49 protein-coding genes are annotated in these 57029 nt (G+C 70.8%); 17 read left to right on the plus strand and 32 right to left on the minus strand.

From position 1 onward, the window contains the following. Positions 1–190: 190 nt before the first annotated feature. The 5 genes from AB0L56_RS23470 to AB0L56_RS23490 form a co-directional block, all read right to left on the minus strand. Positions 191–1030 (minus strand): carbohydrate ABC transporter permease, encoded by an 840-nt coding sequence (locus AB0L56_RS23470; protein WP_365425983.1) that lies wholly within the window; start codon positions 1028–1030, stop codon positions 191–193. Then, positions 1027–2397 carry an ABC transporter permease subunit gene (locus AB0L56_RS23475; RefSeq protein WP_365425985.1) on the minus strand — a complete coding sequence of 457 codons (1371 nt, stop codon included), beginning with the start codon at positions 2395–2397 and terminating at the stop codon, positions 1027–1029. The genes AB0L56_RS23470 and AB0L56_RS23475 overlap by 4 nt, the downstream gene beginning before the upstream one ends. Before the next feature lie 5 nt (positions 2398–2402). After that, entirely contained in the window at positions 2403–3731 is a 1329-nt protein-coding gene (locus AB0L56_RS23480; RefSeq protein WP_365426200.1) for an ABC transporter substrate-binding protein, read from the minus strand. 44 nt (positions 3732–3775) lie between these two features. Beyond that, positions 3776–5395: a glycoside hydrolase family 13 protein gene (locus AB0L56_RS23485; RefSeq protein ID WP_365425987.1), complete on the minus strand. Its 1620-nt coding sequence runs from the start codon at positions 5393–5395 to the stop codon at positions 3776–3778. Between the two features lie 200 nt (positions 5396–5595). Next, on the minus strand, positions 5596–6867 hold the full coding sequence (locus AB0L56_RS23490; RefSeq protein WP_365425989.1) for an ABC transporter substrate-binding protein: 1272 nt from the start codon (positions 6865–6867) through the stop codon (positions 5596–5598). A gap of 127 nt (positions 6868–6994) precedes the next feature. On the opposite strand from AB0L56_RS23490, the gene AB0L56_RS23495 reads away from it, so the two are divergent. The 3 genes from AB0L56_RS23495 to AB0L56_RS23505 are packed head-to-tail and all read left to right on the plus strand — an operon-like array spanning position 6995 to position 10581. Beyond that, the gene (locus tag AB0L56_RS23495; RefSeq protein ID WP_361030282.1) at positions 6995–7510 is read left to right on the plus strand and encodes a PadR family transcriptional regulator; all 516 of its coding nucleotides are present in this window, start codon (positions 6995–6997) and stop codon (positions 7508–7510) included. Continuing rightward, positions 7507–8259: an ABC transporter ATP-binding protein gene (locus AB0L56_RS23500; RefSeq protein WP_190161906.1), complete on the plus strand. Its 753-nt coding sequence runs from the start codon at positions 7507–7509 to the stop codon at positions 8257–8259. Before AB0L56_RS23495 ends, AB0L56_RS23500 begins: the two co-directional genes overlap by 4 nt. 39 nt (positions 8260–8298) lie before the next feature. Continuing rightward, complete coding sequence (locus tag AB0L56_RS23505; RefSeq protein WP_365425992.1) at positions 8299–10581, plus strand: FtsX-like permease family protein; 2283 nt, start codon at positions 8299–8301, stop codon at positions 10579–10581. Between the two features lie 469 nt (positions 10582–11050). Here AB0L56_RS23505 and pgi read toward each other — a convergent pair whose 3' ends face one another. From pgi to uvrC, 11 genes are all read right to left on the minus strand, one after another. Further along, on the minus strand, positions 11051–12706 hold the full coding sequence (gene pgi, locus AB0L56_RS23510) for a glucose-6-phosphate isomerase (RefSeq protein ID WP_365425994.1): 1656 nt from the start codon (positions 12704–12706) through the stop codon (positions 11051–11053). Positions 12707–12836: 130 nt separating this feature from the next. Further along, complete coding sequence (locus AB0L56_RS23515; protein WP_078066843.1) at positions 12837–13172, minus strand: RNA polymerase-binding protein RbpA; 336 nt, start codon at positions 13170–13172, stop codon at positions 12837–12839. Positions 13173–13394: 222 nt separating this feature from the next. Then, on the minus strand, positions 13395–13625 hold the full coding sequence (gene secG / locus AB0L56_RS23520; protein WP_128377988.1) for a preprotein translocase subunit SecG: 231 nt from the start codon (positions 13623–13625) through the stop codon (positions 13395–13397). Between the two features lie 101 nt (positions 13626–13726). Then, positions 13727–14503: a triose-phosphate isomerase gene (gene tpiA / locus AB0L56_RS23525; protein WP_365425996.1), complete on the minus strand. Its 777-nt coding sequence runs from the start codon at positions 14501–14503 to the stop codon at positions 13727–13729. Positions 14504–14509: 6 nt separating this feature from the next. Continuing rightward, entirely contained in the window at positions 14510–15721 is a 1212-nt protein-coding gene (locus tag AB0L56_RS23530; protein ID WP_365425998.1) for a phosphoglycerate kinase, read from the minus strand. Positions 15722–15866: 145 nt separating this feature from the next. Next, positions 15867–16874 carry a type I glyceraldehyde-3-phosphate dehydrogenase gene (gene gap, locus AB0L56_RS23535; protein WP_361030262.1) on the minus strand — a complete coding sequence of 336 codons (1008 nt, stop codon included), beginning with the start codon at positions 16872–16874 and terminating at the stop codon, positions 15867–15869. 225 nt (positions 16875–17099) lie between these two features. Beyond that, the gene (locus tag AB0L56_RS23540; RefSeq protein ID WP_365426000.1) at positions 17100–20054 is read right to left on the minus strand and encodes a M14 family zinc carboxypeptidase; all 2955 of its coding nucleotides are present in this window, start codon (positions 20052–20054) and stop codon (positions 17100–17102) included. A 146-nt stretch (positions 20055–20200) separates the two neighbouring features. Then, the gene (gene whiA / locus AB0L56_RS23545; RefSeq protein WP_190161913.1) at positions 20201–21190 is read right to left on the minus strand and encodes a DNA-binding protein WhiA; all 990 of its coding nucleotides are present in this window, start codon (positions 21188–21190) and stop codon (positions 20201–20203) included. Then, on the minus strand, positions 21181–22248 hold the full coding sequence (gene yvcK / locus AB0L56_RS23550; RefSeq protein ID WP_361030255.1) for a uridine diphosphate-N-acetylglucosamine-binding protein YvcK: 1068 nt from the start codon (positions 22246–22248) through the stop codon (positions 21181–21183). The genes whiA and yvcK overlap by 10 nt, the downstream gene beginning before the upstream one ends. Continuing rightward, positions 22245–23249: an RNase adapter RapZ gene (gene rapZ / locus AB0L56_RS23555; protein WP_365426003.1), complete on the minus strand. Its 1005-nt coding sequence runs from the start codon at positions 23247–23249 to the stop codon at positions 22245–22247. Before rapZ ends, yvcK begins: the two co-directional genes overlap by 4 nt. After that, a complete protein-coding gene (gene uvrC, locus AB0L56_RS23560; protein ID WP_365426005.1) occupies positions 23246–25354 on the minus strand; it encodes an excinuclease ABC subunit UvrC in 2109 nt (702 codons plus the stop codon). The genes rapZ and uvrC overlap by 4 nt, the downstream gene beginning before the upstream one ends. A 619-nt stretch (positions 25355–25973) precedes the next feature. Here uvrC and AB0L56_RS23565 point away from each other — a divergent pair. Then, positions 25974–26921 (plus strand): hypothetical protein, encoded by a 948-nt coding sequence (locus AB0L56_RS23565; RefSeq protein ID WP_365426007.1) that lies wholly within the window; start codon positions 25974–25976, stop codon positions 26919–26921. 6 nt (positions 26922–26927) lie between these two features. Here the strand turns inward: AB0L56_RS23565 and AB0L56_RS23570 are convergent, their stop codons facing one another. Beyond that, positions 26928–27359, minus strand: a complete 432-nt coding sequence (locus AB0L56_RS23570) for a Rieske (2Fe-2S) protein (protein ID WP_365426009.1) — start codon at positions 27357–27359, stop codon at positions 26928–26930. A gap of 367 nt (positions 27360–27726) precedes the next feature. Between AB0L56_RS23570 and AB0L56_RS23575 the strand changes: the two genes are divergently transcribed. Beyond that, positions 27727–28815, plus strand: coding sequence for a LacI family DNA-binding transcriptional regulator (locus AB0L56_RS23575; RefSeq protein ID WP_365426011.1), 1089 nt, complete (start codon positions 27727–27729; stop codon positions 28813–28815). Continuing rightward, complete coding sequence (locus tag AB0L56_RS23580) at positions 28812–29729, plus strand: carbohydrate kinase (RefSeq protein WP_365426013.1); 918 nt, start codon at positions 28812–28814, stop codon at positions 29727–29729. The genes AB0L56_RS23575 and AB0L56_RS23580 overlap by 4 nt, the downstream gene beginning before the upstream one ends. Before the next feature lie 70 nt (positions 29730–29799). Here AB0L56_RS23580 and uvrA read toward each other — a convergent pair whose 3' ends face one another. Continuing rightward, positions 29800–32808 carry an excinuclease ABC subunit UvrA gene (gene uvrA, locus AB0L56_RS23585; RefSeq protein ID WP_361030234.1) on the minus strand — a complete coding sequence of 1003 codons (3009 nt, stop codon included), beginning with the start codon at positions 32806–32808 and terminating at the stop codon, positions 29800–29802. 222 nt (positions 32809–33030) lie between these two features. Between uvrA and AB0L56_RS23590 the strand changes: the two genes are divergently transcribed. Together AB0L56_RS23590 and AB0L56_RS23595 are read left to right on the plus strand one after the other, a co-directional pair. Further along, positions 33031–33720, plus strand: a complete 690-nt coding sequence (locus tag AB0L56_RS23590) for a maleylpyruvate isomerase family mycothiol-dependent enzyme (RefSeq protein WP_365426015.1) — start codon at positions 33031–33033, stop codon at positions 33718–33720. Between the two features lie 39 nt (positions 33721–33759). Further along, positions 33760–34416 carry an MBL fold metallo-hydrolase gene (locus tag AB0L56_RS23595; RefSeq protein WP_361030228.1) on the plus strand — a complete coding sequence of 219 codons (657 nt, stop codon included), beginning with the start codon at positions 33760–33762 and terminating at the stop codon, positions 34414–34416. 12 nt (positions 34417–34428) lie between these two features. On the opposite strand, the gene aroQ is transcribed toward AB0L56_RS23595, so the two are convergent. From aroQ to AB0L56_RS23630, 7 genes are all read right to left on the minus strand, one after another. Next, the gene (gene aroQ / locus AB0L56_RS23600) at positions 34429–34902 is read right to left on the minus strand and encodes a type II 3-dehydroquinate dehydratase (protein WP_361030225.1); all 474 of its coding nucleotides are present in this window, start codon (positions 34900–34902) and stop codon (positions 34429–34431) included. Positions 34903–35034: 132 nt separating this feature from the next. Further along, positions 35035–36135, minus strand: a complete 1101-nt coding sequence (locus AB0L56_RS23605) for an ionic transporter y4hA (protein ID WP_365426017.1) — start codon at positions 36133–36135, stop codon at positions 35035–35037. A gap of 235 nt (positions 36136–36370) precedes the next feature. Beyond that, positions 36371–37345, minus strand: coding sequence for a TerC family protein (locus AB0L56_RS23610; RefSeq protein ID WP_365426019.1), 975 nt, complete (start codon positions 37343–37345; stop codon positions 36371–36373). A 302-nt stretch (positions 37346–37647) separates the two neighbouring features. After that, positions 37648–39657, minus strand: a complete 2010-nt coding sequence (locus AB0L56_RS23615; RefSeq protein ID WP_365426021.1) for a TerD family protein — start codon at positions 39655–39657, stop codon at positions 37648–37650. A gap of 79 nt (positions 39658–39736) precedes the next feature. Then, on the minus strand, positions 39737–40315 hold the full coding sequence (locus AB0L56_RS23620; RefSeq protein WP_030820849.1) for a TerD family protein: 579 nt from the start codon (positions 40313–40315) through the stop codon (positions 39737–39739). Between the two features lie 135 nt (positions 40316–40450). Further along, entirely contained in the window at positions 40451–42616 is a 2166-nt protein-coding gene (uvrB, locus tag AB0L56_RS23625) for an excinuclease ABC subunit UvrB (protein WP_365426023.1), read from the minus strand. Between the two features lie 40 nt (positions 42617–42656). Then, entirely contained in the window at positions 42657–43520 is an 864-nt protein-coding gene (locus AB0L56_RS23630) for an MHYT domain-containing protein (protein WP_365426025.1), read from the minus strand. Positions 43521–43798: 278 nt separating this feature from the next. On the opposite strand from AB0L56_RS23630, the gene AB0L56_RS23635 reads away from it, so the two are divergent. Next, positions 43799–44671, plus strand: a complete 873-nt coding sequence (locus AB0L56_RS23635) for a glycerophosphodiester phosphodiesterase family protein (protein WP_365426027.1) — start codon at positions 43799–43801, stop codon at positions 44669–44671. Positions 44672–44734: 63 nt separating this feature from the next. Then, positions 44735–45289, plus strand: coding sequence for a methylated-DNA--[protein]-cysteine S-methyltransferase (locus tag AB0L56_RS23640; protein WP_365426029.1), 555 nt, complete (start codon positions 44735–44737; stop codon positions 45287–45289). Positions 45290–45327: 38 nt separating this feature from the next. Here AB0L56_RS23640 and AB0L56_RS23645 read toward each other — a convergent pair whose 3' ends face one another. Next, positions 45328–45756, minus strand: a complete 429-nt coding sequence (locus AB0L56_RS23645) for a VOC family protein (RefSeq protein ID WP_365426031.1) — start codon at positions 45754–45756, stop codon at positions 45328–45330. 101 nt (positions 45757–45857) lie between these two features. On the opposite strand from AB0L56_RS23645, the gene AB0L56_RS23650 reads away from it, so the two are divergent. The 3 genes from AB0L56_RS23650 (at position 45858) to AB0L56_RS23660 (ending at position 49001) form a co-directional block, all read left to right on the plus strand. Beyond that, the gene (locus tag AB0L56_RS23650) at positions 45858–46769 is read left to right on the plus strand and encodes a pseudouridine-5'-phosphate glycosidase (RefSeq protein ID WP_365426033.1); all 912 of its coding nucleotides are present in this window, start codon (positions 45858–45860) and stop codon (positions 46767–46769) included. Then, positions 46766–47692: a PfkB family carbohydrate kinase gene (locus AB0L56_RS23655; RefSeq protein WP_365426035.1), complete on the plus strand. Its 927-nt coding sequence runs from the start codon at positions 46766–46768 to the stop codon at positions 47690–47692. Before AB0L56_RS23650 ends, AB0L56_RS23655 begins: the two co-directional genes overlap by 4 nt. 181 nt (positions 47693–47873) lie before the next feature. Continuing rightward, positions 47874–49001, plus strand: coding sequence for a magnesium and cobalt transport protein CorA (locus tag AB0L56_RS23660; RefSeq protein WP_365426037.1), 1128 nt, complete (start codon positions 47874–47876; stop codon positions 48999–49001). Positions 49002–49095: 94 nt separating this feature from the next. Here the strand turns inward: AB0L56_RS23660 and AB0L56_RS23665 are convergent, their stop codons facing one another. Beyond that, a complete protein-coding gene (locus AB0L56_RS23665) occupies positions 49096–49728 on the minus strand; it encodes a uridine kinase (RefSeq protein WP_365426039.1) in 633 nt (210 codons plus the stop codon). Positions 49729–49796: 68 nt separating this feature from the next. Here AB0L56_RS23665 and AB0L56_RS23670 point away from each other — a divergent pair, with 68 nt between their 5' ends. Further along, positions 49797–50495: a DUF2293 domain-containing protein gene (locus AB0L56_RS23670; RefSeq protein WP_365426041.1), complete on the plus strand. Its 699-nt coding sequence runs from the start codon at positions 49797–49799 to the stop codon at positions 50493–50495. A 322-nt stretch (positions 50496–50817) separates the two neighbouring features. Then, complete coding sequence (locus tag AB0L56_RS23675) at positions 50818–52308, plus strand: glutamate synthase subunit beta (RefSeq protein ID WP_365426043.1); 1491 nt, start codon at positions 50818–50820, stop codon at positions 52306–52308. A gap of 104 nt (positions 52309–52412) precedes the next feature. Here the strand turns inward: AB0L56_RS23675 and AB0L56_RS23680 are convergent, their stop codons facing one another. From AB0L56_RS23680 to AB0L56_RS23690, 3 genes are all read right to left on the minus strand, one after another. Beyond that, entirely contained in the window at positions 52413–53216 is an 804-nt protein-coding gene (locus tag AB0L56_RS23680) for an SAM-dependent methyltransferase (RefSeq protein ID WP_365426045.1), read from the minus strand. 88 nt (positions 53217–53304) lie between these two features. After that, positions 53305–53589, minus strand: a complete 285-nt coding sequence (locus AB0L56_RS23685) for a DUF397 domain-containing protein (protein WP_361030176.1) — start codon at positions 53587–53589, stop codon at positions 53305–53307. Then, positions 53590–54450, minus strand: a complete 861-nt coding sequence (locus tag AB0L56_RS23690; protein WP_365426047.1) for a helix-turn-helix transcriptional regulator — start codon at positions 54448–54450, stop codon at positions 53590–53592. It abuts the gene before it with no gap. A gap of 222 nt (positions 54451–54672) precedes the next feature. Between AB0L56_RS23690 and AB0L56_RS23695 the strand changes: the two genes are divergently transcribed. Both AB0L56_RS23695 and AB0L56_RS23700 read left to right on the plus strand, forming a co-directional pair. Then, the gene (locus AB0L56_RS23695; RefSeq protein ID WP_365426049.1) at positions 54673–55380 is read left to right on the plus strand and encodes an ATP-binding protein; all 708 of its coding nucleotides are present in this window, start codon (positions 54673–54675) and stop codon (positions 55378–55380) included. After that, complete coding sequence (locus AB0L56_RS23700) at positions 55377–55817, plus strand: hypothetical protein (protein ID WP_361030167.1); 441 nt, start codon at positions 55377–55379, stop codon at positions 55815–55817. Before AB0L56_RS23695 ends, AB0L56_RS23700 begins: the two co-directional genes overlap by 4 nt. Before the next feature lie 48 nt (positions 55818–55865). On the opposite strand, the gene AB0L56_RS23705 is transcribed toward AB0L56_RS23700, so the two are convergent. Together AB0L56_RS23705 and AB0L56_RS23710 are read right to left on the minus strand one after the other, a co-directional pair. Further along, complete coding sequence (locus AB0L56_RS23705) at positions 55866–56048, minus strand: hypothetical protein (RefSeq protein ID WP_149552605.1); 183 nt, start codon at positions 56046–56048, stop codon at positions 55866–55868. 156 nt (positions 56049–56204) lie between these two features. Then, positions 56205–56894: a DUF899 domain-containing protein gene (locus AB0L56_RS23710; protein ID WP_365426052.1), complete on the minus strand. Its 690-nt coding sequence runs from the start codon at positions 56892–56894 to the stop codon at positions 56205–56207. Between the last annotated feature and the right edge of the window lie 135 nt (positions 56895–57029).

A 57029-nucleotide genomic window follows, 5' to 3' on the forward strand; every position in this document is an offset into this window, starting at 1 on the left:
CGCACACACTGACCCGCCACGAAGCCCAGACGGGACCGGTGCTGCGGCCTCCGCTCCCCGCCCGGGGGCGGCCCCCCCCCCCCCCCGCCGCCGGGGGGGGGGGGGGGGGGCGGCGCCCCCCCCCCCCGGGACGGGACGGGAAGGGGCGGCGGGGGCGAAACAACCCCCCACCGCCCCACCCGCACCACCCCTACTTCACGGACCCCGCCATAACCCCCTGCACAAAGTGCCGCTGGAACGCGAAGAACACCACCACCGGCACCACCAGCGACAGAAACGCCCCCGGCGCGAGCACATCGATATTGCTCCCGAACTGCCGGATCTGCGACTGCAACTGCACCGTCAGCGGCTGCGACGAACTGTCCGCGAACAACAGCGCGACCAGCATGTCGTTCCACACCCACAGGAACTGGAAGATGGCGAGGCTGGCAATCGCCGGCCGCCCCACCGGCAGCACCAGCCGGGTGAAGATCCGCCACTCGCTCCCGCCGTCCATCCGCGCCGCCTCCAGCATCTCCTTCGGCATCTCGGCGAAGTAGTTCCGCAGCAGGAACACCGCGAACGGCAGCCCGTACGCCACATGGAACAGCACGACACCCGGAATGGTCCCGAACAGCCCCAGCTGCCCGAAGAGTTTGGCGACCGGCAGCAGCCCGATCTGCACGGGCACGACCAGCAGCGCGACGACGACGAGGAAGATGGGATCGCGCCCCGGGAAGTCCAGCCAGGCGAAGGCGTATCCGGCGAGCGCCGCGACGACCACGACCAGCACGGTCGTCGGCACGGAGATCAGCACGGTGTTCCAGAACGCCTGGGTGATGCCCGAATTCTCCAGCAGCGCCGAGTAGTTGTCGAAGGACAGCTGTCCCGGGCCGGCGAACACGGTCCACCACCCGCCCCTGGCCGTGTCCTCGGCCGACCGCAGCGAGGACAGGAACAGCCCGGCCAGCGGGGTCAGCCACACCAGCCCGATCACCACCAGGAAGGCCTGCACCACCGCGTTGCCCAGACCGCGCCGGACGACGTTCATCGCTGACTCCTTTTGAAGCGACGGACGTTGAACACCATGGCGGGGATGACCAGGAGCAGGAGCAGCACACCGAGCGCGCTTCCGAGGCCCTGGTTGTTGCCCCCGCCGAACGACACCAGCCACATCTGCGTCGCCAGCACGGTCGCGTCCTCCTGCACCGGTCCCGGCGCGATGATGTACACCAGGTCGAAGACCTTCATGACGTTGATGACCAGGGTCACGAAGACGACGGTGAGCACGGGGGCGAGCAGCGGAACGGTGATACGGCGGAAGATCTGCCATTCATTGGCACCGTCCATACGCGCCGCCTCCAGCGCGTCCCGCGGCAGGGCCGCGAGACCCGCACCGATGAGCACCATCGCGAAGCCGGTCCATATCCACAGGTACGCCCCGATGATCGCCGGTGTGACGAGCGCCGGGCCGAGCCAGGAGATGCCCTCGTAGGGTGCCGCGAAATTCGCGGCCGGCAGCTTCATCGCGTAGGAGCCGCCGTCCAGTCCGGTGAAGCTGAAGGAACCGTCCGCCCCGGTGGTCGTTTCGGCGACGGTCTCCCCGTCACGCACCGCTTCCACCGTCATCCCGGGCAGTCCGCTCTCCTCGCGGTCGACCACGCCCGGCTTTCCTCCCCCGCCGGGCGTGAAGTCGAGGTACACCACTCCGCGCACCTCGTCGGAGCCGGCGTCGTCCGCGGCCGCCGGGGCGGCGGGCCGCGCGTCGCCCGGCAGGTCCTTGGGGGCGACCCCGACCAGCCCGAGCGCGGCCGTGCCGCCGGGTGACACGTCCGCGCCGGTGACGTACGAGCCGTCCGCCTGCTTGGTCAGGCCCTCGCCCTCGCCGTCGCGGGCGCGGGCGGTCGGGTAGGAGGAGGTGCCCTTGAAGGCGTCGTGGACGGAGACGACGGCGGCGTTGAGCACGCCCTTGTCCGGGTCCTGGTCGTAGGCGAGCCGGAAGATGATGCCGGCGGCGAGGAAGGAGACCGCCATCGGCATGAACAGCAGCAGCTTGAAGGCGGTGGCCCAGCGGACCTTCTCCACCAGGACGGCCAGGACGAGGCCGAGGCCGGTCAGGAGGGTGGGCGCCACGACGACCCAGATGGCCGTGTTCTGGACGGCCTTGAGGTTGGTCGGGTCCTGGAACATCTCGGCGTAGTTCGCCCCGCCGACGAACTCGTTGCCGGAGGCGTCGAAGAAGCTGCGGCCGATGGAGAACAGCACCGGGTACACGACCAGCGCGCCCAGCAGGAGCAGCGCGGGGAACACGAACAGCAGGGCGATGACCCGCCCCCGGCGGCGCAGGCGTCGGCCGCGCGCGCCGCCGGGGGGCACAGGTGCCGGAGGGCTCGCCTCTTTCACCATGGTGGCGGTCATGGCCGTCAGTTCCCGTAGGCCTTGGCCGCGGCGTCCTCGAGCTCGGCCGCGGTCTTCGCCGGGTCGGCGGGGTTGCGCAGGAAGTCCTGGAGGATCTTCCATTCGCCGGCGCCCTTGGTGCCGCCGAAGGCGGCGGGGGCCTGGTCGGACATGTCGAAGCGCACGGAGTCACCGGCGGCGATCAGGGACTCGGCGGTGGCGCGCGTGACGTCGTCGCCGTAGGAGGAGGTGTCGAGCTTCTTGTTCGGGGAGAGGAAACCGCCCGCCTCGGCCCATACGGCGGCGGCCTCCGGGGTCGCCAGGTACTCCAGCAGTGCCATGCCGGCCTTGCTGTTCTTGCCGTCCTTCAGGACCACGGCCGCGTCGCCGCCGCTGACCACGGGTGCCTTGCCGTCGCCGACCGGCGGGAACGGGAAGAAGTTCGCGTCGGTGCCGATCTTCTTGCCGAACTGGTCCTTGGCGACGCCGGCGACGAAGTCGCCCTCGTAGACCATGGCGGCCTCGGCCTCGGGGCCGAAGACCTTCTCCACGGAGCCGGGGAAGTCGGTGTTGAGGGCTTCCTTCTGGCCGCCGGCGATGAGCTGCTTGTCCTTGAAGAGCTTGCCGAGGGTGGTGAGCGCCTCGACCACCGTCGGGTCGGTCCACTTGATCTCGTGGGCGGCGAGGGCGTCGTACTTCTCCGGTCCGGCCTGGGAGAGGTAGACGTTCTCGAACCAGTCGGTGAGGGTCCAGCCGTCCTGACCGGCGACGGAGAAGGCGGCGAGTCCGGAGTCGGAGATGGTCCGCCCGTCCTTCAGCATGGCGTCGTACGTCTTCGGCGGGGTGACGCCGGCCTGTTCCAGGGCGGCGGGGCTGTACCAGACGGTGGACTTGTGGGCGGCCTTGAAGTAGAGGCCGTACAGGGTGCCGTCGACGCTGCCGTAGTTCTGCCACACCTTGGCGAAGTTGGCGCCCACGGTCCTGCGCACCTTCTGGTCCAGCGGCTTCAGCCAGCCCTTGTCGGCGAACTGCTTGAGCACGCCGACCTGCGGGACCATGACGACGTCGGGGGCGTTGCCGCCCTCGATCTTGCTGCCGACGACGGTGGAGACGTTGTCGCCGGTGGAGACGAACTGGGTCTTGGCGCCGGTCTTCTCGGCGAAGGCGTCGAGCACCTTCTGGAAGTTCTTCTGCTCGCTGCCGGACCAGACACCGGCCACGGTGACGGTCTGCCCGTCGAGCGACTTGTCGCCGCCGCCGGCCGAGACGGGCTCGCCGCCGCCGCAGGCGGTCGCGCCGAGCGCGAGGACGAGGGCGGTGCATCCGGTGAGCAGGGTGGTACGTCGTCGCATCATCATCGATGTCCCTTCGGGTGTACGGGAGTTGACCTGACGTGTTCTCAGGAGCCGTCGATCCACCAGGCGGCGGTGGAGCCGGGGAGCACTCCGGGCGGGCAGGGACCGCTGGCGAGCAGCGGGGTGCCGGCGACCGGAGCGGGTACGGGGGCGGTGCCGAAGTTGACGGCGCAGACCAGGTCGTCGCCGCGGGTGAAGGCGAGGACCCCGGGCTGGGTGTCCAGCCAGCGCAGCGTGCCCTCGCCCAACTGGTGCAGCGCGGCGCGCAGTTGCAGGCCGTCGCGGTACAGATGCCAGGAGGAGCGGGTGTCGGCTAGGGCGCGGTGCGTGGCGTACTCGGCGAAGTACTCGGGCTGCGGCAGCCACGGTTTGGCGCTTTCGGCTCCGGAGGTGAAGCCGAACGGGGAGGCCTGCCCCGACCAGGGCAGCGGCACCCTGCAGCCGTCCCGGATGCGGGCGCGGCTGCCGGTGCGGCGGAATATCGGGTCGGTGAGCACCTCGTCGGGCAGGTCGACGACCTCGGGCAGCCCCAGTTCCTCACCCTGGTAGATGTACGCGGCTCCGGGGAGGGCGAGCATGAGCAGGGCGGCGGCGCGGGCGCGGGCGGCGCCGGTGCCGCTGCCGTCGGCGGGTTCGCCGTAGCGGGTGACGGTGCGGACCTGGTCGTGGTTGTTGAGAACCCAGGTGACGGTCGAGCCGGTGCCGGCGATGTCCTCCATGGCCTCGGAGATGACCTTGCGGAAGGCGTCGGCGTCCCACTGCGCGCCGAGCAGGTCGAAGAAGAAGGCCTGGTGGAGCTCGTCGGGGCGAACGTACCGGGCGTGCTCGCGGGCGCTGGGCACGGAGACCTCGCCGACCAGGAGCCGTTCGTGGCCGTCGCGGGCGGTGTACTCCTCGCACACCGAGCGCCAGTGCCGCCACACGTCGTGGACCTCGGGCTGGTTCCAGGCGAGCGGGTTGACCGAGTCGCGAGTGCGGGCGTCGGCCTCCGGGTCCGGGGAGTCGGGCAGTTCGGGGTGCTTGAACAGGCCCGCCGCGACGTCGATGCGGAAGCCGTCGACGCCCCGGTCCAGCCAGAAGCGGAGGGTGCGTTCGAACTCGGCGGCGACCTCGGGGTCGCGCCAGTTCCAGTCCGGCTGCTCGGGCGTGAACATGTGCAGGTACCACTGGCCGGGGCGGCCGTCCGGCTCGGTGACGCGGGTCCAGGCGGAACCGCCGAACATGGCATGCCAGTTGTTGGGCGGCTCCGTTCCGTCCGGTCCACGGCCGTCGGCGAAGTGGAATCGGGCGCGTTCGGGGCTGCCGGGGCCGGCGGCGAGGGCCTCGCGGAACCAGGGGTGCTCGTTGGAGCAGTGGTTGGGGACGATGTCCAGCAGCACCTTGATGCCGAGCCGGCGGGCGGCGGTCACCAGCAGGTCGAATTCGGCGAGGTCGCCGAAGACCGGGTCGACATCGCGGTAGTCGGCCACGTCGTAGCCGTGGTCGTGCTGCGGCGAGGGGTAGAAGGGGCTCAGCCAGATCCCGTCCACGCCGAGCTTCTTCAGGTACGGCAGCCCCGCCCTGACCCCTGCGAGATCGCCGATGCCGTCACCGGTGCTGTCCAGGAAGCTGCGGACATACACCTGATAGATCACCGCGTCACGCCACCAGTGGTGCCTGTTCACCCCATTGACCTGTCTGTGAGGAGCGCTGTTCGTTATGCATGCATGTTAGGTAGCGGCGTAGAGAGGGTGTCAATGAACTTACGCAAGCTACCGCGCAGTTGGGCTGTTCAAATCGGGGCAAGGAGGAACGCAACGGACACATTCGAGACGTCCGCGTTACCTAACATGTAACTAGGTGACCAGGTGTCCGAGGGGCATGGTCAGCGGGAGGAGACCGCGGCGAGCTCGCCCGCCAGCCGGCGCACCGCGGCCTCGGGCGTCTGCCGCCCGGTCATCGCGTCGTGCACCACCGCCTGCACCACCAGGCTCACCTGGTCGTAGTGCGGGCTCTTGGGGCGCGGAGCGGCGGCCCGCACACTCTCGCGCAGGGTCGGCAGATACGGGAACCGCCGGACCAGTTCGGGATCGTCGTACAGGTCCGCCCGTACGGGCGGCAGCGCGCCGCGCGTCAGCACCTGGCGCTGGACGCGCTCGCTGGTGAGGTACGCGATCAGACGCGCGGCCGAGTCGGGGTGCCGGGCGTGGCTGCTGACGGCCAGGTTGGAGCCGCCGAGGACGCTGGTGCCCGGACCGTCCGGCCCCGGCAGCGGTACGGCGCCGACCTTGCCGGCGACCTCGGAGCCCGGGGCGGCGGCCGCGACGTAGGCGTAGGGCCAGTTGCGCAGGAACAGCAGCCGGCCGTCCTGGAAGGCCCGTTTGGACTCCTCCTCCTTGTACGTCAGCGCCTCCTTCGGGATCCAGCCCTCGCGGACACCGCGGGCGAGGAAGCCGATCCCCTCCCGGGCCGCCCCGGAGTTCACGGTGACGCGCTGGCCCTCGTCGCCGAGAATGGTGCCGCCCGCCGAGTAGACGGCCTCGGCCGCGTTCACGGTGAGTCCCTCGTACGGCAGGAACTGGCCCGCGTAGCCGTCGAGACCGCGCTCGGGAGCCAGGGTCTTCGCGGCCCGCTCCAGCTCGGCCCAGGTGCGCGGCGGCGGGACGCCCGCTTGGGCGAGGACGTCCTTGCGGTACAGCAGCAGCCCGGCGTTGGTGACGTACGGGACGGCGAAGAGCCGGTCGTCGTAGGTCGCCGTGTGCACGACCGGGGGGAGGAAGGTGCCGAGCGGGAAGCGGTCGCGGGGCAGTGGACGGATCCAGCCCGCGGCGGCGAACTCCGAGGTCCAGCTGACGTCGATGTTGAGCACGTCGAACCGGCCGCGTTCGCCGCCGCGCAGATCCGTGATCATCTGCGCGCGCGTCTCGTCGGCGGAGTCCGGCAGCTCGACGAGGGTGACCTCCTCGCCGGGATGGGTGCGGTTCCAGCCGTCGAGCACGGAACCGAGGTAGCCGGTGAGATCGCCGGCGGTGGCCAGGGTGAGGGGGCCACGGCCGCCCGCGTCGTTCTGGTCGGCCCGCGCGCCGGAGGCGACATGACCGGTCAGGACGACGATCAGGACAAGAAGGGCCCTACCCGCGGCATGCATCCACCGCATAGGTTCCTCCCTGTACACCGGCACCCGGGCACCCTTGCCGGGGTCAGAGGCCATGTATACCCGTTAGGTATGGGCGATACTAGGTCCTGCGGCACATTACCCAGGATGCGCGAGGAGGAGAGCTCGAGTGCGGCTGCCCCTCCTGGCCCTGCTCGCCCGCGGCCCTGCCCACGGCTATGAGCTCAAGCAGGACCTTGAGCAACTGCTGGGCTCCGCGTACCCTCAGCCGAACGTCGGCCAGATCTACGTCACCCTCGGCCGCCTCGAGAAGACCGGACTGATCGAGGGCGAGGACGTCGCGCAGTCGAGCCGGCCCAACAAGAAGGTCTACCACCTCACCGACGCCGGGCGGGAGGCGCTGCGCGCCTGGTTCGAGGAGACGGCGGACGAGCCGCGGGTGCGGGACGAGTTCTTCATGAAACTGGCCCTGGCCCCGCAGACCGGTCTCGCCGACCAGATCGCCCTGATCAACAGACAGCGGCGCCAGTACCTGAACACCATGCGGCAGCTGTCCAAGCTGGCCGCCGCCGAGGACCGGGACAACCGCATCTCCCAACTGCTGATCGAGGGCGCGATGCTGCATCTGCAGGCCGACCTCGACTGGCTGGAGCGGTGCCAGGAAGAGCTGGAGGAGCTGGAGTGAGCGAGAGCACCGCTCCCGTGCTGCGCGCCGAAGGCCTGGTCAAGACGCACCACGGCGAGGGCGCCCCGGCGCACGCCGTGCGCGGCGTCGACCTGAGGGTCACGGCGGGCGAGTTCGTGGCGATCACCGGTCCGTCCGGTGCGGGAAAGTCGACGCTGCTGCATCTGCTCGGCGGGCTCCAGCGGCCCGACGCGGGCAGCATCTGGCTGGACGGCGAGTGCACCGACGGCTACAGCGAGGCTCGCTGGGCGGTCGAGCGCCGTAAGCGCATCGGGATCGTCTTCCAGTTCTTCAACCTGGTCTCCGACCTGTCGGTCGCCGACAACGTGGAGCTGCCCGCCCTGCTCGCCGGGGTGCCGCCGAAGAAGGCCCGCGCCGGGCGGGAGGAGCTCCTCGCCGAGCTCGGTCTCGAGGGCAAGGAGCGCAGCATGCCGGGCGAGCTGTCCGGCGGTGAGCAGCAGCGGGTCGCCCTGGCCCGGGCGCTGGTCAACCATCCGCCGCTGCTGCTGGCGGACGAGCCCGCGGGCAGCCTGGACAGCAAGGGCACCCGCGAGGTGATGCGGCTGCTGTCCCGCTTCCACCGGCGGGGCCAGACCATCCTTCTGGTCACGCACGACGCACGGCTGGCGAGCGCCGCGGACCGGGTGATCAGCTTCTTCGACGGCCGGATCGCCGACGACGCCGAACTCGACGGCGGCACACCGCCGCGCCGGACCGGAATATCGGGCGTGCTGGAACTCAAGGACTGACGTGCGCCTCCACGACCGACCCGCGAGGGACTGAGGCCCGTGCGAGCGACCCTGCGCTGGGCGCACTCCGATCTGCGGACGCACCGCGGCGAGGCACTGTTCCTGGTCCTCGCCACCGCGGGCATCGTCGCGTCCCTGCTGCTGGCCACGGCCCTGTTCGGGTACGCCACCAACCCCTGGCAGCGCGTGTTCACCCAGGCCCACGGCGCGCACGTCACGCTGCACACCACCCTCGCCGCCGACGCCGGCAGACTGGCCGGCCTGGACGGCGTGGACTCCGTGGCCGGTCCCTACCCCACGGCCTCGGTCACCCTCGCCTCGGGGGGCGGCCGCGCCTCGGTGGAGCTGCGCGGCACCTCCGGCCGGCCCGACGTGGGCCGGCCGCTGATCACGTCCGGGCACTGGCTGGACCCGGCCACCCCCGACGGGGTGGTCCTGGAGAGCCGCCTCGCCCGGGCACTGCTCACGGCCCCCGGTGACACGCTCACCGTGCCCGGCACGGCGCGGAAGCTGACCGTAGTGGGCATCGCCGACAGTGCCGAGCCGCGCTACCGGCCGGGTGAGCGCACGGGCCTGGTCTGGGCGCTGCCCTCGGCCGTGACGGACCCGGGCGGCCAGGTGGTGGGGCTGCGGCTGACCGACCCCGGCGACACCGGGTACGCCGTACAGCGGGCGGTGACCGAGCTGGGCGCCGGGGCGATCGGCGAGGTCGCCACCTGGCAGGAGGCGCGCGCCGAGGCGCAGGGCGACAACCGGCTGCTCGGCCAGGTGCTGGGCCTGTTCGGTCTGGGCGCGCTGGCCGCCGCCGGTCTCGCCGTGCACGGGGCGATCGCCACCCGGATCCGGGGACATCTGCGGGACATCTCCGTGCTCAAGGCGATCGGCTTCACACCCGGCCAGGTCGTCCGTGTCTTCCTGATCCAGCACCTGGTCTACGCCCTGCTCGGTGCCGTGGCCGCCGCCGCGCTCACCGAGGCGCTGGGCAGCGCCGTGCCGGGGCGGCTCGGGGACGCGGTCGGCGTGTGGCAGGGCCTGCCGGGGCACACGGTGGCGCTGTTCGTGGTGCCGGTGGGGGCGGTGCTGTTCATCGGCGCGACCACGGGGCTCGCCGCCTGGCGGGCGGGGCGGATCCCGCCGGTGCCGGTGCCGCGCTCGGTGGCGCCCCCTGCCGGACGGCTGACCGGCCTGGCCAGGCGGGCGCTGGGCGCACGGGTGCCCCCGGCGCTGGTCCTGGGCTGGCACAAGGCGTTCACGCGCCGGCCGCGGTCGCTGGGCGCGGTGGGCAGGCTGGCGCTGCCGTTGCTGCTGATCGTGGTGGCGCTGAGCGCGTGGACCACCATCGACCGCTTCCAGAGCAGCCCCGAGCGGATGGGCATGCCGACGGCGCTCGGGGTGCGTGCCGACGCCTCGCTGGGCGACCGGGAGACCCGCGCGCTGCTGGAAGGCGATCCGCAGGTCGCCGCCGCCTACCCGGGTGTGGAGGTGGCCGCCCTGGTCCCGGGCCAGACGGCCACCATCGCCCTCCGGGGACTCGGCACCGCCCGGGAGCCGTACCCGTTCACGCTGGCCGAGGGCCGTGCCGCGCGCGGGCCGGACGAGGCGGTGGCCGGGCAGGGGCTGCTCGACCTGCTGCACGTCCAGGTGGGCGACTGGGTGCGGATGACGGTCGGCGACCAGCCGCAGATACTGCACATCGTGGGCCGCAGTATCGAACCGGAGAACGCCGGCCGGGTCATCTCCACCTCGCTCGACACCCTGCGCGCCAACGACCCCGACCTGCGGCCGAGTGTCTACCAGCTCCGGCTGGACCCCGGCGCCGACCCGGACACGGTCGCCGCCCGGCTGGACGCGGCGGGCCACGGCCACCTGGACGTGCACACCGTGGCCAACCCGGCCGACGGGCTGTCCCCGCTGCGCGCGGTCGTCCTCGGCCTGATCGCGGTCCTCGCGCTGATCGGGCTGATCGAACTGCTGACGGCGATCGGCGGCATGGTCCGCGAGGGCGAGCGCGATCTGCTGGCGCTCAAGGCCGTCGGCCTCTCCCCCCGGCAGATCACCGCGGTCACGGTCACGGCGACCGCCGGTACGGCGTTCGCGGCCGTGCTTCTCGCCACGGCGCTCGGGCTGCCGCTGGCGCACTGGCTGATCGACGCGCAGGGACGCTCGAGCGGCGTCGGCGCCGGAATCGCCCAGACGCCCTCCCCCGTCCTCCTGCTGCTACTGGGAACAGCCGCGGTCCTGGGCGCCGCCACCCTCGCCACCCTCCCAGCAACCCGCGCAGCCCACCACCGCCTCGCCGACACCCTGACCGCGGTCGCCTAACTCCTTTCGCCCCCGCCGCCCCTTCCCATTCCCGTCCCTGGGGGCTGCGCCCCCAGCCCCCCTTTCGGCCCTCCGGGCCTCGTCCTCAAACGCCGGACAGGCTGAATTTTCAGCCCGTCCGGCACAATCCAGCCCCTCCGGCGTTTGAGGAGCGGGGGTTCGGGGGCAGCGCCCCCGGGGGACGGGAACGGGAAGGGGCGGCGGGGGCGAACACCTCTGACCTCAGCCGCCTCAACCGCGGACCGGAAGGCTCGCCGGGTGCGTGCCGAGCCGGATGCCGTAGCGCCGCTTCAGCCGCCCGGTTTCAAGCAGGGCGATCGCCGTGACGGTGACGGGTGCGCCCAGGATGGGGCTTCAGAGACGACCGGCCCGTGAGTGTGCCACCGGTCCAACTTCCGGGCGTACGTGCAACGTTGTGCTCCCCCGAGCGCTCGCCGTGATGATCGCCATGATGACCGCCGCATCGTGATCACTGCCGGCCGCGAAGCTCCCGGTAGGTGGCGACCAGGGCCTTGGTGGAGGGGTCCAGGTCCGGCACCTCCGCGCCTTCGGTGAGCGCGGGCTCCACACGCTTGGCGAGGACCTTGCCCAGCTCGACGCCCCACTGGTCGAAGGAGTCGATGTTCCAGATCGCGCCCTGGACGAACACCTTGTGCTCGTACAGCGCGACGAGCTGACCCAGCACCGACGGAGTCAGCTCGCGCGCGAGGATCGTGGTGGTGGGGTGGTCGCCCTTGAACGTTTTGTGCGGGACGAGCTCCTCCGGCACCCCTTCCCCGCGCACCTCGTCCGGCGTCTTGCCGAAGGCGAGGGCCTGGGTCTGGGCGAAGAAGTTGGCCATCAACAGGTCGTGCTGCGCCTTGAGTTCGTCGCTCAGTTCGGCTACGGGCTCGGCGAAGCCGATGAAGTCGGCCGGGATCAGCTTCGTCCCCTGGTGGATCAACTGGTAGTACGCGTGCTGTCCGTTGGTGCCCGGGGTGCCCCACACGACCGGGCCGGTCTGCCACTCCACCTCGCGGCCGTCCCGGCCGACGTACTTGCCGTTGGACTCCATGTCGAGCTGCTGGAGGTAGGCGGTGAACTTCGACAGGTAGTGCGAGTACGGCAGCACCGCGTGCGACTGCGCGTCGTGGAAGTTGCCGTACCAGACGCCGAGCAGGCCCAGCAGCAGCGGCACGTTGGACTCGGCGGGGGCATTGCGGAAGTGCTCGTCGACGATGCGGAATCCGTCGAGCATCTCCCGGAAGCGGTCCGGGCCGATGGCGATCATCAGGGACAGGCCGATGGCGGAGTCGTAGGAGTAACGTCCGCCGACCCAGTCCCAGAACTCGAACATGTTCGCCGTGTCGATGCCGAACTCGGCGACCTTCTCCGCGTTGGTCGACAGCGCCACGAAGTGCCGGGCGACCGCCTGCTCGTCGCCCCCGAGGCCCTTGAGCAGCCAGGACCGCGCGGAGGTGGCGTTGGTGACCGTCTCTATGGTGGTGAAGGTCTTGGACGCGATGACGAACAGCGTCTCGGCCGGGTCCAGGTCCCGGACGGCCTCGTGCAGATCCGCGCCGTCCACGTTGGACACGAAGCGGACGGTGAGATCACGGTCGGTCCAGGGGCGCAGCACCTCGTAGGCCATGGCGGGGCCCAGGTCGGAGCCGCCGATGCCGACGTTGACGACGTTGCGGATGCGCCGGCCGGTGTGACCGGTCCACTCGCCGGAGCGGACGCGGCCGGCGAAGTCGGCCATCCTGTCGAGCACGGCGTGCACGGCCGGGACGACGTTTTCCCCGTCGACCTCGATCACCGCGTCCGGGGCGGCCCGCAGCGCGGTGTGCAACACGGCCCGGTTCTCGGTGGTGTTGATCTTCTCGCCGCCGAACATGGCGTCGCGCAGCCCGAACACATCGGTGGCGGCGGCCAGTTCCCGCAGCAGCCGCAGGGTCTCGTCGGTGACGAGATGCTTGGAGTAGTCGACGTACAGGTCACCGACCCGGAGGGTGTACCCGGTGCCGCGGCCCGGGTCAGCGGCGAACAGCTCGCGCAGCCGCACCTGGCCGAGCTCCTCGCGGTGCTTGGCCAGTGCGATCCACTCGGGCGTCTGGTTGAGCCTGGTACGGCCGTCTGCGTTCATCTCGGACTTCAGCCTTCTTCCTTGGATGTCCCCGCTGTGCCGGCTGTGCCCAACCTAATTGATCAGCGGTGAAGAGGACTGAAGTTGTCCGGAGTCCGGGCCGGTCAGCCGGTCAGCCGGTCCGGGCCGGTCAGATCTCGCCGCGCAGCTTGGCGAGCGCCTCGGCGAGGATCGCCTCACCGTCCGCGTCGCTGCGCCGCTCGCGCACATAGGCGAGGTGGGTCTTGTACGGCTCGGTGCGCGGCGGGTCCGGGGGGTTGTCGCGGTCCTGTCCGGCCGGAAAGCCGCAGCGGGGGCAGTCCCAGGTATCGGGCACCTGCGCGTCGCTTGCGAAGCTCGGCTGTGTCTCGTGCCCGTTGGAGCACCAGAAGGAGACGCGCAGCCGCGGCGCGGACTCGCCGCGCTCGGCCTCGCCCATCGGCCCCGCCCCGACCCGGCTTCCCCGGATCGCGTTGCCACTTGCCACGGTCGTAACTCCCTGCGTCATGGTGCCGCGAAGCGAGTCGGCGTTCCGCTTCGCTGCGAGCGCCTCAGTCTACGTAAGGCCCAACGCGCGTCCAGTGATAGGAGTTACCTGTCCCCGCATCCAGACGCAAGCCCCATGATAGGCCGCGCTCTGCCGCGCGTACCGAACATGGGGCGTTACGTGGGGAATGCGTGGGTCGGGCGGGCGGATGGTGCCCTCGGGTCAGTTGTTGATCTTCATCATGATGCCGAGCACGACGATGCACGCGAACCAGAGCAGACCGACCACGACGGTGATCCGGTCGAGGTTGCGCTCGGCGACCGAGGAGCCGCCGACGGAGGACTGCATGCCACCACCGAACATGTCGGAGAGGCCGCCGCCCTTCCCCTTGTGCATCAGCACCAGCAGCATCAGCAGCAGGCTGAAGACGATCAGGGCGATGGAGAACCCCATAACCACGGCTGGACCAACTTCCTCGGATTCGGATGGACGACGCGGGGCCCAGCACACTGCCGGACCCCGCAAGGGTACGACGAATCGTCGTTACCGCATACTCACTGGTCGCGGAATCGGATGATCTTGACGAACTCGTCGGCGTCCAGCGAGGCGCCGCCGACCAGGGCACCGTCGATGTCGGCCTGCGCCATGATCTCGGCGACGTTGCCGGACTTCACGGAGCCGCCGTACTGGATGCGGACCTTGTCGGCCAGCTCCTGGGAGTACAGCTCGGCGAGCTTGCCGCGGATCGCCGCGCACACCTCCTGGGCCTCCTCGGCGCCGCAGACCTTGCCGGTGCCGATGGCCCACACCGGCTCGTAGGCGATCACGACGGACTCGGCATGCTCGGCCGGGACGTCCTTCAGACCGCCCTCGACCTGGGCGAGGGTGTGGGAGACATGGTTGCCCTCCTCGCGGACCTCCAGCTCCTCGCCGACGCACAGGATGGGGGTGAGGCCGTGCCGGAAGGCGGCCTTCACCTTGCCGTTGACGACCTCGTCGGTCTCGGCGTGGTACTGGCGGCGCTCGGAGTGGCCGGTCACCACGTAGGTGCACTTCAGCTTGGCCAGCATGGGACCGGAGATCTCGCCGGTGTAGGCGCCGCCGTCGTGCACCGAGACGTCCTGGGCGCCGTACTTGATCTTCAGCTTGTCGCCGTCGACGAGGGTCTGCACGGAGCGCAGGGCGGTGAAGGGCGGCAGGACGGCGACCTCGACGGCCTCGTAGTCCTTGTCGGCCAGGGCAAAGGCGAGCTTCTGGACGTGGGCGATGGCCTCGAGGTGGTTGAGGTTCATCTTCCAGTTGCCCGCCATCAGCGGCGTACGGGTGGTCATTGAGGGTCAGTCCTCCAGTGCGGCGAGGCCGGGGAGCGTCTTGCCCTCGAGGTATTCGAGGGAGGCGCCGCCTCCGGTCGAGATGTGGCCGAATGCCTGCTCGTCGAAGCCCAGGGTACGGACCGCCGCGGCGGAGTCTCCGCCGCCCACCACGGTGAAGCCCGGGGAGTCGATAAGAGCCTGGGCGAGGGCCCTGGTGCCCTCGGCGTAGTCGGGGTGCTCGAAGACGCCCATGGGGCCGTTCCAGAAGACCGTGGCGGCGTCGGCGAGCTTCGAGGCGTACAGCTTGCGGGTCTCGGGACCGATGTCCAGGCCCATGTGGCCGGCCGGGATGGCGTCCACGGCGACGGTGGCGGGGTGGGAGGGCGCCTTGGCCTTGATGTCGGGGAACTCCGCCGCGACCAGCGTGTCGACCGGCAGCACCAGCTCCACGCCACTCTTCTCGGCCCGCTCCAGGTACTCCTGGACGGCTGGGATCTGGTCCTCCTGCAGCAGGGACGAGCCGACCTCGTAGCCCTGGGCCTTGAGGAAGGTGTACGCCATGCCGCCGCCGATGAGGATGCGGTCGGCCTTGCCGAGCAGCTGGTCGATGACGGCGAGCTTGTCGGAGACCTTGGCGCCGCCGAGGGCGACGACGTAGGGCCGCTTGACGTCGTCGGTGAGCTTCTTCAGCACGGCGACCTCGGTGGCGATGAGGTAGCCGGCGTAGTGCGGCAGCCGGGCCGGGAGGTCGAACACCGAGGCGTGCTTGCGGTGCACCGCGCCGAAGCCGTCGCCGACGTAGACGTCGGCGAGGGCGGCCAGCCGGTCGGCGAAGGCGCCGCGCTCGGCGTCGTCCTTGGACGTCTCGCCGGGGTTGAAGCGGAGGTTCTCGATGACGGCGACCTGTCCGTCGTCGAGGTTGGAGACGGTGGACGTGGCCGAGTCGCCGACCGTGTCGGTGGCGAAGGCGACGTCGGTGCCGAGGAGTTCGCCGAGGCGCGCGGCGGCCGGGGCGAGCGAAAAGGCGGGGTCCGGGGCGCCCTTGGGGCGGCCGAGGTGCGAGGCGACGACCACGCGGGCGCCCGCCTCGGCGAGGGCCTTGACGGTGGGCAGCACGGCGCGGATGCGGCCGTCGTCGGTGATGGTGGTGCCGTCCAGCGGCACGTTGAGGTCGGCGCGGACGAAGACCCGCTTGCCCGCGACCCCTTCGGAGAGGAGTTCGTCGATCGTCTTCATGGGGGCTCCCTGGCTAGAGCTCGTGTTCGCTCGTGATCGCTCGTGATCGAAAGAGGGCAACCGTTCCGATACGCGCGTCAGGGCTCGGACGGCGCGTTGCCGCGCCGCCGAGCCCTGCACTCATATCAGGCCGCCTGCTCCACGCTCAGAGCTGGTTGCCCACGAAGACCGTCAGGTCGACGAGGCGGTTGCTGTAGCCCCACTCGTTGTCGTACCAGCCGATGACCTTCACGTTCTTGCCCTCCTGGACCATGGTCAGGGAGGAGTCGAAGGTGCAGGACGCCGGGGCGTTGACGATGTCGGAGGAGACGAGGGCGTCCTCGGTGTACTCGAGGTACCCCTTCAGCTCGCCCTCGGCGGCCTTCTGGAAGGCGGCGTTGACCTCTTCCTTGGTGACCTCGCGGGAGAGCTCGACCACCAGGTCCGTCACGGAGCCGGTCGGGACCGGGACGCGCATGGCCATGCCGTCCAGCTTGCCCTTGAGCTGCGGCAGCACCAGGGCCGTGGCCTTCGCGGCACCGGTGGTGGTGGGGATGATGTTCTCGGCGGCGGCACGGGCGCGGCGCAGGTCCTTGTGCGGGAAGTCCAGGATCCGCTGGTCGTTCGTGTACGCGTGGACCGTCGTCATCAGGCCCTTGACGATGCCGAAGTTCTCGTCGAGGACCTTCGCCATCGGCGCCACGCAGTTGGTGGTGCAGGAGGCGTTGGAGATGACGTGGTGGTTGGCCGCGTCGTACTGGTCCTGGTTGACGCCCATGACGAGGGTGATGTCCTCGTTCTTCGCCGGGGCGGAGATGATGACCTTCTTGGCGCCGCCGGTGATGTGCTTCTCGGCGTCTTCCTTCTTGGTGAAGATGCCGGTCGACTCGATGACGATGTCGACGCCCATCTCGCCCCACGGAATGTCGGCGGGGTTGCGCTCGGAGAGCACCTTGAGCGTCTTGTCGCCGACGGTGATGGTGTCCTCGGTGTGCGAGACCTCCTGCTTGAGGCGGCCCAGAATGGTGTCGTACTTCAGCAGGTGTGCCGTGGTCGCCGTGTCACCCAGGTCGTTGACGGCCACGATCTCGATGTCGGCGCCCTGCTCCAGCAACGCGCGGAAGTAGTTGCGACCGATGCGGCCAAACCCGTTGATGCCTACGCGGATCGTCACGAACCGATCTCCTCGTTGGTACGCCGGCTGTGATGCCGGCGAGCTGTATTTGGGATGTCCCCGACCACTGTCGACCCTACCTCTCCGGGGCCCCGGCCGTGACATCGAGTTGCCCCATACCCGGCAGGGCGGTCCGTACCCGTCAGTAGGGTACGGACCGCCCTCGCCGACACGCTTTTCTCACCCCATTTCGCTACGGATCGTGGGTCGTGTCGACCTGTCGTGTCACCTGTCGAGGGCGGCGAGCGCCTTCCTCAGCAGGGCGGACCGGTCGGCCGCGGAGGTCAGGTGCTCCAGCCCGAAGCCCAGCAGCACGGTGTCGTCGGTGGTGACCGCTCCATACGTCCGGAAGAGCGCTCCGGTGCGGGTCCAGTCCTTCAGGACGGCCGGGCTGCCGGCGGGGGGTCCGGAGACCCTCCAGACGCCGAGGGAGGTCTCGAAGCCCTCGGTCCCGGTGGCCTTGCCGACGACGACGAGGGAGGCCTCGTCGGCGAGGACGCCGTGGCCGCCGCTGCCCGGGTCGGTGACATAGGCGAGGGAGACCTCGACCGTCTTCCCGGCGTAGGCGCTCAGGTCGAAGTTGACCTGCTGCCAGCCGCTGGACGACCCGGTGAGGCTGTTCCAGGAACCGGTGGTTCCGGTCGCGGTGCAGCCGCCGTCGGTGAGGGTCAAATAGTGCTCCAGCCAGGGGTGCTCGCCGATGTAGAACCCGGCCGCGCACTCGGTCGGCACGGTGGTGCGGGTCGCCCCGCCGGCTTCGGGCAGGGTCGTCCAGTCGTCGGCGCCGGCGGTGTGCGCCTCGACGATGACGTTGTCGTAGCCCGGCTCGGTGTCCCACAGCAACTGGGTGCGCAGCGTGGGGCGCTCGGCGGCGGTGACACCGGTGAGGTCGATGGTGCGGGTGAGGCGCTTGTAGCCGTCGTCGGTGTGCACGGCCGCCGCCATGAAGGAGCCGGCGGAGGGCCCGTACGGGTTGACCGTCCCGGGGAATTCCCCGGCGCCGGCGCTCGCGAACTGCGGGTAGTCCTCCGCGGGCAGTTCGTCTGAGGTGACGCCGTAGGTGCCGGCCCGGTCCAGCGGGTTGCCGGGCGCGTCGCCGAGCGGGCCGGTGAAGCCCCGCAAGGCGCCGGAACCGGTGAACGCGGTGACCCCGGGCGTGGAGGTACGGCTGTAGGCGCCCAGGTAGTACTGGCTGAAGTCGTCGGACGGCGTGCCGCCGCCGAGGTCGACGCTGCCGCCCGCCCGCTCGCCGGCCTCGATCAGCCGGCCGCCCTCGTTGAGGAACGCCCGCAGCTGGAGCTGGGTGGCGACGCCCGGGGTCCCGGCGCCGGTGTGGTGCACGACCGTGTGGAAGTGGCTCAGTACGGCGAGCGCGTCCGGGGCACCCTGCTGGGCCACGTCCCAGACCGCCGCGCGGCGGCCGTTGGCCTGGAGCGCGTCGACGTACTTCTGGGTGTGGGTGGCCTTCGCGCCCTCCTCGGAGACGACGAGGACGTCCGCGCGGGGGCGTTCGGCCACGGTGTAGGTGAAGTGCTCGCTGGAGACGTTCCTGCCCCTGCGGGCCTCTCCGGTGAACCACACCTCGACCTTGTCACCCGGCTTGCCGTGCCTCACCGTGGCCCGGTACTCGTCGAAGTAGAGGTTGTCCTCGCCGCCGTACCGCTCGCCGCCTCGCCAGCGCCTGAGGTCCACGTCGTGCGTACGGCCGCCGTTGACGCGGTACTTGAGCTCCTTGTCGCGCACGGCCTTGCGGGCGACGACGGAGACCTCCTGGCGGGCGCCGCGCGCGTAGGACGTGGTGAACCCGGCCGGGGTGAAGTCGGCGGCCTCCAGGCCGACCGAGGAGGACGGCCGGTCGGGGTGGGCGGCCGTCTCGGCGACGGAGAGCGCGAACGGGATGTTCTTGGCGAACTCCTGCTGGATCAGCTTCTCGTCGTCGGGGAAGTTGAAGCCCGACCGGCAGTCGCGGGCGTTCCACTCGTCGTCGGGGTCGGCCTCGGACACGGTCTGACAGGTCGACATCTCGGGGGTGAACATCGCCATGCCGTTGACGTTGGCCGCGTGGCCGTCCGCCTCACCGTTGGTGGTGTAGAGCTCGGAGGAGACCTGTGGGTGATAGCCGGGGATCGCCGAGTTGCCGGGCGTGCCGGCGAGGGCCTGGTAGAGGACGTCGTCGGGGGTCGGCGTGGCCACCTGCCAGCCGACTCCGTAGAGGAGGAGTTCGGCGGCCGAGTGGTAGTTGACGCCGTAGGTGAAGCCGATGCGCTTCTGGAAGGCGTCGATGGCCTTGGTCTCCGGTTCGGAGCCCGGGCTCGCGCCGCGGTAGGTCTGGCTGGTGGGGTTCGGGGACGAGCCCTCGTCGTCGTAGCCCCATTTGTAGGGGAAGTTGCGGTTGAGGTCGACGCCGTCGCCGGTGCTGATGGCGCCGTCGCCGTTGACGTCCCGCAGGTTCTTGCGCCACAGACGGTTGTCGTCGTCGGCGAAGGTGTAGTCGTAGCCGTCGGGGTTGGCGGAGAGGACGAACCACACTTCCGTGGTGTCGACGATCTTTCTGATCCGCTTGTCCGTACGGTACTTGTCCAGGTAGTGGTGCATCAGCCGCCGGGTCATCTCCGGGGTGATCCACTCACGTGCGTGCTGGTTGGACATGTAGAGGACGGCCGGTTTTGATCCGTCCCGGGTCTTCCTGGCCTTCTTGGTGAGCTTCAGGGCGAGGATGTCCTGGCCCTTCACCGTCTTGCCGATGGAGACGACCTTGGTGAGGTCCGGGTGCTCCCGGGCGGTGCGGAGGATCTCCTCCTGAAGTCCCCCCTTTCCGCTGTACGGGCGGAACACGCCCTCGGCGGCGTCCTCGACGCGGTTCGCCGCGCGGTCGGAGAGTGTGTGCTCGGTGAGGCCGACGCCCTGTTTCTCGAGTTTTTCGGCCTGTCCCTCGGTCAGGTAGACCTCGACGGTGGCGGTGCCCTTGTCGGGTACCCGCTCGCCGAGTTCGTGGCCGTCCTGTCCGGTCGCCAGAAGCAGGGACACCTGCTCCTTGGTGACGTCGGCACGGAAGACCTTGACTTCCTCGGGGTCGGAGGCCGCGGGGTTTCCGGGCCCTGCCTGGGCGATGGGTGCGAGGCTCGCTCCGCCGATCAGGAGCGTGCCGACAGCGAGGATCGATCTCGCTCTGTGTCTCATGAGCCCCCCAGAGAGTGGTCCGCCACAGCAGCGAACAGATGCCAGGCTCATGACACAACATGATCGAGTCAAGGGTGCCCCCGCGACACGCGAAAACCGGCGCCGGTCACCCAAGTGGAGGGCGGCGCCGGTCTTCTGACGCGGCTTCAGCCCACGAGGTTGTCGGCCAGCTCCTCGCTGAGGTTGGCCTCCGTGCCCGGGATGCCGAGGTCGGAGGCGCGCTTGTCGGCCATGGCCAGCAGTCGGCGGATCCGGCCGGCCACGGCATCCTTGGTGAGCGGTGGGTCGGCGAGCGCGCCCAGCTCCTCCAGGGAGGCCTGCTTGTGCTCCATGCGCAGCCGGCCGGCCGCGGCGAGGTGCTCGGGAACGTCGTCACCGAGGATCTCCAGCGCGCGCTGGACCCGGGCACCGGCCGCCACCGCCGCGCGGGCGGAGCGGCGCAGATTGGCGTCGTCGAAGTTGGCCAGCCGGTTCGCCGTGGCCCGCACCTCGCGGCGCATCCGGCGCTCCTCCCAGGCCAGCACCGACTCGTGCGCACCGAGCCGGGTGAGCAGCGCACCGATCGCGTCGCCGTCGCGGACCACCACGCGGTCCACGCCCCGCACCTCGCGGGCCTTGGCGCCGATGTGCAGCCTGCGGGCGGCGCCGACCAGGGCGAGCGCGGCCTCGGGGCCGGGGCAGGTCACCTCCAGGGAGGAGGAGCGGCCGGGCTCGGTGAGCGAGCCATGGGCCAGGAAGGCGCCGCGCCAGGCCGCCTCGGCGTCACAGGTGGCCCCCGAGACCACCTGCGGGGGCAGACCGCGGATCGGGCGGCCCCGGCCGTCGACCAGACCGGTCTGCCGGGCCAGCTGATCGCCGCCCGCGACCACCCGGACGACGTAGCGCGAACCGCGGCGCAGTCCGCCGGGCGCCATCACGATCAGTTCGGAGCTGTGGCCGAAGATCTCCAGGATGTCCCGCTTGAGGCGGCGGGCCGCCATCGCGGTGTCCAGCTCCGCCTCGATCACGATGCGCCCGCTGACCAGATGGAGGCCGCCGGCGAACCGCAGAATGGCGGAGACCTCCGCCTTCCTGCAGCAGGTACGGGTGACGGGGAGCCGGCTGATCTCGTCCTTCACCGCTGCCGTCATCGCCATGGGCCGATCCTTCCATGCATCCGAAAAATACGGTCGTACGCGGCGGCCAACAGCTCCGGGTCGTGCCGGGGGCTTCCGTCGGGCCGGGCCACCGGGGCCAGCTCCACCGCGGCGCCGAACCGCTCGGCGGCCTCGGTCAGCGAATCGCGGTCGGGCACGGCGGCCTCGTCGGCCAGCACCACGTCCAGGGCGAGTTTAGGGGCGTGTCGTCCCAAAACCTCCAAATGACGCTGCGGGGAGAAGCCCTCGGTTTCTCCCGGCTGCGGCGCGAGGTTCAGGGAGAGTACCCGGCGCGCCTTGGTCTCGATGAGGGCGTCCAGCAGTTCGGGCACGAGCAGGTGCGGGATGACCGAGGAGAACCAGGAGCCGGGCCCGAGCACCACCCAGTCGGCGTCGAGGACCGCGGCGACCGCCTCGGGGACGGCGGGCGGATCGTTCGGCACGAGGTGCACGGACTGCACCTCGCCGGGGGTGAGCGCGACGGTGGCCTGTCCGCGGACGGTGTCGAGGTCCTCCGGGCGCTCCGGGTCGTGGCCCAGGACGCGGGCCTGGAGCTCGAGCGGCACGGCGGACATGGGCAGCACCCGGCCGTGCGCCCCGAGTAGCCGTCCCACCAGGTCCAGGGCCTGGACATGGTCGCCGAGCTGTTCCCACAGGGCGACGATCAGCAGATTGCCGACCGCGTGCTCGTGCAGATCGCCCTGGGACTGGAAGCGGTGCTGGATGACCCGGGCCCAGGTCTGCCCCCAGTCGTCGTCGCCGCACAGCGCGGCCAGGGCTTTGCGCAGGTCACCGGGCGGCAGCACGCCCAGTTCGTCGCGCAGGCGTCCGCTGGAGCCGCCGTCGTCGGCGACGGTGACCACGGCGGTGAGGTCACCGGTGATCCGGCGCAGGGCGGCGAGCGAGGCGGACAGGCCCATGCCACCGCCGAGGGCGACGACCTTGGGCTGGGCGCCCCGGCGGCGCGGTCTGGCGCCACGGGTCTCGGCCGGCCGGCCGACGCGGCCCTCGGGGACCGCTCTGCGCAGCCGGATCAGCCGCGGAGTACGTCGCGTCATTCCCGTCCCATGTCCCGGTGGACGACCACCGTCTCCACGCCCTCGGCGGCGAGCCGGGCGGCGAGCTTCTCCGACATGGCGACCGAGCGGTGCTTGCCCCCCGTGCAGCCGACCGCGATGGTCACATAGCGCTTGCCCTCACGGCGGTAGCCGGCCGCGACCAGCCGCAGCATCTCGGCGTACCGGTCGAGGAACTCCTTGGCGCCGGGCTGGTTGAAGACATACGACGCCACCTCCTCGTTGAGGCCGGTGTAGGGGCGCAGCTCCGGGACCCAGTGCGGGTTGGGCAGGAACCGCATGTCCACGACCAGGTCGGCGTCGACCGGGAGGCCGTACTTGAAGCCGAAGGACATGACGGTGGCCCGCAGCTCCGGTTCCTCCTCGCCGGCGAACTGGGCGTCCATCTTGGCCCGCAGTTCGTGCACATTGAGGCTCGAGGTGTCGATCACCAGGTCGGCGTCGCCGCGCAGCTCGCGCAGCAGCTCCCGCTCGGCGGCGATGCCGTCGACGATCCGGCCGTCGCCCTGCAGGGGGTGCGGGCGGCGCACGGACTCGAAGCGGCGCACCAGGGCCTCGTCGGAGGACTCCAGGAAGACGGTCCGCCGGGTGACGCCCCGCGCGTCGAGGTCGGCCAGGGACTCGCGCAGATTGTCGAAGAAGCGCCGCCCGCGCACGTCGACGACGACCGCGATGCGCGCCACGTTGCCCTGGGAACGCGCGCCGAGCTCCACCATGGTGGTGATCAGCGCGGGGGGCAGGTTATCGACGACGAACCAGCCCAGGTCCTCCAGACACTTCGCGGCCGTCGAGCGGCCGGCCCCGGACATGCCGGAGATGATCACCAGCTCGGGGATGCCCGCCTCGGGGACCCCGGTCTGTTCCTTGCCCGTCTTCACCTGTGCTCCGTTGTCCTGGCGGGCGGGCCCCGGGGTCGCGGCCCCGCCGGTGTGCTGGCGCGCCCCGTCCTGCTCCGCCGCGCGTCCCGTCTCGTGCTCCGTCATCGCTCCTGCCCCCGTCGTTCGCCCGGGGCGCCCGTGTCCATGTCCACGGGTGCCCCGGGAGAACCCGTCGCCTGCCCGGGTTCTTCCGTGTCATCCATGATCTCGCCCGTGGCCGTGTTCACGGCGGGGGCGGCGGGCGCCGCCCGCGCGAGGGCCCCGGCGATCACCTCGGCGGTCTTGCGGCCTATGCCCGGAACCTCGCAGATCTGGTCGATTGTCGCCGATCGCAGCTTCTTCAACGAACCGAAGTGCTTGAGCAGTGCCTGCTTACGGGTGTCGCCGAGGCCGGGCACGTCGTCCAGGGGACTGGAGCGGAAGCGCTTGGCCCGCTTGGTGCGCTGATAGGTGATCGCGAAGCGGTGCGCCTCGTCGCGGATCCGCTGGAGGAGGTACAGGCCCTCGCTGGTGCGCGGGAGCACCACCGGGTCGTCGTCGCCCGGCAGCCAGACCTCCTCCAGCCGCTTGGCGAGACCGCACACGGCGATGTCGTCGATGCCGAGCTCGTCGAGTGCCCGCTGGGCCGCGGCGACCTGCGGGGCACCGCCGTCCACCACCACGAGCTGCGGCGGGTAGGCGAACCGCCCGGGCCGGCCGTCGTCCTCGGTGAGTGTGCTCCCGGGCGGCTCGGCGAGACCTGTGGCGGCTTCCCCGGCGCCCGGGTCCCCGGCGCCGGGCTCCGTGCCTTCGGTCCACTCCCCTGTGCGCTCCTTGTCGGCGAGGTAGCGCCGGAAGCGGCGGGTGATCACCTCGTGCATGGAGCGGACGTCGTCCTGCCCGGCGAAGCCTTTGATCTGGAAGCGCCGGTACTCGCTCTTGCGGGCCAGTCCGTCCTCGAAGACGACCATGGAGGCCACCACGTCGTCGCCCTGGAGATGCGAGATGTCGTAGCACTCGATCCGCAGCGGGGCGCTGTCCAGGTCCAGGGCGCCGGTGATCTCCTCCAGCGCACGCGAGCGGGTGGTGAGGTCGGAGGCGCGCTTGGTCTTGTGCAGCACGAGCGCCTGCTGGGCGTTGCGCTGCACGGTCTCCATCAGGGCCTTCTTGTCGCCGCGCTGCGGGATGCGCAGGGAGACGCCCGAGCCGCGCCGCTCGGTCAGCCACTGCTGGACCGGGTCCACGGGGTCCGGCAGGGCGGGGACCAGGACCTCCCGGGGGACCGCGTCGCCGGTCTCCTCGCCGTAGAGCTGCTGAAGGGCGTGCTCGACCAGGGCGCCGGTGGTGATCTCCTCGACCTTGTCGGTGACCCAGCCGCGCTGGCCGCGCACGCGTCCGCCACGGACGTGGAAGATCTGGACGGCCGCCTCCAGCTCGTCCTCGGCGACCGCGATCAGATCGGCGTCGGTCGCGTCCGCGAGCACCACGGCGTTCTTCTCCATGGCCTTCTTCAGGGCCTCTATGTCGTCGCGGAGGCGCGCGGCCCGCTCGTACTCCATGTTCTCGGCGGCCTCCGCCATCTGCCGCTCCAGCCGGCGGAGGTACGTGCCCGTACGGCCGGCCATGAAGTCGCAGAACTCCTCGGCCAGTTCCCGGTGGTCCTCGGGGGAGATGCGGCCCACGCAGGGCGCCGAGCACTTGCCGATGTAGCCGAGCAGGCAGGGGCGGCCGGTGCGGGCGGCGTTCTTGAAGACCCCGGCCGAGCAGGTGCGCACCGGGAAGACGCGCAGCATCAGGTCGACGGTGTCGCGGATCGCCCACGCGTGCGCGTACGGGCCGAAGTAGCGGACGCCCTTCTTCTTGCGACCGCGCATCACCTGGACGCGCGGGAACTCCTCGTTCATCGTCACCGCGAGGTAGGGGTAGCTCTTGTCGTCGCGGTACTTGACGTTGAACCGGGGGGCGTACTCCTTGATCCAGGAGTACTCCAGCTGGAGCGCCTCGACCTCCGTGGACACCACCGTCCACTCCACGGAGGCGGCCGTGGTGACCATCGAGCGGGTGCGCGGATGCAGCCCGGCCAGGTCCTGGAAGTAGTTCGCCAGGCGCTGCCGCAGGCTTTTCGCCTTTCCGACGTAGATCACCCGGCGGTGCTCGTCACGGAACCGGTAGACCCCCGGCGAGTCGGGGATCTCACCCGGTTTGGGGCGGTAGCTGGAGGGGTCGGCCATGTCTCACACCCTACTGGCGGGGACCGACACGGCGGCGGGCTGTGGACAGCGGGCCCCGGCGGGCTCCGGATGGGTTACGGCGGGCGGGAAACGGGAAGGTGGGGGTTCCGCCCTTCAGGCGATCGGAGACGCCACGAAGGCGGACGAGACGGACATGAGGGCGGTCACGAGTCGGAGGGCTGGTCGAATGCGACGGACGCGGATCCAGAAACCACGGCGGCCGGCCCGGTCCCGCCGGTACGCCGACGAGATGTCCGCGACCGCCCAGTCCCTGGACCCGCGCGATCCGGACATCGTGCGCGCGAAGCGGCTGCGGCTGCGCCTCGGCGCGTCGAACGGAACCGGCGAGGCGTAGAGCCGGACGAAAACCGCATCACGGTACGTGCCCCGGGGGCCGTGCCGGCCCAGGGGCCGGTGCGGCCCCCGGCAGGTGTGCGCCGCTGTTGGGCCTCAGGTGTTGTCGGGACTTGGTCAACACGCTTCAATGCGGGGGAACTCGGGGCCCTGAACGACGGCGTACGGATGTGAAGGCTTCGCCGCGCCGACGGGGGCGGGCTCCTGGGTGCCCCGCGCGAACGGTCTGACCAGCCGTTGTGGACATTCACAGAAAGGCCCCTGCATGCCGCACGCCACACAGCACGCGGACGTCGTCACCGCGGAACTGGACTCGGCCCTGAGCGGCGGGCCGTTCCACGTCGCCCTGCGCGCCGCGATAGCGGCCCGGGGACTGCCGTTGCAGCGGGTGCAGCACCATCTGTCGCGCCACGGCGTGAAGGTCGGCGTCACCAGTCTGAGCTACTGGCAGCAGGGTGCCCGCCGCCCGCAGCGCCCGGAGTCCCTGCGCGCCGTACGGGCGCTGGAGGAGATCCTTCAGCTGCCGGAGGAGTCGCTGATCCGGCTCCTCGCCGAGTCGGACGAGCGAACGGCCGACCGGGACTCGCCCGGCCGGTCCTACCGGTCCCTGGTGGAGGCGTCGGGCGTCCTGGAACAGCTGCTGGACGAGCTCGGCGCGCCTCGCGAGGGCGGGCTGCACACCCTGGGCCACCACGAGCGGGTGCGCATCGGCGCCCGCCGGGAAATGGCGGAACGCGAGTCGCACCACATCGTGCGCGCACACCGGGACGGCGTCGACCGCCATGTGGCCGTCCACTACGGCGACCCGGGGTCCGCGCCGGAGCGGATGCGCGTGCACGCCCTGGAGAACTGCCGCACCGGGCGGGTGCGCCGGCACCACGACACCGGCGTGCTCGCCGTCGAGCTCCTCTTCGACACCCGGCTGCGGGCGGGCGACACCTTCCTCTTCCGCTACGCCGTCGAGGACGGCACGGCGGGCGTCTCGCGCGAGTACGTGCGCGGGACGGACTCCCCCGGCGGCCAGTACGCGCTCCAGGTGTGCTTCGAACCGGGGGTGCTCCCGGTGCGCTGCCACCGCTTCACCCAGCACTCGGCGGCGGCACCGCGCGGGGGGCGCCAGGAGCTGCCGCTCAGCGCGCGGCACCACTCGGTGCACCTCGTGGAACCGCGGGTGCGGTCGGGGTATGTGGGGATCTCCTGGGACTGGGGGTGAGCCCGGTCAGGTTTGCGGCTTGGCGATCAGCGCGCCGTTCCTGACCTCGACGACCAGCGGCTGCAGAGGGGCCACGGCCGGCTCGCGCAGGACCTTTCCGGTCGTGGCGTCGAACTCGCTGCCGTGACAGGGGCAGATCAGCTTCGTCCCGTCCAGCTTGTTGATCGGGCAGCCCGCGTGCGTGCAGACGGTGCCGTACGCCTTGAGCGTTCCGTCACCGCTTCGGCTGACCACGACGTTGTGGTCCCGGTACAGCTTCGCGCCGCCCTCGGCGACCTCGCTCTCGGGACCGAGCTCGACGGGCTCGCTCAGCGGCGCCGACCGGTCGTCGGCCTCGCCCTTGCATGCGGTGAGGCCCAGTCCGGCGACGGGGGTGAGGGCCGCGCCCCGCAGAACGGTACGGCGGCTGGCGGCGGGTCGGGCGGGTCGGGCGGACATGCGGCTCCACGGGCAGAACGAACGAACACTCGATCACCGGCGACGATACCCAGACCCCCCACACCCCGGACGCTCAGGTAAGACCACACGCCCCAGCCCCGCCGCTCCCGCGGGCAGTCGTGCCTCCCCCAGTGCCTTAAGGGCCTGGGAGGTACCCCCAGGGCGATGGGAGTCCCCCCGCTCGAGCGAAGTCGAGAGTGGGGAGGGTGGGCGCGACGGCACCCCGTGGCGCAGGGCTGCGCGAACACACCCGCCCACACCCACCGCGTAAGCGCTTACGCAAACGTTTACGACCACCCACCGGATGGGATACGGTCCCCTCCCGGCACGCAAGCGCAGCGCCCCCGCACCGAAGGAGCACCCCACGATGGCGACCATGACAGACGTGGCCCGCCACGCCGGCGTCTCCGTCGCGACCGTCTCCCACGTGCTCAACGACACCCGCCCGGTCCTCCCCCACACCCGGCAGGCGGTCCTCGACGCCATCGAGGAACTCGGCTACACCCCCAACACCCTCGCCCGCTCCCTGGTGACCTCCCGGACCCGGACCATCGGCCTCGCGGTGTCGGCGATCAGCAACCCCTACTTCACCGACATCCTGCAAGGCGTCGAGGCCGCCGCCCTGGAACACGGCTACAGCCTCCTCATCGCCGACCCGCACGACGACCCCGAGCACGAGCGCAAGGTCGTGCAGCTGCTGCACGAACGCCGCGTCGAGGGGCTGATCGTCGCGCCCTCCGCGCAGCCGCGCGAGCTCCTCACCTACCTGCGGCGCCACCGGGTACCCGCCGTGTTCCTGGACCGGCTGGTCGACGACCGCGCGGACGACGACGCGCCCCGTTTCGACCAGGTCTGCGCCGAGAGCACCGGACCGACCGCCCGCCTGGTCACCCATCTCGCCGGTCTCGGACACCGCCGTATCGCCCTGGTCGCGGGGCTGCCCGGCCTCAGCACGACGGCCGAGCGGATCACCGGGTACCGGCACGGGCTGGCCGCCGCCGGTCTGCCGTACGACGAGCGGATCCTGGTGCACGGCGACTCCCGGTCGGAGGGGGCGGAACGGGCCACCGCCGCCCTGCTGAACCTCGGCTCGCGTCCCACCGCGCTGGTCACAGCGAACAACGCCATGACGATCGGCGCGCTGCGGGCCCTGCGCGCCCACGGGCTGTCCGTGCCCGGGGACATCGCCCTGTGCTGCTTCGACGACTTCGCCTGGGCGGACCTGTTCTCGCCCCGCCTCACGGCCGTCGCCCAGCCCGGCAGGGACATCGGCGCCCTTGCCGTGCGGGTGCTCCTGGACCGTCTCGCCGAGCCGGACCGCCCCGCGCGGACCGAACGGCTCCCGTGTGCGTTTGTGCACCGCACCTCCTGCGGCTGCCCGGACGAACCGGAGCGGCCCGCGCGCTCCGAGGACCCCGAGCCCCCGAGGCCCCCGAGAAAGGACGCCCCCTCGTGATCGTCGTAGCCGGTGAGGCACTGATCGACCTGGTACCGCGCGGCGCTGGTGCACTCGCGGCGCTGACGCCGGCGCTCGGCGGCGGCCCCTTCAACACCGCGGTGGCGCTGGGCCGCCTCGGCTCCCCCGTCGCCTTCTGCTCCCGGGTGTCCCGTGACGGTTTCGGCGAGGCACTGCTGGACCGGCTGCGGGAGGCCGGGGTGGACGTGACGTCCGTACAGCGGGGCGACGAACCGACGACACTCGCCGTCGCCACGGTCGGCGCGGACGGCTCGGCCGCGTACTCCTTCTATGTGGAGGGGACCGCGGACCGTTTGTTCACGGCGCCCGAGGCGCTGCCCGCCGGAACCCGCGCGGCGTCCTTCGGGACCTGCTCGCTGGTGCTGGAGCCCGGTGCGAGCGCCTACGAGGAGCTGATGCGCACCGCGTCCGCGCAGGGCGTGTTCACGGCGCTGGACCCCAATGTCCGGGCGGGGCTGATCCCGGATCCCGACGCCTATCGCGCCCGGTTCAGGAGCTGGCTGCCGTCGGTGTCGCTGCTGAAGCTGTCCGAGGAGGACGCCCGGTGGCTCGGCGGGTCACCGCGGGAGTGGCTGACGGCCGGTCCTGCGGCGGTCGTGGTCACCCGGGGCGGCGACGGGCTGACGGTGTTCACCCGCACGGGCGAGGAGTACGCCGTGCCGGGTGAGCGGGTGCGGGTGGTGGACACGATCGGCGCCGGTGACACGGTGAACGCGGCACTGCTGCACGGCCTCGCGGCCCGCGGAGCGCTCAGTGACGAGGGCGTGGACGCGCTGGGGGCGGAGGGCTGGACCGGCCTGCTCGGCTTCGCCGCCCGCGCGGCCGCGATCACCTGCTCACGCGCGGGGGCGGAACCGCCGTACGCGCACGAGCTGGAGCCGAAGGGCGTCTGACGCACAGAGCGCCGTGCCGCGCGGGGACTCCCCTGCGCGGCACGGCGCGGGTGTCGGTGCGGGCGGCCTGTCAGGCCTTGGGCGCCCGCGTCGTCTTCTTCGCGGCGGCTTTGGTGGCCGTCTTCCCGGCGGTGCCGACCGTCTTCGTGGCCGTCTTCCTGGTGGCGGTCTTGGCGGCGACCGTCTTCTTCGCCACCGCCTTGCCCGAGGCCCGCACCCGGCTGGCGTCGCTGATCCGGTCCGATCCCAGGATCTCCCTGAGGAACTTGCCGGTGTGGCTCGCCGGGACGCCCGCCACCTGCTCGGGCGTGCCCTCCGCGACGACCAGACCGCCGCCGGAACCGCCCTCGGGACCCATGTCGACGACCCAGTCGGCGGTCTTGATCACATCGAGGTTGTGCTCGATGACGATGACCGTGTTGCCCTTGTCCACCAGGCCGGACAGGACCGTCAGCAGCTTGCTGATGTCCTCGAAGTGCAGACCGGTGGTCGGCTCGTCCAGGACGTAGACCGTGCGGCCGGTGGAGCGCTTCTGCAGCTCGCTGGCGAGCTTCACGCGCTGCGCCTCACCGCCGGACAGGGTGGTCGCGGACTGGCCCAGGCGGACATAGCCGAGGCCGACGTCGTTGAGCGTCCTGAGGTGGCGGGAGATCGCCGGGACCGCCTCGAAGAAGTGCATGGCCTCTTCGATCGGCATGTTCAGCACATCGGCGATGGACTTGCCCTTGTAGTGGACCTCCAGGGTCTCCCGGTTGTAGCGAGCGCCGTGGCAGACCTCGCACGGGACGTACACGTCCGGGAGGAAGTTCATCTCGATCTTGATGGTGCCGTCGCCCGCGCAGTTCTCGCAGCGGCCGCCCTTGACGTTGAAGGAGAAGCGGCCCGGCATGTAGCCGCGGACCTTCGCCTCCGTCGTCTCGGCGAACAGCCTGCGCACATGGTCGAAGACACCGGTGTACGTCGCCGGGTTGGAGCGCGGGGTGCGGCCGATGGGCGACTGGTCGACGTGGACCACCTTGTCGACGAGGTCGTCGCCCTCCACGCGCGTGTGCCGGCCGGGGACGCTCCGCGCGCCGTTCAGCTCACGCGCCAGGTGCGTGTAAAGGATGTCGTTGACCAGGGTGGACTTGCCGGAGCCGGACACACCCGTCACCGCGGTGAAGACGCCCAGCGGGAAGGACACGTCGATGTCCTGGAGGTTGTTCTCGCGGGCGCCGTGCACCGTGAGCCGGCGCGACGGGTCGTGCGGGCGGCGGATCTCGGGCAGCGGAATGGCCTTCTTGCCGGCCAGGTACTGGCCGGTCTGCGACTCGGCGTTGGCCAGCAGCTCCTTGAGGGAGCCACTGTGCACGACCTTGCCGCCGTGCTCACCGGCGCCGGGGCCGATGTCGACGATCCAGTCGGCGACCTTGATGGTGTCCTCGTCGTGCTCGACGACGATGAGCGTGTTGCCCATGTCGCGCAGCCGGACCAGGGTCTCGATCAGCCGGTGGTTGTCGCGCTGGTGCAGGCCGATGGACGGCTCGTCGAGGACGTAGAGCACGCCGACGAGTCCGGAGCCGATCTGCGTGGCCAGGCGGATGCGCTGGGCCTCACCGCCGGAGAGGGTGCCCGCCGCGCGGTTGAGCGAGAGGTAGTCCAGGCCGACGTCGACCAGGAACCGCAGCCGCTCGTTGACTTCCTTCAGCACCCGCTCGGCGATCTTCTTGTCGCGTGCGGTGAGCTTCAGCTCGCCCAGGAAGTCCGCGCAGTCGCTGATGGACATCCCGGAGACGTCGGCGATGGACTTGCCCATGATCGTGACGGCGAGGACGACGGGCTTGAGCCGGGTGCCCTGACAGGCGGGGCAGGGCACCTCGCGCATGTAGCCTTCGAAGCGCTCCCTGCTGGCGTCGCTCTCGGCCTCGCTGTGCCGGCGCTTGACGAAGGGGACGGCACCCTCGAAGGCCGTGGTGTACCGGCGCTCGCGGCCGTAGCGGTTGCGGTAGCGGACCTCGACCTGGGTCTTGTGGCCGTACAGCAGGGCCTTCTTGGCGCGCTGCGGCAGCCCCGCGAAGGGGATGTCCGTACGGAAGCCCAGCGCGTCCGCGAGGGCGCCGATCAGGCGGTCGAAGTAGTCCTTGGTGTGGCCGTGCGACCACGGGTGGATGGCGCCCTCGTCCAGGCTCTTTTCCGGGTCGGGCACGATCAGCTCGGGGTCGACCTCCATGCGCGTGCCGATGCCGGTGCACTCGGGGCAGGCGCCGAAGGGCGAGTTGAAGGAGAAGGAGCGCGGCTCCAGCTCCTCGAAGGACAGGTCGTCGTACGGGCAGTACAGGTGCTCGGAGTACATCCGCTCGCGCTCGGGGTCGTCCTCGGGGAGGTCGACGAAGTCGAGCACGACCATGCCGCCGGACAGCCCGAGGGCGGTCTCCACGGAGTCGGTGAGGCGGCGCTTGGCGCTCTCCTTGACCGTGAGGCGGTCGACGACCACCTCGATGGTGTGCTTCTCCTGCTTCTTCAGCGTGGGCGGCTGGGAGAGCTGGATCGTCTCCCCGTCCACCCGCGCGCGCGAGTAGCCCTTGGTCTGAAGCTCGGAGAAGAGGTCGACGAACTCGCCCTTGCGCTCGCGCACCAGGGGGGCAAGCACCTGGAAGCGGCTGCCCTCCGGCAGCTGCAGGACCTTGTCGACGATGGCCTGCGGGGACTGGCGGGAGATCGGCCGGCCGCATTCAGGGCAGTGCGGCTTGCCGATGCGCGCGAAGAGCAGGCGCAGGTAGTCGTAGACCTCGGTGATGGTGCCGACCGTGGAGCGCGGGTTGCGGGAGGTCGACTTCTGGTCGATGGAGACCGCCGGGGACAGGCCCTCGATGAAGTCGACGTCCGGCTTGTCCATCTGGCCGAGGAACTGCCGGGCGTACGAGGAGAGCGACTCCACGTAGCGCCGCTGTCCCTCCGCGAAGATGGTGTCGAAGGCCAGCGAGGACTTGCCCGACCCCGACAGGCCCGTGAACACGATGAGCGCGTTGCGCGGGAGATCGAGCGAGACGTTCTTGAGGTTGTGCTCGCGCGCTCCACGGACGATGAGACGGTCGGCCACGCCGGTCCGCACCTTTCTTGAGAGAAGTGACAGGGGCGGGGCCCCCGTCTTTCTCAGACTAGGGGGAGCCACTGACAACGCCGGTTGGGTTCACGGGTTGTCAACAAACCCCGGCTCTCCAGCATGCCCGACGCCGCATCCGACCCTATAGCACGTGCATTCGATTTTACGTGCCGGTTCACCACCTTCACCCGGAGGTGTGGCCGAGCTAGGGTCAGCAGCATGATTGATCACGCTGATGACCTGGCGTCTGTGCAAGCCGCTACCGAACGACTGCTGACCGCGGTCGGCGCCCTGGACAACGCGGCTGTGACCCAGTCGTCACGCCTGCCCGGCTGGACCCGGGGCCATGTGCTGGCCCACCTGGCGCGCAACGCGGACGCCCTGGTGAACGTCCTGGAGGGGCGGCCGATGTACGTCTCCGGCGAGGCCCGGGACGCCGACATCGAGCAGCGCGCCCCGCGCCCCCTCGACGCGCACCTCGCCGACCTGCGGGAGAGCGCGGAGCGCTTCCGCGCGGCGGGGGCGGCCCCGGCGGACTGGTCGCGCACAGTGGAGCTGCGCAACGGCGTCACCGACCGCGCGGAACGGCTGCCGTTCCGGCGCTGGGCCGAAGTGGAACTGCACCACGTGGACCTCGGGATCGGCTACGAGCTGGAGGACCTGCCGGAGGAGTTCACGGAGCGGGAGATCGACTTCCTCGCGGCGCGGTTCACCGGTCACCGGGACGTGCCGGCGACCGCCCTGGCCACCATGGACGGCAGGACCTGGACGACCGGCGGCGGGGCGGGCGGCGACCCCGTGGCGGTCGAGGGGATGCCGGCCGACCTGCTGGGGTGGCTCGCCGGCCGGCGGGACGGGTCCGGTCTGGCGGTGAAGGGCGGCCGACTTCCCTCGCTTCCCCCGCTGTAGCGCCTGTCCGGCGCGGATTCCCGCTATAGGCTGACGTCCATGACGTACAGCGGTCGGGTGACGGTCGGCGGCCCAGCCGACGTGCATGAACTCAAGGACCTGATGATCACGAAGGTCGCGGTCGGCCCCATGGACAACAACGCCTATCTGCTGCGTTGCCGGGCCACCGACGAGCAGCTACTGATCGATGCGGCCAACGACGCGGGGACCCTGCTCAGCACGATCGGTGGCGACGGCATCGCGTCCGTCGTCACCACCCACCGGCACGCCGACCACTGGCAGGCGCTCGCCGATGTCGTGGCGGCCACCGGCGCCCGCACTCACGCGGGCCGGGAGGACGCCGAGGGCATCCCGGTGCCGACCGACGTGCTGGTCGACGACGGCGACACCATCCGTGTGGGGCAGGTCGAGCTCACCGCCCGCCATCTGGTCGGGCACACACCCGGCTCGATCGCTCTGGTCTACGACGATCCCCACGGGCATCCCCATGTGTTCACCGGGGACTGTCTGTTCCCGGGCGGTGTGGGCAACACCCACAAGGACCCGAAGGCCTTCGCCAGTCTGCTGCACGACGTCGAGACCAAGATCTTCGAGGTGCTGCCGGACGAGACATGGGTCTACCCCGGCCACGGCGACGACACCACCCTGGGCGCGGAGCGCCCGCATCTACCGGAGTGGCGAGCGCGAGGGTGGTGAACGGGGTCGCGCCTACGCGTCGGCCCGTCCCGGTCCGGCCAGCGCGGCGATCCGCTCGACCGCGAACACATATCCCTGCACCCCGCACCCCGCGATGACCCCGTCGGCGCGCAGCGAGACGTAGGAGTGGTGCCGGAAGGACTCGCGCCGGTGGATGTTGGAGATGTGGACCTCGATCACGGGTAGTCCGTCACAGGCGTTGAGGGCGTCCAGGATCGCGACCGAGGTGTGCGAGTAGGCGCCGGGATTGATGATGATCCCGCAGTGGTTCAGCCGCGCCTCGTGGATCCAGTCCACCAGCTGACCCTCGTGGTTGGACTGGCGCAGGTCCACCGTGCCGTGGTGCGCGGCCGCCGCCTTGGCGCACATCGTCTCCACGTCGGCGAGCGTGTCGGAGCCGTAGATCTCCGGCTGGCGCTGTCCGAGCAGGTTCAGATTGGGCCCGTTGAGGATCATGATCGGGGCGCTGGCCAGGTTGCGGGGCACGGTTCCTCCGGTCGGTCGGCGTGGGGCGGCCCTCCCCGGAACCGCCCGCTCGCCCCCGGTCTATCACGGTGCGGCGCAGGGGCGTCGGGTGCTGGCCTCCGCCATGACGTCCCTGCTGATCCGCACGTCGTGCTACGGGTTGACCGCCAGCTCCAGATAGGCGGCGAGCAGCACCAGGTGCACTCCGCCCTGGAGTGGCGTGGCGCGGCCGGGCACCACCGTCAGCGCACCGACCACCATGGTCAGGGCGAGCAGCACCATATGGGTGTTGCCGAGGCCGAGGACGAGCGGGCCGGGCAGCCAGAGGGAGGCCAGGGCGACGGCGGGGATGGTCAGGCCGATGCTGGCCATCGCCGAGCCGAGCGCGAGGTTCATGCTGGTCTGCACATGGTCGCGCCTCGCGGCGCGCACCGCGGCGATGGTCTCCGGGAGGAGGACCAGCAGGGCGATGATCACACCGACGACGGAATGGGGCAGCCCTGCCGCGTTCACTCCCGACTCGATGGTGGGCGAGACGCCCTTGGCGAGGCCGACCACACCGACCAGGGCCAGTCCCAGCAGGGTCAGACTGATCAGAGCGGTGCGGGTGGAGGGCGCCGCCGCGTGCTCCTCCGGCTCGGCCACCGCCCCCTGCTTGGCCACCGGCAGGAAGTAGTCGCGATGTCTGACGGTCTGGGTGGCGACGAACAGGGCGTAGAGAATCAGCGAGGAGACCGCCGCGAACGAGAGTTGCACGGTGGAGAACTCCGGGCCGGGCTTGCTCGTGGTGAACGTCGGCAGGACCAGACTGAGGGTCGCCAGGGTGGTCACGGTGGCGAGGGCCGCTCCGGTGCCTTCCGAATTGAAGACCGCCGTGCGGTGGCGCAGTGAGCCCACCAGCAGGCTCAGTCCGAGAATGCCGTTGACGGTGATCATCACGGCCGCGAACACGGTGTCCCTGGCGAGCGTCGCACTCTTGTCCCCGCCGTCGATCATCAGCGTGACGATCAGCGCGACCTCGATGACGGTGACGGCGACCGCCAGGACCAGCGAGCCGAAGGGCTCGCCCACCCTGTGGGCCACCACCTCGGCGTGGTGCACGGCCGCCAGCACGGAGGCCGCGAGGACCAGGGTCACCACCGCGACGATCCAGCCGGGCAGGTCCCGGCCCCAGGTCAGTACCAGCAGCACCACGGCGAGCAGGGGCACTGCGGTCGTCCACTGCGTCACAAGTGGCCCGAGCCGACCGATCATGGTGCGATCGTCCCAGACGAGGCGGGGTGTCGCATTCCTGCACCGCGGGGCTGTGATCGTCTCGGGGTCGTCAGGGTCACGCATGGCCTCCTCGTACGAGTGGTGTGCGGTCGGCGCCGGCAAGCGGCGCGGGGGAAACATGAGGGCACCGGGAGCGGTGGCCGGCGTTGTGCTGCCCTCCGCTCCCGGTGCCCGTGTTTCCTGGTTCGACCGGGTCAGACGTCAATGTCGTTCTTCACCGGGCATCGCCTCGGCCTTCGGCCGCTTCGGCCTGCTTGCGGGAGGCCCGGAGGCTGGTGATCGTGGTGACGATCAGAACCGAGCAGATCACGCCCAGCGAGACGGGGATGCTGATCTCGGGCACGTGCACCCCGGACTCGTGCAGTGCGTGCAGCACGAGCTTCACGCCGATGAAGCCGAGAATGATCGACAGCCCGTAGGAGAGGTGGACCAGCTTCCGCAGCAGTCCGCCGATCAGGAAGTACAGCTGCCTAAGGCCCATCAGGGCGAACGCGTTCGCCGTGAACACGATGTACGGGTCCTGCGTCAGACCGAAGATCGCGGGGATCGAGTCGAGCGCGAACAGGACGTCCGTGCTGCCGATGGCGAGCATGACGACGAGCATGGGGGTCATCACCCGCTTGCCGTTCTGCTCGATCCACAGCTTGGTGCCGTGGTACCGGTCGGCGACACCGAAGCGGCGCTCGGCGGCCTTGAGCAGCTTGTTCTCCTCGTATTCCTCGTCCTCCTGGTCGGCCCGGGCCTCCTGGATGAGCTTCCAGGCGGTCCAGATCAGGAAGGCACCGAAGATGTAGAACACCCACGAGAAGCTGGCGATGATCGCGGCGCCTGCGGCGATGAAGATCGCGCGCAGCACCAGGGCGATGAGCACGCCGACGAGAAGCACTCGCTGCTGGTACTGCGACGGCACCGCGAACTTCGCCATGATCAGGACGAAGACGAAAAGGTTGTCGACGCTCAGCGACTTCTCGGTGATGTAACCGGCGAAGAACTCGCCCGCGGGCTGTCCTCCGCCCCAGATCAGCAGGCCGAGGCCGAAGAGCGCGGCCAGGACGATCCAGACGATGGTCCAGATCCCTGCTTCCTTGACGGACACGTCATGCGGTTTACGGCCGATGAAGAAGTCGGCCGCGATCAGGGCGATCAGGCCCACGATCGTCGAGACCCACAGGGTCATGGAAACATCCACTGCGCCTCCGGCAGATACGTCACACGGCAAAGGTCAGCGTCGTCGCTGCCGGAGGTCTCTTCCACCCGGGCGCCTCGGGCGCGTGTGTGCGCTCGGACGGTCCTTCGGGCCGACGCCCCGGGATCTGGCCTGATCCGTATTGACGGGGTCGCCGCACAGACAGGGAGTACTCCCCTCCGTGCGGCCAACAGTACCCAATCGCCAAGGATTGGTAAAGGCTCAGGTAAAGGAACATACAAAGTCCCAGGTCGTTGGGGCTTTACTTGTCCTTGATCAAGGGGTGCGGCAGAAGGTGCGGCGGTTCATCGGTTCCATGAACGGCGGGCCGCGGCGACCTGGGTGAGCACCTGATGGAGCACCTGGCTGCCCGGCGGCACCAGAGGCGGCTCATATGTCCAGGCGTGCCCCACCCACGGGTCGGCCATATGGTCGTCGGGCACGGGCGTCAGGCGCAGCAGTGAACGCCACAGCGGGTCGAGCAGCGGACCGTAGCCCGCGGACTCCTCGCGGTCGGCGACCATCATCAGATGGACGCCGACGGACGGGCCCTCGTCGGCGAGGTAGCGCAGCTGGTTCACCGCCCGGTCGTCGAAGCCGTGCGGGAAGTCGTTGACGATGAGCAGCTGCTGTGAGGTGTCGAATCCGGGCGGCAGCGCGTCGGGGGCGCCTCCGCGCAGCGCCATCTGCACCAGGTCGACGCGCTGGGTGAGCCGGCCCAGCACGTCCGTGACGCCCGCGGCGCCCTGGGCGGGCGGGGCCGCCAGCACACCGGTCTGCGTCAGCGGTGCGAGTGCCTGCGCGGCGGATCCGGCCGGGTCGATGACGTGCACCGTGAACTCGCCCGCCGGGTAGACGGCGAGCAGCCGGGCCGCGTGGGCCACGGCCGTCTCCATGGCGAGGCGCCGCATGTCGTGCGAGTCGGTGAACGACCCGTCGATGCCGTCGGTCCGTCCGCTGTCGATCCACAGGCCGCGTTCCAGCGGCAGCCGGAGCAGCATCGGGATGCGGATCCGCTCGGCCTCGGGGAGGCTGAGGTCGCCCAGGCGGACCGCCATGGGTATCTCCATCGGCACCCGGTAGGCGTGCCACGCGGGGTTGTCCCAGCGGGCGAACGCCGGGGGCAGTGCGGGTTCGACGACATCGGCCTCGGCGACGAGCTGGGCGAGGTCGCGGTCGAGGGACTCCCGGGCCTGGCCGACGAGCTCGGCATGCCGGGCCCGGGCGCTCTCGCGGGCGGCATCGCCCTGACCACCGATCCGGCTGCGCGGGTCGGACAGGGCCTGCTCGAGCTCCTTGTCCATGCGCGATTCGGCGAAGTCGACGGCGCTCCGGTACGCGGCGGTGGTGCGGGCCAGGTCCTCGAACATGCCCCAGACCTGGTTGTAGAGCCGCTCCTCCATGGACCAGCCGGTCGCGTCCCCCGCCACGGGCTGCGCGGGCTGACCGGGCCGGGGCTGCGGCGCGGCGGGCGGGGGCGGCGCCGGGGCCGAGGTCTGCCTGCGGGGGTGGCTGTAGTCGATCGGGCCGGCGCCGGTGGCCGCGGACGGGCCGGCGGTGCCGGGTCCGCCGTACGCGGGCTGCGGTCCGTCCTGTCCGGGTCCGCCGGCCGGCCGCCCGCCGTACGACGGCGGTACGGGGCCGGCGGCGCCCTGGGGTGCGGTGCCGCCCTGGTCCGGGCCGACCGCGGGGGCGGCCGCCTGCCGGGAGCGGTCGCCGTCGGAGGTGCGGGGCGGGGGGGCCTGCACGGAGCGGGCGAGGCCCTGTGCGACCGCCTCGTTGATGCTGCCCGCGAGCTGCACGGCCTCGGGCAGGCCCTGGTCGGTGAAGAGTTCGGCCAGACCGCCGGCGTAGCCCTGGCCGACGGCACGCACCTTCCAGGCGCCCTGCCGCCGGTAGAGCTCCAGCGCGACGACGGCCGACTCGGCCTCCAGGCCCGTGATGGTGTAGCTGGCGACCTCGTCGCCGTCCAGACCGGTGACGGCGACGAAGGGGGCCGCCACGGCGCCGAACCGGGAGGGCCCGGGAGCGCCGGCCTGGGCGGGCAGGGCGAGCAGCACGCTGACGCGGTGGACCGCGTCCGTCATGGCGTCCAGATCCACCGCGAGACGGTGGTCGGCGGCCGCCTGACGGGACACCTCGAGACCGGGCTGGGTGGGAGCACCCGGGTGGGCCACCCACTCGGTCCCGCGGATCCTGCCGTTCTCGTCGCCGAGCGCGGCCACGGCCACGATCGGCGTGCCGGCCGAGATCCTGATCTCCAGACGGGACTGGGAGAGCGGGTGGTTCTGTCCCCGCACCAGCTCGGCCGTCATCGCCTTCGTCCCCCTGCGTCGCGTGTGATGGATCGTGTGCCGCTCACCGGCCCGCCGGGGCCGGTGAGCCTTTGGATGCCTAGAGGACCGGCAGGATCGCCGGCATCAGGTCCTGGAAGGTGCGGCCGTTGGCCGGGTTGCCGAGCGCCGTCATCGTCCAGCCCGTGCCGGAGCGGTGCACCTTGGCCATGATCTGGGCCGTGTAGGCGCCGCCGCCGGCCAGCGTGTAGCGGGCGAGTTCCTGGCCGTTGGTCTCGTCGACGAGGCGGCAGAACGCGTTCTGCACCTCCTGGAACGTCTGGCCCGTGAAGGAGTTCACGGTGAAGACGATCTGGTCGATGTGGACCGGGACCCGCGACAGGTCGACGAGGATGGCCTCGTCGTCGCCGCCCTGGCCGACACCGCCGACGAGGTTGTCACCGGTGTGGCGCACGGAGCCGTCGTCGCTCACGAGGTGGCGGAAGAAGACGACGTCGACGGGCTGCTTGTCGGCGAACAGCACGGCCGAGGCGTCCAGGTCGATCTCCCGGGTGCGCGAGCCGAACAGGCCGCGACGGGGTGCCGCCTGCCATCCGAGACCCATGCGCACCGCGGTCAGGCTGCCGCCGTCGTTCTTCTGCAGACTGATGGCCTGACCCTTGGTCATGTTGACGGTCACGCGCTGATTCCCCTCTCGGACTTCCCCTGTTGCCGCACAACCGCGGTTGACCAGAACCCTACGCAGGGGCACTGACAGTGACGTACTCAGGTCCGCACTTTGTGTCGTTCTTGCAACACATCGCGTGTGCGGACGTCAGGACAGGCCGGCCTCCTGCATCTGCCGCAGTTCCTTCTTCATCTCCGACACCTCGTCGCGCAGCCGGGCGGCGATCTCGAACTGGAGGTCCGCGGCGGCGGCCCGCATCCGCGCGGTGAGCTCCTCGATCTGCCCGGCGAGATCGGCGGCGGGACGGTCGGTCGGCACGGTCTCGGCGGCCTTGCCCTTGGCTCCCTTGGCCTTGGCCCCCTTGGCGTTCTTCGCGCCCTTGGCGGCCTTGGTGCCGAGGGAGGGCACGGGCGTCTTGGGGCCGCCGCCGTCCTTCTTGGCCTGGCGATAGCCCGATCCCAGCAGCTGCTCGGTGTCGATGTCCTCCCGGGCGATCTGCGCGACGATGTCGTTGATCTTCTTGCGCAGGGGCTGCGGATCGATGCCGTTGGCCTGGTTGTACGCGATCTGCTTCTCCCGGCGGCGGTTGGTCTCCTCGATGGCCTTCTCCATCGCCGGGGTGATCTTGTCGGCGTACATATGGACCTGGCCGTAGACGTTGCGCGCCGCGCGGCCGATGGTCTGGATCAAAGAGGTGCCCGAACGCAGGAAGCCCTCCTTGTCGGCATCGAGGATCGCCACCAAGGACACCTCGGGCAGGTCGAGCCCCTCACGCAGCAGGTTGATGCCGACGAGGACGTCGTATTCACCGCTGCGCAGCTCCCGCAGCAGCTCCACCCGGCGCAGGGTGTCGACGTCGCTGTGCAGATAGCGCACCTGGATGCCGAGTTCCAGAAAGTAGTCGGTGAGGTCCTCGGCCATCTTCTTGGTGAGCGTGGTGACCAGGACGCGCTCGTCCTTCTCCACGCGCGTGCGGATCTCGTGGACCAGGTCGTCGATCTGGCCCTCGGTGGGCTTGACGACGACCTCGGGGTCGACGAGGCCGGTGGGGCGGATGATCTGCTCGACGAAGCCGTCCGCGCGGGAGAGCTCGTACTGTCCGGGAGTGGCCGACAGATAGACGGCCTGGCCGATGCGCTTCTGGAACTCCTCCCACTTCAGCGGCCGGTTGTCCAGGGCCGAGGGGAGCCGGAAGCCGTGGTCGACCAGGGTGCGCTTGCGGGAGGCGTCGCCCTCGTACATGGCGCCGATCTGCGGGACGGTGACGTGCGACTCGTCGATGACGAGGAGGAAGTCGTCCGGGAAGTAGTCCAGCAGGGTGTTCGGCGGCGAGCCGGGCGAACGGCCGTCGAAGTGCATCGAGTAGTTCTCCACACCGGAGCAGGAGCCGATCTGGCGGAGCATCTCGATGTCGTAGGTGGTCCGCATGCGCAGCCGCTGGGCCTCCAGCAGCTTGCCCTGCTTCTCCAGCTCGGTCAGGCGCTCGCCGAGCTCCTTCTCGATGTCGTTGACCGCGCGCTCCAGCCGCTCGGGTCCCGCGACGTAGTGGGAGGCGGGGAAGACGTACAGCTGCTGGTCGTCGCTGATGATCTCGCCGGTGAGGGGGTGCAGCGTGGACAGCGCCTCGATCTCGTCGCCGAACATCTCGATGCGGACGGCGAGCTCCTCGTAGACCGGGAAGATCTCGATGGTGTCGCCCCGGACGCGGAAGGTGCCGCGGGTGAACGCCGTGTCGTTGCGCGTGTACTGGATGTCCACGAAACGGCGCAGCAGCTCGTCGCGGTCGACCTCGTCGCCGACGCGGAGGGGGACCATCCGGTCCACGTACTCCTGCGGTGTGCCCAGGCCGTAGATGCAGGAGACGGAGGCGACCACGACGACGTCGCGGCGGGTGAGCAGCGCGTTGGTCGCCGAGTGGCGCAGCCGCTCGACCTCCTCGTTGATCGAGGAGTCCTTCTCGATGTAGGTGTCCGACTGCGGGACGTACGCCTCGGGCTGGTAGTAGTCGTAGTACGAGACGAAGTACTCGACGGCGTTGTTGGGCAGCAGCTCGCGGAATTCGTTGGCCAGCTGTGCGGCCAGGGTCTTGTTCGGCGCCATCACCAGGGTGGGGCGCTGGAGCTTCTCGATCATCCACGCGGTGGTGGCGGACTTGCCGGTGCCGGTCGCGCCGAGCAGGACGACGTCCTTCTCGCCTGCTTGGATGCGCCGGGCGAGGTCGGCGATGGCCGTCGGCTGGTCGCCGCTGGGCCGGTAGGGGCTGACGACCTCGAAGGGCGCCACCGTGCGTTCGATCTGGGAAACGGGCCGCATGTCATCAACCGTACGATGCCCCGCTGACAAACGGTCCTGATCAGCGTCGTTGCGGGGTGCGGGAGCGGTGTTCCACGGGACCGCGCAGGCGCAGTCGCGAGCGCGCCGGGCGGTGGTGGGCCGGGGGGTGGGCGGGGACACCGGGCTTGTACTCGGTGGGCGGCGTGCCCGGTCCGCCGGCGACGATCAGCGGGTCGAAGATCACCACGATGCCCGCCAGCACGAGGAAGGCGAGCGGACCGGCCATGAGGGGACCGAGCAGGCTGCCCGCGGACTCCCCCGCGGCGGGGGTGGCGGTGCCGTGGACGTGGACGTCGAGTGAGGCCATGCCGGTGTAGTGCGTGCCGGTGACCGCGACGCCCATGACGAGACTGGCGCCGACGCTCCACAGGACGCCCCTCACCTGTCCGGCCGCCCACAGGGCGGCGGTGGCGGCGGCCATGGCTATGGCCACGGAGGTGGCGACAAGGACGGTGTTGTACTCCAGCCGGCCGTCAAGACTCATGCCGGCCATGCCGAGGTAGTGCATCGAGGCGATGCCGAGGCCGGTGATGGTGCCACCGGTGAACAGTGCCGTTCCGGAGGTGCCCCGGTAGCCCACGATGAAGATCCCTGTGCCCACCATGACGATTCCGACGGCCAGGCCGGCGAACGTCATGGCCCGGTCGTAGTGGATCGGGGTGCCCTTGATCGTGAACCCCATCATGCCGATGAAGTGCATAGTCCATATGCCGGAGCCGATGGCCACCGAGCCCAGGGCGAGCCAGCCGGCCCGCCAGGAGCGGCGAGCCGTCCTGGATCTGGTGGTGCAGCGCAGGCCCAGGGCACCGCCGAGGCAGGCCATGAGAAAGGCCACCAGCGGTGTGACTAGGCCGTAGCTGAATCCGTCGACCGTGCCCTGCATGCGCGGCTGCCCTTCCGCCCTGTTCGTCCCACAACGACCCGATGTGGTCCCCCTCCCAGGACCGCGACGGCGGCCGGGGTTGACGCAGAGAGTATGACCCCACCGGAATGGTCGAACGACTATCCGGCAAAGAAACACGCCCTTGCCCCAGGTGTGTGGCACCAGTGTGCGGAGTTCGGGCAACTCTGTTCAATCTCTGGCCATCCTGCACCCGTGTCGCGTTGACCCTCTGCTGTCACAGTTGATCTGACCGTGACCGTTCAACGCGAGGAGTACGCATGCACGCACGCGCTGTCGCCACCTCGACCACCGCGCTCCTGGGTACCGTCGCCCTCCTGCTCCCGCTCTCCCCCGCATACGCCGCCGAAGGCGGCCCCCGCACCGTGATCGTCGCTCATCGCGGCGCCTCCGCGTACGCGCCCGAGAACACGCTTGCGGCCGTCGACAAGGCGGCCGCCCTCGGCGTCGAGTGGGTGGAGAACGACGTCCAGCGCACCAAGGACGGAGAACTCGTCATCCTCCACGACGACAGCCTTCAGCGCACCACGGACGTCGAGGAGCTCTTCCCCGACCGCGCTCCGTGGAAGGTGAAGGACTTCACCGCCGCCGAGATCGCCCGGCTCGACGCGGGCAGCTGGTTCGACCCCGCGTACGCGGGCGCGCGCGTTCCGACGCTGGAGCAGTTCCTGCACCGCATGGAGCGTTACGACCAGAAGCTGCTGCTGGAGCTCAAGAACCCCCAGCTCTATCCGGGCATCGAGCAGGAGACCCTCAAGACCCTCAGCAACGAGGGGTGGCTCGACCGCCGGCATGTGAAGGGCCGGCTGATCGTGCAGAGCTTCAGCGCGGACAGCGTACGGACGGTCCATGAGCTGAAGCCCGCCGTGAAGACCGGATTCCTCGGGACGCCGCCGGTCGCGGACCTGCCCTCGTACGCCGCGTTCACCGACCAGATCAATCCCTCGCATGCCTCGCTCTCCGCCCCCTACGTCGCCGCCGTGCACGGCTTCCGGGGGCCGCACGGCAAGCGGATGGAGGTGTTCACCTGGACCGTGAACGACGGGGACACGGCACGGCGGGTCGCCGGGTTCGGGGTGGACGGGATCATCACCAACACGCCCGACGTGGTGCGGGACGCGGTCGGCGGCTGAGCGTCCGCCCAGGTCACCGGCGCTCGCCCGGCGTTGTCAGTGGCGAGTCGTACGGTGGGGCGCATGGACAGCCATGGGCAGGAAGAGCAGCGGGTCGTGTGGGCGGTCATGGAGACCGGCATCGGCCCGCTGCTGCTGGCCGCGACCCGCGAGGGCCTTGTCAACATCGTGTTCCACGCGGGCGAGGAGGTGCGCGAGCGCGCTCTGGAGCGGCTGGCGTCCCGGCTCGGCACCACACCGGTCGAGGAGTCGGACTCCCCCCTGCTGGCCGAGGCGATACGTCAGGTGGAGGCGTACTTCGCGGGTGAGCGGCAGTCCTTCGAGCTGCCGCTGGACTGGTCGCTGATATCCGGCTTCAACCGGGAAGTACTGCGGGACCTCGCCACCGTGGTGCCGTTCGGCGCGGTGGTCGGGTACGGCGATCTGGCCGGGCGAATGGGTCAGCCGGGCGCGGGGCAGGCCGTCGGGACGGCCATGGGCGCCAACCCCCTGCCCGTGGTCGTGCCCTGCCACCGGGTCGTGGAGAGCGACGGCGGCATCGGCGGTTTCGGGGGCGGGCTGGAGACCAAGAGACGGCTGCTCGCCCTGGAGGGTGTGCTGCCCGAGCCGCTGTTCTGAAGGCGCAGGGACGGCGCGGGCAGCCGCGGGACACCGGGTCAGTCGTAGTGCCGCGCCTCGAACACGTTGCCGTCCGGGTCACGGAAGTAGAAGCTGCGTCTAGCCAGGCCGCGTGCCCCGAAGGAGTCGTGCGAGAGGTCCGTCACCGGTACGGACTGCTCTTGGAGGCGACTGCGGAGGGCGTCGAACCGGTCGGCCGGCAAGGACAGGCAGACGTGGTTCACGGGGTGGCCGGAGCTCTCGACGGCGCCGGGGAGCATCGTCATGCGCTCCGCCATGGCCAACGGCATGAGGTCGAGGATCGTCTCCTCGTTGACGCGGACCGAGGGGAAGGGTGCCTCGCCCACGGAGAAGTCGGTGAGCCTCACGGGCTCCAGGCCCATGCTCTTCTCGTAGAAGCCGGCACTGGCGAGGGGATCACGCACCCACAGGACGATGTGGTCGAGGCGAGTCGTGTTGTCCGTCATACCTGCCAGCCTCCGCGACCCGTGTGACGGCCGGCAAGGGGTTTGGCCCGGTGCGCGGACCGCCAGAGATGAGGGAGAGGCGGCAGACGGGAGGCAGACGCGTGGTGCTCATGGTGTCCGAAGAGGTGCGGGAGGCGATCGCCGCGGGCCGGCCGGTGGTGGCCCTGGAGTCCACGATCATCGCGCACGGGCTGCCCCGGCCGCGCAATCTCCAGGTGGCGCTGGAGCTGGAGACGGCCGTACGGCAGGAAGGAGCGGTGCCGGCGACGATCGCCGTGCTGGACGGGCGCCCCCGGATCGGCCTGGACAAGGAACAGCTGGAGCGGATCGCGAGCGGTGAGGGCATCCGCAAGCTGGGCCATCGCGATCTGCCGCTTGTGGTGGCGGCCGGCGGGAGCGGGGCGACCACGGTGTCCGCCACGGCCCTGCTCGCAGCGCGCGCGGGCATACGGGTGTTCGCCACCGGAGGGCTCGGCGGGGTGCACCGGGAGTGGACGGTGACCCAGGACGAGTCGGCCGACCTGGGACTGCTGGCGCGTACTCGGATCACCGTGGTCTGCGCGGGAGTGAAGTCGATCCTGGACGTGCCCGCGACCCTGCAGCGGCTGGAGACGCTGGGGGTGGCGGTCGCCGGGTACGGCACGGACCGTTTCCCGGGCTTCTATCTGTCGGACTCGGGGCATCCCGTGGACTGGCGGCTGGACACCCCGGGGCAGGTGGCGGACGCCATGCGGGCGCAGGACGCGCTCGGCGGGCCCGAGTCGGCTCTGATCGTGGCCAACCCGGTTCCCGAGGCCGAGCAGTTGGATCCCAAGGTGCACGCGCGGGTGCTGGACGAGGCGCTGCGCGCGTGTGCGGCGGAGGGCGTCACCGGTCAGGGGGTGACCCCGTTCCTCCTCGCTCACCTGGTCCGCCAGACCGACGGCGCCTCCCTCGCCGCGAACCTCGCCGCGGTCCGCGGCAATGTGCGCCTCGCGGCCCGGGTCGCCGCCGCCTGGGCCGCCGGGGAGTGACGGGGGTGCCGGGGGACGTACGGGCGGGCGCGTTGCTGGTCGCCGGTGATGTGATCACCGATGTGGTCGCCCGGTACCGGGGACCGCTCGCCTCGGGGACGGACACGGCGGCGGCGATCCGGACGGTGCCGGGCGGGGCGGGTGCCAATGTTGCCTGCTGGGCGGCGCGCCGGGGCGGCGCCGAGGTCCGGCTCCTCGGGCGGGTGGGTGCGGACGCGGCCGCCTGGCACGAGCGGGAGCTGACCGCCTGTGGGGTCCGTCCGCTGCTGGTCGTGGACGGGCAGGCGCCGACGGGGACGGTGATCTGCCTGGTCGACGAGGGGGCGGCGGCCGAGCGGACGTTCCTCACCGACAGCGGCGCCTCACTGCGGCTCGGGCCCGGTGACTGGTCGGACGCCTTGCTGGACGGGGTGGCGCGACTGCATCTGTCGGGTTACCTGCTCTTCGCCGAGGAGAGCCGGGCCTTCGTCGCGGTGGCATTGAAGGCGGCGCGTGCGCGGGGGGTGCCAGTCAGTCTGGATCCGGCGTCTGCCGGGTTCCTCGGCGCGCTGGGCATCGACCGCTTCCTGGCGCTCGTCGAGGGCGTGGACGTGCTGTTGCCCAGCAGCCACGAGGCACGCCTTCTGACGGGCGCGTCCGATGCCGCGGACGCGGCGGCGCGGCTGAGCCGCCATGTCCCGCTGGTGGTGGCCACCCAGGGCGCGGGCGGTGCGCTGATCGCGCGGTCCGGCGAGGTGTGCACCCGGGTTCCGGCCGTGCCGTCGACGCCCCGTGACACCACCGGTGCCGGTGACGCCTTCACCGGTGCGTTCCTCGCGGCTCTGCTGGCGGGCGCCGAACCGCGACAGGCGGCGGTGGAGGGCTGCCGGGCGGGCGCACAGGCAGTGGAAAGGACGGGGGGCCGTCCGCCGGCGCTCGCCTGACGGGTGGAAGCCTCATCGGGCGAACTCCCTTTGTCCACCGAACTCCCTTTGTCCACAGGCGGGAACAAAGCGGAACGGTCCCTGTCCACAGGCTCGCACGCGGTTTTCCGGGGACTGGCAGACTGGCGAGCCGGACGCGGAAAGCAGGAACGGCGCGGGGGAACCACACGAGGGGGGCCACATGTCCATGGCAGGGAATCTGCGGAAGGTCAGGAGTCTTGGTGGGGTCGGCGGGCTGCGCCGGGTGGCCGGGCTTGCCCGGCGGCGTCCCCGTGTGGACCTGAGCCATCCGGCCCGGTCCCCGCTGGGCTCCTCGGTGGTCAACTGCGTCACCTACCGGGACGGTCACCGCGTCTCCACGCGCGGCGCTCTGGTGGACGCTGTGAAGCAGGTCCGCAGCGAGGGGGAGGGGTTCGTCTGGCTGGGGCTGCACGAGCCGACCGACCAGGAGTTCGCCGGTATCGCCGAGCTGTTCGACCTGCACCCGCTGGCGGTGGAGGACGCCGTCGAGGCCCACCAGCGGCCCAAGCTGGAGCGGTACGGGGAGACACTGTTCGCCGTGTTCAAGACGGTCTGCTACGTGGAGCACGAGGAACTCACCGCGAACAGTGAGGTGGTGGACACCGGAGAGATCATGGTGTTCCTCGGTGAGGATTTCGTGGTCACCGTGCGGCACGGACGGCACGGCTCGCTGGGACCGCTGCGCGAGGGGCTGGAGTCCGATCCCGAGCAGCTCGCCCAGGGTCCGTCCACGGTGCTGCACGCGATCGCGGACCATGTGGTCGACGACTATCTCACCGTCATCGACTCGGTCCAGGAGGACATCGACCAGATCGAGACGGATGTGTTCGCGGAGCACGGCGCGCGGGTCGATCCGGGCCGCATCTACCAGCTCAAGCGGGAACTGCTCGAACTGAAGCGGGCGGTGGTGCCGCTCGGCCGGCCGCTGGAGGAGCTCGCGACCCGGCCGATCCGGGTCGTCGCCCCGGAGATACAGGCGTACTTCCGCGATGTCGCCGACCATCTGCTGCGGGCGAAGGAGCAGATAGCGGCGTTCGACGAGCTGATCAACTCGATCCTCCAGGCGCATCTGGCGCAGGTCACGGTCGCGCAGAACGAGGACATGCGCAAGATCAGCGCGTGGGCGGCCATCGTGGCGGTGCCGACGATGGTCTGCGGGATGTACGGCATGAACTTCGACCACATGCCGGAGCTGCACTGGAGATACGGCTACGGCATGGTCATCGGGGTGACATCCGTGGCGTGTCTGCTGCTGTACCGGGCCTTCCGGCGCGGCCGCTGGCTGTGACGGCGGCGCCTCCGCAGTGCGGAGCCGCCTCCCGCGGAGGGCCGGAGGGCTCAGGCGTAGTCGTGGCCCCCGGGTCCGCCCTGCCGCGTCGGTGTCAGCCGCGCCAGGCCGGGTGGCGGGGATCGTCGGCCCGCACCAGGACGTCGGCCGTGCCGGCCGGATCGCTCTCCCGCTCGTAGCGTTCGAACGCGGGGAGGGTCCAGTGCTCGGCCTCGGCAGTACGGCGGCGCAGGGCGCCCGGGGAGAGGAGGAGGTGGACGCTCAGGTCGAAGGGGAACCAGTGGCGCAGGAGGAAAGGACCGTGCAGCAACAGCACGCCACCGGGCGGAAGCACGGCATACGGACTGCGGGTGGCGCGGTCGGTGACGGGGTCCCACAGATCGGGCAGGACCCGGCCGGTCCCACCGGGTTCGAGGGGGCCGAACACCTCGCGCCACAGGGCACCGGTGTCGTACCAGCCGTCGTAGTACGACTCCACGTCCTGGTGGCCGTACTCGAGCCGGACCGAGGCGGGGCGCAGAAAGCCGTCGGTGCCGACGACGAGGGAGGGCCGGCCGCGTATCCGCAGTGCCCCGGCGACCCTGTCCGCGAGGTCACCGGGCCGGGCGGCCGGGGCGCCGTCGAGGGCGACCCGGGGCCAGGGACCGCCGTCGGCGGGCTTCAGCTCCAGCAGGCGCTCGGCGAGGAGGTCGCCCAGCCGGTCCCAGGTGATCGCTTCGAGTCGCACACGGCCATAATGCGTCAGCCCGGCGTCCGGAACGTGGCTCGCGGCCTGTCGGGGGGAAGGATCCTGCCATGGCATCCCGTGCAACTCCCCCTCGGTTCACCGGGCTTGTCGTCCAGCAGCCGCTGCGGGACCGGCACTGCGCCGGCTGCCGTCGGGGCCCGCTCCCCCTGCTCGTGATGGAGAACGGTTTACCGCGCTGTCTCGACTGTGCTGATCTTGGTCACCTCGTCTTCCTGCCACGTGGCGACACGGCGCTCACCCGCCGGTCGCAGGAGGAGACCTCGCTGTCTGCGGTGGTCGTGCGGTTCAACCGTCGCAGGGGTCGGTACGAACGGCAGGGCGTGCTGGTCGAGGAGGAGGCGCTGGCCCGGGCCGAGCGGCGCTGTCTTGCGGACGCGGAGGCACGCCGGAGACGCCGGATGCGGGACGCCCGGCGGCGGGCGGCCGAGGACGTGCGGTTCACGGAGGCTTTCGCGGCGGAGATACGGCGGCTGTTCCCCGGCTGCCCGGAGGTGCGCGCCCACGCCGTCGCCGCGCACGCCTCGGTCCGGGGCAGTGGACGGGTGGGAAGGAGCGCGGCGGGCCGGGCGCTGTCCGAGCGGGCGGTGACGGCGGCGGTGGTGGCATCCGTACGGCATCTGGACACGCCGTACGACCGCCTGTTGATGAGCGGGGTGCCGCGGCACGAGGCGCGGCGGAGGATCGCGGCAGCGGTGGAGACGGTGCTCAGAGGATGGTCGGAGGAGGGGCTTGGTTCCACCGGCTGACGCCCGGCGGGCCTACCCGCCTCCCGGCTGGAGCCGGGAGCCCGGAGGCCACTGGGTACCGGCCGGTCCATGTGCGCGAGTGGACGATGTGGAACCACGTCCGCACGCTCGCCTCGGCGGGGCGGCGCCGGCGTACGTCCTGGGCTCTCACCCGCTGACAGGCCCGCCGGGCCGCGGCCGCGCTGTCGGCGTCCGGGGAGTTCTCCGGCGCAAGCGCTCTGCGGATGCTCTCTGCGGACGTGGACGGGCGGACGTATCGTGGCCGGAAGAGTGCCGACCGACGACGCACGGCGTGTCACCCGCGCACGCAAGGAAGACGGCCATGGCCGATCCCAAGGGATTCCTCACCACGCCCCGCGAGGAATGGCCCCGCAGGCCGGTGGCGGAACGGGTCCGCGACTGGGACGAGGTCTACGTCCCCGGGGCGCTGCTGCCCATCATCGGCGAACAGGCCGACCGCTGCATGGACTGCGGTGTGCCCTTCTGCCATCAGGCCTGTCCGCTGGGCAACCTCATCCCCGAGTGGAACGACCTGGTCTCGCGGGAGGACTGGCAGGCGGCGGCGGACCGGCTGCACGCCACCAACAACTTCCCCGAGTTCACCGGGCGGTTGTGTCCGGCGCCCTGCGAGCCGGGCTGTGTGCTCGCCATCAACCAGCCGGCGGTCACCATCAAGAACGTCGAGTGCGCCATCGCCGACCGGGCCTGGGCGGAAGGCTTCGCGCCGCCGGCGCCGCCGGAGCGCCTGTCCGGCCGGACGGTCGCGGTCATCGGCTCCGGGCCCACCGGGCTGGCCGCGGCCCAGCAGTTGACCCGGGCCGGTCACACCGTCGCCGTGTACGAGCGGGACGACCGGGTCGGCGGGCTGATGCGGTACGGCATCCCCGAGTTCAAGATGGAGAAGCGGCATCTGGACCGGCGTGTGGGGCAGATGCGCGAGGAGGGGACGAAGTTCCGTACCTCCACGACGGTCGGGCAGGACGTGGACGCGGCGGAGCTACGGGCCCGCTACGACGCCGTGGTGATCGCTACGGGCGCGACCGCCTGGCGGGAGCTGCCGGTGCCGGGGCGGGAACTCGGCGGGATCCACCAGGCGATGGAGTATCTGCCGCTGGCCAACCGGGTGTGTGCGGGGGACCTGGAGTCGTCGCCGTTGTCCGCCGCGGGCCGGCATGTCGTCATCGTCGGCGGCGGTGACACGGGGGCGGACTGTCTGGGGACGGCCATACGCGAGGGCGCCGCCTCGGTCACCCAGCTCGACATCTACGGCCGGCCGCCGAGTGAGCGGGACGAGAACGCCGAGCCGTGGCCGGCGTATCCGAAGCTGTACCGCCTGTCCCCGGCGCACGAGGAGGCGGAGGCGTTGCGGACGGCGCCGGCGGCGGACGCGGACGCGCGGGTGTTCGCGGCGTCGACGCTGCGGTTCGAGGGGGACGCGGAGGGGCGCGTCCGCGCGTTGCGACTGGTCGAGGTGGACTCCCGGCGCCGGGCCGTGCCGGGCACGGAGCGGACGCTGCCCGCCGATCTCGTGCTGCTCGCGCTGGGCTTCTCCGGGCCCGATCAGCGGGACGGGCTGGTGGCGCAGCTGGGGCTGGCGCTGGATCCTCGGGGCACGATCGCGCGGGACGACGGGTTCGCCACGCGTGTGCCGGGGGTGTTCGCGGCGGGGGACGCGGCGCGTGGGCAGTCGTTGATCGTGTGGGCGATCGCCGAGGGGCGGGCGGTGGCGGCGGCGGTCGACCGGTACGTGACCGACGCGCCGAGTCGGCTGCCGGCGCCGATCGGTCCCTACGACCGCCCCATGACCGTATGAGGACTGCCCGCGGGCGCGACGGCGGTCGCCGCCCGCGGGCTGCTCCGTGCTTACCGTGCCTGCCGTGCTTACCGTGCCTGCCGTACTTACCGTGCCTGCCGTGCTTACGGTTTGCGGGCCACCGCTCCGTAGCCGGGGATGTAGCCGTCGTCCTGGCCCGGCACGGGCTCTCCCAGTTCGGGATGCCACTCGTGGGGGACCCGCACACCCGGCTCGACGAGTTCCAGGCCGTCGAAGAAGCGGGTGAACTCCTCCCGGGAACGCAGGGCCAGGGTGACGCCCGCGGCCCTGAACTTCTCGCTGGCCGCCTTCGACAACTCGGGGGTGAAGTCGGCCGTCGCGTGGGTGACGACCAGGTGACTGCCGGAGGGAAGGTCCGCCAGCAGCCGCCCGACCAGCTCATGCGCCCCGTCCTCGTCGGGGACGAAGTGCAGCAGCGCGATGAGCGACAGGGCGATCGGCTCGTCGAAGTCGAGGATCCTCCGCGCGCCCGCCAGGATGGTGTCCGGATCCCGTACATCGGCCTGGAGGTACTCGGTCACCCCCTCGTCCGTGCCCCGCAGCAGCGCCCCCGCGTGAGCCAGCACGATGGGATCGTTGTCGCAGTACACGACGTGGGCGTCCGGCGCGATCTCCTGGGCCACCTGGTGCAGATTGGGCTCGGTGGGGATGCCGGTGCCGACGTCGAGGAACTGGCGCACGCCCTGGCCGGCCAGCCAGCGCGTCGCCCGGTGCATGAACGCGCGGTTCACTCGTGCCATCACCGGCGTCCGCGGTTCGAGGGCCAGCATCTGCCGGCCCATTTCCTCGTCGACCGGATAGTTGTCCTTGCCTCCGAGGTACCAGTCGTACATCCGGGCGGGGTGCGGTCTGCTGGTGTCGATCTCCACGGGGGGCTGCCCGGTCATGAGGGACTCCGTAACTCTCTGCAACTGTTAGTGGTCAAGTCAGTGCCGAATCAGAGGAGGAACGCAAAGGTAGAGCGGACAACAGGTCTTAGGACAGCAGGAAATCCGCCTCTCCCGCCTTCGCTCCCTCGATGAAGGCCGTGATCTCCGCGGAGGTGTAGATGAGCGCGGGGCCGTCCGGATCGGTGGACTGGCGTACGGCGATCCGGCCGTCGTCGAGCTTCATCGCCTCCAGGCAGTTCCCTCCGTTGCCGCCGCTCCACGGCTTGTGCCAGCCCTCGCTGCCCAGTTCCCGCGCGGGCATGCCGTTGTAGATCCTTCCGGTGTGCGCCTGCGGGCGGGGCAGGGACTTCGGGCGCTTCATGAGTTCCATTCACAGCTCCTTGCGGAGATCCCGGAGGATCTCCTTCGTGCGATGTGCCGTGGCGGCCTGCGCCGCCATGCGGTCCATGACCTCGAGGTGGGTCGCCACCTCGTTGCGCGCGTCCAGGTAGACGGCGCCGGTCAGGTACTCGCTGTAGACCATGTCCGGCAGTTCGGGCATGGCAAATCGGAACAGCACGAACGGCCCGTACGTGCCGGGGTGCGGCCCGTCGGCGAAGGTCGCGACCTGCAGCGTCACATGGGGCAGCTTCGTGGCCTCGAGCAGCTTGTCGATCTGTGCACGCATCACCTCCGGGCCGCCGACCTGGCGGCGGAGCACGGTCTCGTCCATCACGACCCACAGTCGGGGCGCGTCCTTGCGGGTGAGCAGTTCCTGCCGTCGCATGCGCAGGTCGACGTGGCGCTCGATGTCCTCGGGCCGGGTCTGCCCGATGGCGCCGGAGCGCAGTACGCCGCGCGCGTAGTCCTCGGTCTGGAGCACTCCGGGGACGAAATGGGGTTCGTAGCTGCGGATGAGGGAGGCGGCACCCTCCAGGCTGACGTACATCGAGAACCAGCCGGGCAGGATGTCGTGGAAGCGCTGCCACCAGCCGGGGCGGTTGGCATCCTCCGCCAGCTGCACGAAGGCGTCGGCCTCGTCGTCGGAGACGCCGTACGCCTTCAGCAGGAGCTGGAGGTAGGGGATTTTGAGCGCGACCTCGGCCATCTCCATGCGGCGCACGGTGGCGGGGGCGACCCGGAGGATGCGGGCGGCCTCCTCGCGCTTCATCCCCGCGCGTTCCCGCAGATCCAGCAGGCGCCGACCGAGGACGACCTGTCCTACCGTCGGCGCGGACCGGGGTTCGCTCATACTCCACCTCCCTCGCACAAATCCTGACAGCCCCGCGGCGCCATTCGGAGATCGTTTCGAAGACCCATTCGATAGAGCAATTCTTCGAACCAATCTCCGGCGATCCCAACTGGCGCCGCACGAGGTGCTGTTGCGTGCAGTGTGCCATGGCCTTCCAGACCGTCACACAGCACTCTGCATTTTTCAGAGTGACACTTGCCAAGTGTTCACGGCGGGGCGATAGTGGCAAGCGTGATTCCGCCCGCGCCCTTAGGAACAGAAGCCGCCGCAGGTTCCGTCGGCCTCGGCGCCGCCTCGGCACCCGCCCCCTCGGGGGCCGCTGCCGAGCGCCGGTTCCGTTTCGAACTGGCCGCCCATCCGGGCTCCCCGGCTCAGGCCAGACACCTGACGAGGGCACAGTTGACCGGCTGGTCGGTGTGCGAAGAGATCTGCGACACGGCGGAACTGGTCGTCTCCGAACTGGTCACCAACGCCATCGTGCACACCGCGAGCAGCCACATCGTCTGCGAGCTGCACGACGGCGACGATCTGGTGCGCATAGCCGTGCGGGACGAGGGCTGCACACCGGACCGGCCGCGGGCGAACACCCGGCAGCGGCCGGAGGAGGAGCACGGGAGGGGATTGCTCCTCGTCGACGCCCTGTGTCAAGCGTGGGGCGCCCACGAGCACGGTCCCGGGCTGCTGGTCTGGGCCGACCTTCCCCGCGAGGCGGACACTCCGCCCGATCCCGCGGAACCCCGCAACGACCTGGGCTGGGGCGCCCGGCCGAAGCCCCTCCCGGCGGGCGACCCGGACGACGGCGACAGCGAGGAAAATGGCGACGGGACCCCTCAGTCGCACCGGCCGGCGCAGGCACCGGCGCCACATCCGGCGGCGATGCCGAACATTCTTCCGCATCAACGCGTCCACCCGGACGGGGGCCGGGCGTGACAGGCACCCGTGGCACCCGGGTGCTGAGCCTGAACTCGCTGCTCCGTCTCCAGCGCGGACGGAACATCCCGGCCACCCTGCGGCGACTGCCGGTACCCGACGGCATGACGGCGCCCATGGGCTGCGACGCGGTCGCGGTACCCGCCCGCTTCGGCCCGCTGGTGCTGCCCCGGCTGCCCCGGGTGGGCTGCGTCTACGCCGATGAGGCGCACTGGTGGTGGCTGGTCCCGTCCGACTCCGACTACGCGCTGGAGTGGCCCGCCCCGGCGCACTACGCGGCCGGCGCGGTCCTCCCCGACGCCGAGGCGCCCGAGCTGCCCGGTCTGATCCACCGCCCCGACGGCACGCTCCCCTACACGCCGCCGATACCCCTCTACCTGGCCCTGTGCCGCCTGACTGACACCACCCCCGCCTGGTCCCGTCCGGTCAGCGCGTAGACAGCCGTCCGACGGATGCCATACAGGCGCCCGGCGCCGTGCGTCCGCTCACGCCGTCACATCACCGCCGCCGTCGCCGCGGACGATCACCAGAAACATGTCGGTGGCGAGGTCCATGACAACCTCGGCGGGCAGTCCCTCCAGGCGCCGCGCATGCGCGAACTCCTCCGCCGGCCATGAGCCGCGCGGTCCACCTGCGGGAAAGCGTTCGAGCACCGTTCGCCCGTTCACCCTGCCACCTCCATGTAGCGCTGTACTCGCAGAGTTAAACGCCAACCATGGAGCGAACGCCTCGCTCAGTGACGGTACTGAGACGTAGTTGACACCCGTTCACCGCCACGTGTGAGCGGGCTCTCAACCTTCCGGAGTAATCCGTCACCTTCCGCGTCAGTCGTCGTACTCGTCGTGATAACGGACACGCTCCCCTGCCACAGGCGCCCCGAGAGCCGACGCGCGCCCCTGGGGTTCCTCCCATGCCTCCTGCCTTCCGAGCGCGGTGAGGTCCAGCAGGCTGGTGGTCGAGCCCAGCCCGTCCAGTCCCCGCCCGTAGGCCGAGTACGTGTGAAAGACCCGCTCGCCGTCCCGCAGGAAGCAGCTCACGCCCGACCGCTCGACGAGCTCCCCCTCGTACTCCAGGGTCACGTCGAAGTGCTCGTTGAAGACGCCGGGGTACGAGGAGTACCAAGGCACCGTCCACCCCATCCGCGCCTTGAACGGCAGGATCCTCGTGTACGGCGCCCGGGAGACCGCCGCGAACGAGGTGGACCGGGCGCCGAGGTGGGCGAGGTGGCCGATCTGGTCCAGGAACGCGGAGCAGCCGCGGCAGCCGGCCTCCCACTCGGGGGCGAACATGAAGTGGTGGACGACGAGCTGCCGGCGCCCCTGGAACAGGTCCAGCAGCGTGGCCTTGCCGTCGCCGCCCTCGAAGACGTACTCCCGGTCGATCAGGACCATCGGCAGTCGGCGCCGCTCGGCGTTGAGCGCGTCCCGGGCGCGGGTGACGGCCTTCTCCTTGGCCAGCAGTTCCTCACGCGCCGCGAGCCACTCGGCACGCGAGACGATCTCCGGAAGCGACATGGTTCCTCCTGTGCAACGGTCCCGTTGCAAGGGGTGACTGCGCCCACGGTCCGAACTCATCGCCCGGCCCCGTACGTCTTTCAGGTGTCGCCCGTCACGTACGACGACGGCCGCGTCCTGGGCGCATCCGGTCCG

The organism is Streptomyces sp. NPDC052079 (assembly GCF_040680275.1).
Taxonomy (GTDB): Bacteria; Actinomycetota; Actinomycetes; order Streptomycetales; family Streptomycetaceae; genus Streptomyces.

Excerpts from the sequence above, each read along its gene's own strand:
- AB0L56_RS23470 (WP_365425983.1), bottom strand. The coding sequence starts at position 1,030 with ATGAACGTCGTCCGGCGCGGTCTGGGCAACGCGGTGGTGCAGGCCTTC.
- AB0L56_RS23475 (WP_365425985.1), bottom strand. The coding sequence starts at position 2,397 with ATGACCGCCACCATGGTGAAAGAGGCGAGCCCTCCGGCACCTGTGCCC.
- AB0L56_RS23480 (WP_365426200.1), bottom strand. The coding sequence starts at position 3,731 with ATGATGCGACGACGTACCACCCTGCTCACCGGATGCACCGCCCTCGTC.
- AB0L56_RS23490 (WP_365425989.1), bottom strand. The coding sequence starts at position 6,867 with ATGCGGTGGATGCATGCCGCGGGTAGGGCCCTTCTTGTCCTGATCGTC.
- pgi (WP_365425994.1), bottom strand. The coding sequence starts at position 12,706 with ATGAACGCAGACGGCCGTACCAGGCTCAACCAGACGCCCGAGTGGATC.
- secG (WP_128377988.1), bottom strand. The coding sequence starts at position 13,625 with ATGGGGTTCTCCATCGCCCTGATCGTCTTCAGCCTGCTGCTGATGCTG.
- tpiA (WP_365425996.1), bottom strand. The coding sequence starts at position 14,503 with ATGACCACCCGTACGCCGCTGATGGCGGGCAACTGGAAGATGAACCTC.
- AB0L56_RS23530 (WP_365425998.1), bottom strand. The coding sequence starts at position 15,721 with ATGAAGACGATCGACGAACTCCTCTCCGAAGGGGTCGCGGGCAAGCGG.
- AB0L56_RS23540 (WP_365426000.1), bottom strand. The coding sequence starts at position 20,054 with ATGAGACACAGAGCGAGATCGATCCTCGCTGTCGGCACGCTCCTGATC.
- whiA (WP_190161913.1), bottom strand. The coding sequence starts at position 21,190 with ATGGCGATGACGGCAGCGGTGAAGGACGAGATCAGCCGGCTCCCCGTC.
- yvcK (WP_361030255.1), bottom strand. The coding sequence starts at position 22,248 with ATGACGCGACGTACTCCGCGGCTGATCCGGCTGCGCAGAGCGGTCCCC.
- rapZ (WP_365426003.1), bottom strand. The coding sequence starts at position 23,249 with ATGACGGAGCACGAGACGGGACGCGCGGCGGAGCAGGACGGGGCGCGC.
- uvrC (WP_365426005.1), bottom strand. The coding sequence starts at position 25,354 with ATGGCCGACCCCTCCAGCTACCGCCCCAAACCGGGTGAGATCCCCGAC.
- AB0L56_RS23565 (WP_365426007.1), top strand. The coding sequence starts at position 25,974 with ATGCCGCACGCCACACAGCACGCGGACGTCGTCACCGCGGAACTGGAC.
- AB0L56_RS23570 (WP_365426009.1), bottom strand. The coding sequence starts at position 27,359 with ATGTCCGCCCGACCCGCCCGACCCGCCGCCAGCCGCCGTACCGTTCTG.
- AB0L56_RS23575 (WP_365426011.1), top strand. The coding sequence starts at position 27,727 with ATGGCGACCATGACAGACGTGGCCCGCCACGCCGGCGTCTCCGTCGCG.
- AB0L56_RS23590 (WP_365426015.1), top strand. The coding sequence starts at position 33,031 with ATGATTGATCACGCTGATGACCTGGCGTCTGTGCAAGCCGCTACCGAA.
- AB0L56_RS23595 (WP_361030228.1), top strand. The coding sequence starts at position 33,760 with ATGACGTACAGCGGTCGGGTGACGGTCGGCGGCCCAGCCGACGTGCAT.
- AB0L56_RS23605 (WP_365426017.1), bottom strand. The coding sequence starts at position 36,135 with ATGATCGGTCGGCTCGGGCCACTTGTGACGCAGTGGACGACCGCAGTG.
- AB0L56_RS23615 (WP_365426021.1), bottom strand. The coding sequence starts at position 39,657 with ATGACGGCCGAGCTGGTGCGGGGACAGAACCACCCGCTCTCCCAGTCC.
- uvrB (WP_365426023.1), bottom strand. The coding sequence starts at position 42,616 with ATGCGGCCCGTTTCCCAGATCGAACGCACGGTGGCGCCCTTCGAGGTC.
- AB0L56_RS23630 (WP_365426025.1), bottom strand. The coding sequence starts at position 43,520 with ATGCAGGGCACGGTCGACGGATTCAGCTACGGCCTAGTCACACCGCTG.
- AB0L56_RS23635 (WP_365426027.1), top strand. The coding sequence starts at position 43,799 with ATGCACGCACGCGCTGTCGCCACCTCGACCACCGCGCTCCTGGGTACC.
- AB0L56_RS23640 (WP_365426029.1), top strand. The coding sequence starts at position 44,735 with ATGGACAGCCATGGGCAGGAAGAGCAGCGGGTCGTGTGGGCGGTCATG.
- AB0L56_RS23645 (WP_365426031.1), bottom strand. The coding sequence starts at position 45,756 with ATGACGGACAACACGACTCGCCTCGACCACATCGTCCTGTGGGTGCGT.
- AB0L56_RS23660 (WP_365426037.1), top strand. The coding sequence starts at position 47,874 with ATGTCCATGGCAGGGAATCTGCGGAAGGTCAGGAGTCTTGGTGGGGTC.
- AB0L56_RS23670 (WP_365426041.1), top strand. The coding sequence starts at position 49,797 with ATGGCATCCCGTGCAACTCCCCCTCGGTTCACCGGGCTTGTCGTCCAG.
- AB0L56_RS23675 (WP_365426043.1), top strand. The coding sequence starts at position 50,818 with ATGGCCGATCCCAAGGGATTCCTCACCACGCCCCGCGAGGAATGGCCC.
- AB0L56_RS23680 (WP_365426045.1), bottom strand. The coding sequence starts at position 53,216 with ATGACCGGGCAGCCCCCCGTGGAGATCGACACCAGCAGACCGCACCCC.
- AB0L56_RS23685 (WP_361030176.1), bottom strand. The coding sequence starts at position 53,589 with ATGGAACTCATGAAGCGCCCGAAGTCCCTGCCCCGCCCGCAGGCGCAC.
- AB0L56_RS23690 (WP_365426047.1), bottom strand. The coding sequence starts at position 54,450 with ATGAGCGAACCCCGGTCCGCGCCGACGGTAGGACAGGTCGTCCTCGGT.
- AB0L56_RS23710 (WP_365426052.1), bottom strand. The coding sequence starts at position 56,894 with ATGTCGCTTCCGGAGATCGTCTCGCGTGCCGAGTGGCTCGCGGCGCGT.